Raw genomic sequence first — 57,671 nt, forward strand, 5'->3', positions numbered from 1 at the left:
TTGGAGACCAACCTGAAAGCAGACGCTGTGATTTTTTCAACAAAAATGCAACGAGTAATTTCTAAAACTACTGAGGACGAAGAGTCCATCTGTGAATGTTTACTGAAGGAAACAAATAACATGGCTCATAAAATTGTGTTCTACCCTGTCGGCAATGGCGATACTTGCCAGATCATTTTGGAGAACGGCAAACGCATTCTGATGGACTATCGCCATCGCAAAAAAACCGAAACGGGCGAAGGCCCAGAAATCAACCTCAAAGCCCACCTCAAAAAGGAGCTCAAAGACGCGGGACGTAATTCGTTCGACGTGGTGGCGTTCACCCACGGCGATTCCGACCATATCGAGAACAGCACTGAGTTTTTCGAGTTGACGCACGCCGCCAAATACCAGGGTGACGGAAGGGTTAAGATCGATACACTGTGGGTACCCGCTGCCTTGGTGCTTGAGAACGCGACCAACGATCAACAATCCGCGGAGTTCATCATCTGGCGGCAAGAGGCGCGCTACCGCCTGAAGCAAGGCACGGGCATCCGCGTCTTTTCGAAACCCGAGAAGCTGAAGGGCTGGCTGGAGGATAATGGGCTGACGCTCGAATCGCGGCGTCATCTCATAACCGATGCTGGCAAGATCGCACCGGACCTCTCCTTGGACGCAGACGGCGTTGAATTCTTCTGCCACTCACCCTTCATCAAGCACGTGGACGAGGGAGATGACCTCCGTAACGCGGCCTCGCTCATCTTCAATGTCCGCTTCCGTCAGGGCGAGAGCCACTACGATTTCCTGGCAGTTGGCGATTCGGAGTGGTGCGTGCTGGAGGACATTGTCAAGACCACGAAGGCCCATGGCAACATGGACAGACTCGCATGGGACCTGTACAACATCCCCCATCACTGCAGCTATCTGGCACTCAGCGATGTGAAGGGCACGTATGAGACGATACCGAAACCGTACGTCGAAGATATCCTGTTGGCTGGGAAAGAAGGGAGCTACATCGTCAGTTCCAGCTGCCCTATCCTCGACACCAAAGAGGGCCGGGAGCAAATCCAGCCACCTCACATTCAGGCCAAGAAGTGCTATCAGCGCTATCTGGACAAGACGAATGGTGCCAAATTCCTTGTAACGATGGAGGAACCGAACGCTACCCGTCCACAGCCGCTGGAGTTCAAGGTCGAGGCGCAGGGGCTGTCGCTCGTGGGTGCTGCTGCGTCGGCTGCAGGCATCATCATCTCCAAACCGGCGCCGAGGGCTGGCTAAATGATCCGCTCATACCATGCACTCGGCCAAGTGCTATCGGGCCTGGCACCGGAGCAGCTGACACATGCCCAAAGCAGGCAGATGCTGGCCGCCTGCCATAGGCATCCGGCCTTCTCGGTCGTCGAATTGAGGAAAATCTCGAATCCATCCGACGTCAGCAAACCGGCTATCGACGGGATTGTAGTCGATTGCTGCGACGGCACGGTGCCTTCGAGGAACCTGATCGGCATCCACAATAAGGAGCGCCTGTTGCTGTTGCACGGGCCTGGCCTCTTGACGCCTCATGAGGTCAGGGCGCTACGCACCGGATTTCCGGCTACCGCGCACCAGAACAGCATTTTTAACGGCGAACCTACCTCACTGTGCCTCTATTTTGAGCCTTGGAGCGCGGTGGAGCGTACTTGGACCCCGGAAAAGCATCTACAACGTATCCTGTGGTGGCTGCGCGAGACCTCTGTCGGCACCCTCCATCGCACAGACCAACCACTGGAGCGCCTGTACTTTGTCTCCCCGTATCAAATTGTGCTTCCGGCCGACTTCAACGAGCGAGTGGCCCGGCGTACGGAGGTGCTTCACCTCGCGTGCGCGCGATCACGTGACAAGGGCACCATGTTACGCGGGGCGTTCGGCCCGCGGCCCGAGAAACACGCTGCCCGCGATGACTTCGGCATGGATATCTTGGTCGTCGCCGTTCCGCCGGCCCTCTCAACGCGGATCGAACGCTATCCGGCCGATTTATGTGCACTGCACGATCAACTGGTCGCGCGTGGCTCGACGCTTCTCGCCCCCCTACAGGAAGCCGCGAAGCAAGCGATGTCAGGTTCTGGCATGCCGATGCACGACCCGGCCGCTCAGCATACGTTGCTGCTGTTACAGATTCCCGTCACGCGAGCTGGCAGCCAAACGCCGGAGAGAGTCGACGTCTCCGGATTCGTCATACGCGGGGCCCCTCTCAGCCGACTCGGCCTTGATACCGGTGCGTTTTTCGACGGCCGGGACGGGAAAGCATACGTATCCAATACCCTTTCACTCTCACGGGATACTACCGCAGACGAGTCCCCAAAAGCATGGCGCAGTCTGCCAATTGAACCGATCGACGTCAAGGTCGCCTTCAGTGCCGCGGATGTGCACAGAGCATCTGGCGTGGACAATGCCGCCGGAGACTTCCGGGGTATTCTCGCAGGAGTAGGTGCGCTAGGTAGCAGCATGGCTGAAATCTGGAGCCGCGAAGCGTGGGGCCGCTGGACCTACGTCGACGATGATATCCTGCTACCACATAATCTTGTCCGCCACATCGGTAAGGATCTGCACATCGGCTGGGCGAAGGTTGATGTTGTCGCACAGATGGGAGAACTGAACTGGCCATCCAGCGTAAAACCCGAGGCGGTCTACGCCAATGCCACGGACAATGAGAACCCGGACGTACAACGCGCAGTTTGCGAAGCCCACCTGTTTGTCGATGCGACGACCACTCTCGAAGTGCCGCGCGACCTGTCCGATCGCGACGATATGCCACGAATGGTATCTACCTTCATAACCCCGTCAGGACGGAGTGGCGTATTACTATTCGAGGACGAAGCACGATCAGCGCGCCTGGCATGTCTGGAAGCACAATATTACCGCGGCTTGCTCAATTCCGACTGGGGTGCTACCCATTTGGCTGGTCATCAGGGCAGTTACTGGGTTGGTGCTGGCTGTCGAGATCTGTCCGGCGTGCTCGCCCATGAACTCGTCCAATTGCACGGAGCAACTCTAGCCAGACAGGTCCGACTACTGGCGACTCAGCCTGACTCGCAGATCCGGGTATGGACCGTAGACGAGGAAAGCGGCGCCGTTTCCGTCAATGTGGTTACAGTGGCCCCATCTGTGGAACGCAAAGTCGGCAAATGGCGGGTGGTGTGGGACGAGGAACTGGCGAGGAAAGTTCGCCACCTGCGCGACCAGTCACTGCCGAGCGAAACGGGTGGCGTGCTCCTTGGTTACGTGGACCAGAAGCGCAACGCAATCCACCTCGTCGACGTTCTACCGGCACCAATAGACAGCGACGCCAACAGAACCGGCTTCACCCGCGGGGCAACAGGACTACCCGAGGCCATTGCAGAGGCGGCCGGTCGAACCGCCAACATCGTAGGCTACCTCGGAGAGTGGCATTCGCACCCACAGCACGCATCGGCAACGCCAAGCGCCGCCGACCAGACGTTGCTCGCCTACCTCGCGGACACACTGTCATTAGACGGAGTACCCGCACTGATGCTTATCGTCGCAGACCGTGACATATCAATTACGATCAAGGAGGGTTGCACACATGACTGAAATGGCTGCAGAGCAGCGAGCTTTCAGCGTGGCGCTGTCGGGAGGCGGTGTGCGGGCGGCGGCGTTTCACTCCGGCGTGATGCGTTACTTGGCCGAGCAGGGACGACTGGGGGACGTCGTGCACATCTCGTCCGTATCTGGAGGGAGCCTGTTTGTCGGCATGGTTTTCTACCTGAGCGACTATTCTTGGCCCAGCTCGGAAGCATACATCTCTAAGGTACTCCCTCGCTTCCGGCAAATTCTAACCACAAAATCCCTGCAACGGTCGGCCCTGCGCCGCCTGATCATCAACCCGCTCAACTGGCGCTTCCTCCTATCACGGGCAAATGTCCTCGCGCAGGCGATCGAAGCGACTTGGGGCGTGAGTGGAGGCCTCGCTACGATCGACAATGCACCGTCCTGGTCTATCAACTGTACGACCGCCGAAACAGGACGCCGATTCAGGTTCAAGCGCATGACGATGGGTGATTATGAGCTTGGCTACGCCAGTGTCGAAAATTTTAGCCTAGCCAAGGCCATGGCCATTTCAGCCGCGTTCCCGGGGGGCATTGGACCGCTTTCGGTGAAAACCAAAGATTTCCAATGGAGGAAGCGTCCCGGTGAATGGGGGCAAGGGCAGGAAAGTGCGGTACCGTTCGCACCGCCTTTCAAACGGCTGCATCTGTATGACGGCGGATTGTACGACAACCTCGGCATCGAACCGCTATTTGACATTGGCAGCCAGACAATCAAGCAGGACGAGACGTTGGACCGGCAGGCAAAGTTCCTACTCGTGTCCGATGCCGGCGCAGCGCTAGGACGAAAGTCGATCCTGCACCCGCTAAATCCATTTCGTTTTGAGCGTATCGTCGACATTGCTCTGGACCAAACTAGGTCGCTGCGTGTTCGTGCACTAATGAACGTTCTCCAGCGGGAGCCCAAATCTGGTGCCTACCTGGGTATCGGGGCTTCAGCCGGTAGAAGCATCCATCGATGCGCCACAGGCCGCGAATCGATTGCGGCACGGCTACAGGCCTACAGCTGGCTATCGGAGGCTGAAGCAAGGTTGGCAGCAGCGTACCGTACGACACTGTGCCGCCTGACGGAGCCAAGCTTCGACCTTATCGCCCGGCATGGCTACGAAACGGCCAAATGGAATCTGGAGCTGTTGGCGGGCTGGCCGACCCAGGCAACGGAACTGAGCGCCATCGCTGCCTGAATGAGATAGATGCTGGCGGCGAAAGCTAAGCTGGTTCAGCACACAGCTGTTCGTCGTGTAGCGTGAGGCTTAATTGTACGGCACTCTCTGCTCGGATTTCATGGGCAAATCACTGATAAAGTCTAGGATCCAAAGCGTCCCCGTCGCTCAGCAAGCCGAGGTGTGCGAGAATATTCCGGCAACGTGCGAGCCATTCGGCCCGATCCTTTGGTTCGCCACGGATGCCACGGGTCTGCGCCACATAAGCTAAGGAGCCAATCTCAAGTTCTTCGAGCGATCGAACTTGGCGTTTGCTATCAATCCACAACGGGCAGGACACATGTCGCTCGAGGCTCCGGACCAGCTCTCTTCGCCGAATTTCGATTAACGGCAGCAATTCGGCAGCCTGCGCAGTCCACATTCGCCGCTGCAGCTCTTTCTCACCATCATTACCGTCGAGCAAAGTAAATGGATGTAGCATATCAACACCGTCGAAGTGATCTAAACCACCATTTTCCCAATTGCTTCCCAGCGTGCTATCGCCGCGGCCAAGAGCACAGCGCGCGGCTTGCAGTATAACTTCGATATCAAACACATCCCGTTCAGGCTGATTTATTAGATAGTCAGCGAGATCAATATCCCACAGCGCTAGCGCAGCAATTTGGCGCACGATGAGTTTGTGATGGCGGGCACGCTTGCGGATGCACCGCAGTCGCTGATCAACGTAAGTCAGCGTGTCCAGTTCACCGAATACTCCGCTCCAAATACAGGTAGTCAATGCCGCCCCCTCAGCCTGAAGACACTTTTGAGGCACACCTCGAACAAAAACCAACAAGACTGGACGCTCGTCAGAGGCCCGCTGACGACTCGCAACTTCGAAGTCGCGCAGAAACGTCCGCCAAGCGTCCCAACTTAACGCTGTCACACCCTCAATTACTATCAGTTGGCCAGCTCTCAACTGGCTACAGAGTTTCTCGGCATTCCAACCAACCCACTGCTCCGGCTCAAGGTAAAGTGTATCTGTAAGCCACCTGAGCGGATCCTCAGGTGAGTCGATCGTCACCCTTTCGGGCGACCAATGTGCATGCCTCAGCTGTTCAACGAACGCTTCCTCCAAATTCGGCTGAGCAAAGGTCGGCGTAGCGACCACAACGCTGATGCCGTCGCGCATTTGCTGCATGACACCATCGATAAAACCGGCGGGGCCTGGCAAGGTATACCACTTCATCAGGCGGCATCCCCAAACATGCGCTTAGCGAACGAATCCAGGGCCCAGGTCGCCCCTTGCTGGCGGACCACCAGCCCCAGTGGCTCAGCCCATCGAAGCGCGCGCTTGACGACATCACTCTTCAGGCCCCCATACTCGACAATGTCGTTCTCGCTGACGCCATCACCCAAACCTTGCAACGTCGTCAGCACAGCCTCGGCCTCTTCAATCCCGCCAGTTAGCCGGAGTCGATTGTTGAGCCGCCATTCGTAATCAGTCAGAAGCTTAGTCATTCGCTCCAAGTTATTTACAAAATCGAGTGTCTTCACGCGCGCTGCAGACTCGAGCAAACCGCCCCAGAAACCCGTCAGGGCCTCAAGACGATCAACGTTATCGGTCGGCAACTGTAGTTCCTCGAGCCATTTTCGAACGAATCCACGAGCCCATGGGAGCACCGACAACCACGGCTCGAACCACTCATCCTGTTCTCCGATAGTGGCTGCAAGAGCCCACAAACGATGAGGATCGGCGACGAACACCACCGAAACGAAACTAGTGGGCGACGTCAGCGCCTTTACTTTTGCCTGTGCCGCTTCCACCCATTCCGTATTCCATGGCACGGACGGTGGCACCAGCATCACAGTAATACCATCGGTGACACGTCTCTTAATTTCCTTGCCGAGCTCTTGTGCGAAGCTCTTCTGGTCTGCGGCCCCATCCAGCTGTATGAAAAGCCTGCTGTCTGCCATTCCAGGCTGGTCTAGCAAGCCTGGTAACAGGTTATCGATGCCTGACGCCTCACTGGCAGCCACGAGCGAAACCGAGCTACGCATCTGGACAACTTCGTCAAGCTGACGATAGGTCAGCGGATTGCGCGCAGGATTATCGACGCGCCCGCCGAGCGTTGGACGGAAAATCGTGGACTTGAATTCGATCCGCGGCTCACGTTCTGCCTGTAAGGTGTTCTCTATCTCCTGCTTACTTCCCAACAATAGCAATACGTTCGGATTACGCAGACTGAAGCACTCGGCTGTCTTAGCTTGGCTCAGCACCCCGAGTTGGACCATCTCCTCCAGCAGGGCCAGGAAATCCCGTTCGGAAGTCGTTGCAAACCCTTCGGGCCACCAGGAATTCGCGCAATCCTGCCAGATTGATCGCCAGTCAATACCCTTCACATGATCATAGCCGCGGGTGAGTGCCTCCAGGCCAATGGCATAGGCAATCACCTCATAGCGCGCATCCAGTTGGAGGGTAAGCCGGAATTTGGAGCGGATGGCCTCGCGCAGCGGACGTCCGGAGAAGACCGATTCAATGTCCGTTTCTTGAATCTTAAAACGTGGGCCAGCAACATCGCGGCGTTTCAGCTTTGTTTCGCGCAGATGCCTAAGCAATTGAGTGCAATACAACTGGATCAGGCTCGGGTAATAATTAGTCTGGGCAAGCACACGCATGACGAGGCTCCGGTCATCAAACTCAAAGCCCGCAGCTTCGATCGGCCGAGTGATGAGTTCCTCCGCTGCCCGAATCTCGCGCTCATCCATTAAGGGACCGATCCGAACGGCCTCATTAAGGTGCCCCAGCGGTTGGTTCGAGGTACTTGCCGTCCTCAGAACATTATGCAGTCCGGCGAAAACGACCTTGAACCGTCGATCCGTCTCATCCATGAGCTGCTTCAATCGCCGGGTTTCAGCGTAAGTGCCTCCACAACGGGCATCCTGTTCAAAGAAATGGTCAGCCTCGTCGAGGAGCAGCAAGATCCGTCGCGCCGGTGCCATAGCCAAGAACCTCTTGATCGACGCGAGGAATGCATCAATGGAAGTCGGCTTAGCCGGATTGACGGGAGGCATATCCAAACCGGTGATGTTCAGCTCACGGAGCTTATCGTACACAGAGAGCCACATGTCGATCGCGGGGCGGCGTTCACCAATCCCTTGCGCGAGTAGGTCGATCCACACCGCATAATGGTCGGCCGATGGATTGTGGAAGGTTTTTTCGGCCCGCCGAAGCAAAGCGGTTTTACCCAGTTGCCGGCCGCCATAAATGAAATAGCAGCCCCCTTGGGCCTTGACCGCTTCAAGTTCAGCAACCCGCCCATAGAACATTTCCGGTGGAACAAAGCCGGCACTGGCGTCGTAGGGCTCGCTATAAGTAAAAGGTAAGGCGACGTCAAACCAAGTCGCGAGGCGCGATCCGCGCTGGGCAAGCAAGAACAGCAGGATCGACTCGTCGAGCAAAAGGAAGGAGCGCTGGCGATCCTTGGAGATGCGTGCGAGTTCGGGCCAGAATCGTGCCGGACTACGCGAAAGCACCAGCACAATAGTAGCGGTCTGTTGGCTGGTCTCTCCGATTCGCTGAAGCAAGTCCTCCGGCGTCAACCGATCAGTCAGGACGACCACGCGATATCGCCCCTGCGCGCGGGAGCCAAAATGGGGCACCGGGCACACTTCGCGGTCCACGATAGGCGTCACCTGGAGTGACCATGCTCCCCGCACCTGGTCGACCAATGGAGCCGTGAACCCCAGCGCATCAAGTATCTTGCGCAGGTTGTCACGCGACATACTTCGCTTGGCAACAGACAATGCCCATGCCCGGTAGACACTCTCAGCTTCCACTCGCGCCGGCTCATCCCCCTCCAGGTAGAAGGAAAGCGGCCCAACGGCACCGCCAGTGCGGATCAGTTTATCCACTTCCGATGCCTCCAGTCGCGCGAGCTGACTCAGCAATTCAGCCTGCTGCACCGGGAAAAACCTCCGGAACGAGTCTCTGCGCGAGTCGCGCTCGGGCCAAGGCTCCATATCTTGCCTTACCCGCTGCATCAACTCATTGAACGTATGGATATCCGAACGTGCTAGCGGTGCTGCTACCTGCCTAGCCACTTCTTCAGAGAGACTAGACTTTTCACGTTCAAACTCATCACAGGCATCCTGGATTCGATGAGCTTTTTGCTGTTCGATCTTGCTGGCTACAGCCTCGACTCGCGCCATGGCCTGATCGAAGCGATCAATATCGCGCTGGCTCAGTTCCACAGCGCTAAGTTCACCCTCGCACGCTGCGCGTTCGCCGTCGCTCAAGTAACCGTAAGCGAGACCGACTTCCGATGCGCGACGAGCTTCTTGGATTTTGCGCTGAAGGTCTCTCGCCCACGCGTCCCTGTACTTATCAATCGACTGCTTGCGGACACTGGCGTCTTCCTCGCCGGACAACTCTTTTAGCAATAACAACGCGCCGGCAAAATCTCCGGCTTCGACGTGGGCATCAAATGCTTCCGCCGCATTGCTAGGCGAAGCGATCCAAGCTTCCAAGGAATGTAACAGCTGCACGCCGTCAGCTTCGATACCCCACTCGTGCGAGACGAACATACCTGGCACAAGCAAAAGATCGCGCGTAAGCAGTTCCTTGGCTTGGATCTCTGCTGATGGCCCAGTGTCGCTTTGCCTAAACATGTTCACAATGGCCTGAATTTCGGTGCGCAACACACGGCTGGCCGCGTCGACTTGACCCCACTGATCGCCATCCCAGCTTTCATTCAGTTCTGCACACGCTTGCTCGGCATGGGCATCAAAAGCTCCCTGTAGCTGGCGGACTAGGCCGCGCAACCGCCCTCCGGCATCTGAAAGCATGCTTTCCGCGCCCAGCCATTCCTTTGCTAACGTTACCGCCTCGCAGGTAAGAACCCACAAGTGCTCCAATGCACCCGCTTCAATGTCTTGGCCTCGGCGGCCCAACTGACGTCTATCGGTGTCTGTTACACGTTCCTGGAAAGCGTTGTAGTTCGCAAACTCCTCGATCGCTATCCGAATAGCATTGCGCTCTTCCGTGGCGCCACGCATCACCGGCGAAATCAGTTTGTGGATGGGTTCCCCAGGCTTCAACCAATGCAGCCAGACCTTGGATGCAGGCGCGTAACGAATCTTCTTATTTGGGGCACGTTCGAGTAGCCAATCTTCGGCATCTTTCTGAAGCATCGCCAGTTGCGCTTTTTGCGACGCGTCATCTGCCGCCGAACGAAGTACGGTGGGGCCAATCGCGAAACCTGTCAACGGCTCGCTCACTTCACCCACCAAGCGCACCAATCTCAGCAGCGCCGAGTAACGGCCATTCAGATGGCGGTAGCTGGCAATCACGGATGCTCCCATTGCCGGGGCTAAGATCATCGGCCTGAGGGTCGCAGCGATTAGAAGCAGATTAAGCGCGGTGTGCCAATTCGATGGCGCGTCTCCCGGCTCGAACCATGCCTGGTCGATTTCACCGAAGGCCTCGCCAATCGACATTGCTAATGGTCCGTCACCTGCGATAAGTCCAGGCGCCAGCGCCACGGAGCGCAGCAACGCTGGCGGTGCAACGCGGAGGTTCGGTGATGTGACATGCAGTGCATTGGCAAACTGATACGCAAGCGAAGGCATTCCCATTTTCAACAAGGACCAGATGGGGCGGCACTGCTCTCCGGCTGTGTTATTGAAATACATGTCGGACGCAGCCCCTCCGGCTTCGTCAATCCGTGCCAACTCGGCTGTTGAGACGACCGCATCAACTACCTCCACGATCTCAGTCTGCCGCTCTGGTCCTTTGTCGGTATGCTCTGTATCCGTCGGCAATTTGTCGCGCCCGCAGCCGTCAATTTGCGCTGAAGTGTTCGCTAGTGGCACGTCTGGCGATTCATACTCCCCGGGCCTTGTTTCCGCTGTATGATCGGCCTCATCGTGCCGACCAGCATTCGCCGAGTCTTCGACGCTTTGAATTAATTCCTCGGCATCGGCGGCGTCTTGAACGTCACTTAAATGTGAATTCGGTAGTGCTATACCACCGCTTAACCGCGATGCCATCTCAGCGGCATAGTCGAGGTTTGGATCATAAGCCTCGCCGCGCGGCGAAGCCGACGCCAATACAAACAGCATCGCGTCAGGGTATTTGCGTTCCGCTCCGAGGAGTTCTTCCTTCGCCTGCAACTGCCGATTGGTCAAGTCGAACTTTCGGATAGCCGAAGCTGGCCGAGCCAATTCCGCGTCAATTGCCGCAAGGGCCTGTTTCGCGCTATCAACGCCCGCTTGGGCCAATCGCATTTCATTGATCGCAATGACAACCCGCTCCATGGCTAATTCCGCATCGTCGGCCAGCAGTAGGACTGCATCGTCCTCCTGCACCTCGGTCAGTGCCATATGCCAGCGGGCGATGATACTACTTAGGTCCTCTCTGGTTAGCCAAGGCAATTCGCCGCAGCTAGATGCCTCCTCTAATCGACCACACAATACGTCCAGCCGACGCTCAAGCATGCTGCTTGGAGGCTCCTGGTCCGGCACAGCATCCAACAATCTGGCTGCATCGCTGCCTAGCCCGATTAGCCTACCAAGCAGCATGCGCGACGGTGCAAGCTGCCACTCCCCGTGCAGCTGGGCTAGCTCCTCTCCGATCGTTGCCCACATAGATGATATGTCCAGGGGCAACTCGTCCACGGCACAATCTGCACCCGCTTCGTCGTCCAGCATCTTGGATTGGTGCGCGTCCGCCGCAGCCGGCGAATCTGCACGCAATCTGGACTCGCTCCTCAAATGGCCAAGTTCGTGCGTCAAGTCAGGACAAATCGACACCGATTCATCAATGAACCAGTGCGTCCATCCAATCGACGATAGGGAGAATATTGCGTGGCTGGCTCTAGTCCGTTGATCTGCGTCTAGCTCCGGCCAGCGCTGCAAATCTAGCTTCAAGCGTGGCCATAGCATGAACACACCGAGCGGCATCTGTTCCTTTTCCTGACGTGCCCAGAATCGCTCAAGCGCTTCGCGTATGCGATTCCACTCAGCACAGGATTCCAAGAGAACATCGTTTTCGAAAGAGGAATCCCGCCACTCTGGATCGTAAGCATCCAACAATTGAACGTCGATAGCACGCGCGTACAATTTCGGCCCGACACTTTCCCGGCGCATGATCTTTTTCACACTTAACCAAAAGCTAGTCCAGCGCCGATCAGCGCTAAGGAATACGGTCAAGATATTTCTGTCTGTTTTCGAGACGGACGCGGCAATGCCCTGATCAGCCAATGAAGAAACTTTTGGTTCAGACTGTATTTCGCGCTTGCGGTCACGATTCAGCCCTGCCTTGCGTTGCATGAGGGTGATAACAGTGACCGTGCCGCCCTCAACTTCAAGCAGTGACTTTGGAAGCCCTATTACCGACGAGTGTATGTACAGACCTTTGTCAACTTGCATTTAACTTTGAGCCAATAAATTGTTGAAATAGGCCTAGCCATACTCGCGTGCGAATACCCAGCAAACCCAGTGTTGTGTCAGATAGTTCCTACAAAGAATATCATTTTGCTCGGGTGAAAAATACACAGATTCTCACAAAACTAAAAGTTATATAAGCATGCCGAGGGCGTGGTTGATAAATTCCATGCGAATTACCACGAATTCACTAGACACTCACAAATCGCTTGAAATGAGGCTTTTGTAGGATCGCGAGCAGATTGTTGTTGAAGCGGTGACGTACGCGCCGTTCCCGTCCCGTCGCCCCCTAAGCCGGACACGTCTGGCCGGTGTGGTACGGTGGCACGGCCAGTAACGTGCCACCGTCCCATTCCACCATGTAGGAGAGTTGCCGCCTGAATTCGTCCCAGCCCTGATCAAGGATCGCACGGTTCAGCCCCGAATTCTGGCGCACCTTCTTGCCTGGCTGTGAAACCGATCCCTTCGGCGATTTGGACATATTCCGTACCTGCAAATCCTCAATGCAAACAAGCGCGTGATGTTGGCTATTGACATCCTCCCCGCCTAAAGGACGGGGATTTCTACGGCGCGGCGCGATGAGTTGCGAAGCGCTTCGATGGGTTCCTGCTTCTTCGAGCGGCCTGACTGCGCCATCTCTCCACAGGCTAACAAGCGTTGCCCCCGCTCTAAAACATTTGCGGCTCCAACTACATCGGCGTGATTTGCGTAGCCGCAATTGACGCATAGGAATTTCGCCTGGGTCTGCCGATTGTCTTTTGATACGTGCCGGCAAGTCGGGCACGTCTGGCTAGTGTGGTGCGGCGGCACGGCAAGCAGCATGCCGCCACTCCATTGCATCTTGTAGTTCAGCTGCCGTCTAAACTCGCCCCATCCCTGGTCGAGAATGGCGCGGTTTAGCGTGGCTTTCTGACGCACCCTCTTGCCTGGCTGTGCAACCGACCCCTTTGACGATTTGGACATATTCCGTACCTGCAAATCCTCAATGCAGACGAGCGCGTGATTTCGGCAAATTGTCGTGGTAGTTTTTTGCAGGAAGTCTCTCCGGGCATTGGCGATGCGGGTGTGAATTTTCTGGACGCGCGTTTTCGCCTTTTTCCAGTTGGAACTAAATTTGACCTTTCGACTCATGCGGCGCTGGTAGCGTGCCAGGCGCTGCTGGTGTTTCTTGAAGCTGTTGAGCGGCGCGATGAAGCTGCCGTCGCTCAGGGTGGCAAAGCGGGCGATGCCAACGTCGATGCCGATCGCCATCGCCGCCGTGGGCACGGGACATTCGACCTCGCGGCGGGCCATGATCGATACGAACCACCTGCCGCACGAGCGGCTGACGGTAACATAACGCAACTCGCCGAGAACCTCGCGGCTGTTGCGGTAACGCAGCCACCCCATCTTGGATAGACAGATGCGATCATTTTCCTGATCGAGCTTAAACTCCTTTGGATCTGGATAACGAAAGGAATCCCTGCTACCTTTGCGCTTGAATCTGGGGAAGTTGGCCCGTTTCTCGAAGAAATTCTTATATGCTCTATCCAGGTCTTTCAAAGCTTGTTGCAATACATGGCATGGCGCGGCTTTCAGCCACGGCGTTTGCGTACCATTGCGCCACCTGGTCAAGTGCTTCGCCATGGCCACGTAGCCGATGAACTTGTTGCCGGCTGCGTGATTTTCTTTTTGCAGAGCCAAGGCTTTGTTGTAGATGAACCGGCAAGAACCGGCGAAGCGGCGCATGGCGCGCTCCTGTTCGCCGGTTGGTCTCAACTCGAACCTGTAGGCTTGATATCTTTCCATGATTCTTCAAGCTTACTCGTGTGAAGGCAGTATCGGCCACAAGAAAGCTAGCCAATTTGCGCCGTATTTTTGCTTGACATGGATTGCATACCGTACTGAATTGCACCTCCGCTCTCACTCCTCTACCTGAGCTGAAACCTCTGCCTCGCGATGATGTCGTCGAGCGAAGAAATGAGCGAGGTTGAGATCAGGGCCCCCATTTGGCCAAATCCGCCAGGGTGTGGTCCAAAGTTGAATGCAGTCCCCTCCTTTTGAGCATCCACGAAGTCATCCACCGTGCCGATGGCATCGATCAGGCCGATTTCCTTTGCCTCTAACCCGCTCCAGATTTCCCCGCTGGCGTAGTTGACGTCGTGCCTCAGGGCGCGGCCGCGCCGTTCCTCTAGTTCGCGCAAAAATGTTCGCCCTACCCGGTCCACCAAATCCTGCGCCTTGGCTTGCGCGTCCTGGCTAGGTGGTGTGAACGGATTCAAGAATGCCTTCAGGTGACCGGATGCATATACCTGCTGCGAGATCTCCAGGCGGTCCAGCGCACGCGACAGTTGCCATGGCGCGATGATGGCGCCGATCGATCCCACCAGACTGTATTTCCCGGCGATGATCTTGTCGGCGTGCAAGGCAATCATGTAGGCAGCCGATGCGCCGACGTTGCTGATCGCCGCCACTACCGGTTTCGGGTGTTTTTTCCTGAAAGAGTGAATCGCGCTTCCGATACGCTCGGCCTCGACGGGAGCGCCGCCGGGACTGTCTATCGCCAGAACTATCTGCGTAACGTTGCTGGACTCAAACGCCCGCTTCAGGGCCGGCACGATCTTGTCTGCGGACGCGAGTGAGGTTGCAGCGATCTCGCCTTCGATGTGCACTATGCCTATGACCGGGCCGAAGGGACCTATTTTAAACTGCAACATTTGCATGAAAAAGTACAGGCCGAACAGGAGTGGAATGAGAACGAGCAACGACTTCAGCGTCAAGGTGAGGCGGCGCGCAAATTTTCGATCCCGTTCAAGCGCCAGGCGTTCTTCCCTGAATCCCGCGCGTTGTTCGCGCATCTCGGCCAACATAAGTAGTGCGAGATTGCCGGCCTGCAGTTCAGCTTGACTCTTATCGTCTTTATTTTCCATGGCGTTTCCTTGGGGGCTAGGCGCGATAAGTTAGCGACAACTGCCCCCCCAACCCAGTACGACAGTTTCCCAGGTCATCTTGTCACCACACGTTTTTTTTTCTTCTTCTCTCCGGTTGGGCTGTGCACTGTGCATAGGCGCGCCTTCCTCGATCATGGCCTCCGTCGGTTTTGTTTTTTCCATTTCGGCTAATGCGGCGGTGGCTTCTTTGAGCTTTGAGATTGGGCAGCGCATAACAAAAGCCTGAGGATATTCTTGCGTGCTCGCTGCTTCTCGCGTGACATTGGAAACACTACATAACTGAGCAGTAACTACCCGAAAATATTGATCGTCGAAAGCGATGCCATCCTCAGAATGGAGCAGCAAGACCTGGCCATTCTTACAATGACTTGTTATAAACCGAAGAGCTAGCCGAGCGTAAATAACGTTCTCGTCTCGCGTGCGTGCTTCGACGAAAGTTCGTTGGGACAATCTATACGTCGTCATCGTCGACAAATCGCAGACTGAGTCGTCTGTGGGCTTTTGTGCGAGTGCAACCGCTTGCACCGATGAAACCGTAAATGCGAAAATTAGAGTAATAGTCATATGCAATAATTTCATAATGGGAATCCCCCTCCCTTGATAATTTCTTTGTTTTTGCTAATATATATAAACACATATTTTCGAGGTCATCGTGAAAGAAATGAAACAAATGTTTCTTTGTGGAATTGCCGGTGCAATAATCGGAGTTTTGTTGAGCTTTGGCGAAAATTTAGTGTTAATTGCTGTGGTTGCAGTTATGGGATTTGTTACGCTCTTATTTTTATATTGGATAATTTTTTTGATTGCATTTATTCATGAAAAAATCCCCAAAGAGGATCACTTTAATTCGTCGCATTTAGTCATTGATGCGAATGAATATGAATATAGTGGAACTAAATACTTTAGCAATCCAGCCTATCGATTGGACGAAAATGGAGATCCTGCCTTAGACCCCCAATGCCTCATGCGAGAACCGCAATAAAATTATCGCTTCTTAAAAATTTCTTTCATTTTTTTAAAACCTTTGACTCCAACTTCTTTTATTCCTCCTATAACGATGTCTGGATCCTCGGTAACTTGTTTATTCGCCTTGCCGAACAACGATTTGTTCGATGACACGTTGCCAGACGACGTCTCGACAATTCCACTGTCGTTTCTAAATTTTTGTTGCGCTTTATTTTTTTCCGCCTCGGCTTTTTCGTCTATTTTTTCTACATCTGACTGAACTTGCGTAGGCGTTTTTTCAATTCTAGCTCGCTCTGCTGCCATCCAATCTTGTCCTTCTACCGGTAGAGTCGGTCCATCGTGGTTTTCAGTACTGTTTGCAGAATTATTTGGATTTTTCGAATGGCTCCGTGATTTGTTAGCCTGATGCTGCTTGTCGATGTCTGGATGCAGTGATGGATTTTCTTTCATGTTCCGATACGCCTCTCTTACTGATTCAAATGAGTTTGGAAGTTTGCTGTTCGTGGTTGGCAATATGGGTGTGTTTGCAATACTCCCAAGATACGAATCGATAATGATTTTGGCGGAGGCACTATTCTGGTTGTGTGACAAAAGTGACTCAAATAGTTGGATATTTTTCGGATCCTTTGCCAGATCAAGATTAAAAGATTCACCACGTGAATGCGCTGCCGATATAGTAGTCGCATAGTTTATTTGTTCACGCAACGTCGCATCTGCACGCGCCGAAGTCGCAACCGTCTGTGTGATTCGGGATGCATTTTCGGTGGCTGTCCGTTGATCAGAAGTAACGGAGTTCAATAGACTGGTATTCTTTCCAAGTGTCTCTGCCCAATCCTTAAACTTGGAAACTTCGTCGTTACTGAGATAATTTTTGATCTCCGTTTCTTTTTTGTCTATGGAAGCGGAGTACTGTTTTCCGCCACGGCCTGTTATTGCAAATCTGCTGCCAGGAATTACACCGACCTGCGGTGTACCAATGTTGAGATCCGCTGCTACCCCAAAAGCTACGTGTGCAACCTGTTGCTCGCTGGCCCCCACGGCTTTCCCAATTACGTTGGCAATTTGCTTTAGTTCTTGCGCACGCGCGCCAAATTCTTCAATACTGTTCCTTGTGACACCTTTAGACCGATTCGTTGTAACGCTAGTTCCGTCGACATGCAGCAGGGCATTCGAGAAGGCGGCAGCTTTGTCCCTTGTTGCTGCGACAGCTTTCGACTCGGCTGCGGATACTTGTTGAGTGGCAGCTGCGACATGATTTTCCGTGACCTTCCCCTCCACTGTTCTGGATACTGGTCCTTCATTGGCCAACGCCTTAACCGCAGTCAGACCAGACAATGCGTTGGATGTGTAGCTATTTCCTGAAAGATCGTTTTGCCGATTCCTGAAGAACGGTGAAGAGCGGACAGGCGCCAAGGTCATCTGATCCATGGCCACATTTCCCATGGATACGTTGCCCGTTGCCGCCGAATTGGTGGCAGTGGTCACATTTCCTTGCAGCAGGCGCGTGCCATCGATGAGCGCGGTGCCAAAGTTTTCCATGCGCTTGAGAGCGGCCCAGGCAATGAAAGGAATACTCAGCGTCATGTAACCGACCACTGCTTCGCCGGAAATCGCTGTGGAAAAAATGTCTGATGACGTTGTCAGCGACAGGGCGTTGACGCCGTTGCCAACATTAGCGGCTGCGGCCAGGTCGCGCATTGCATACATGGTCGCAGCGTAGTTGAGGATGGCATACAACGGCGGCCAAAGCTGGATCCAAATCAGCACAGACGCATAGTTCTTGAAGCCGGCCACGGTATCTTTGCCGTTAGCCAGCATAAGGAGCAGGATCATCAGCGGGAACATGGCGTATGCCACCACTTCGACCACGTTGCGGATTACAGGCAGTGCCTGTTCGGCTACTTTTCCAGCGTTGATCCATGCCGCATTGGTCTGTGCCACCGCCTGCGCGCGGCCGATAGCCAGCATCATGGTGGCCGGATCGTTGACCTTTTGGCTCGCCAGAAGGCTGGTGTCGTTCACCGCATTGATGAGTGCGTTTTGGCGGATGATATCGGCTGCTGTGGCCGAGGCGTCCGCGATCCTTGCTTTGATATAAGCCTGCTGAACCTGGTCTGCGATCAGCGCCGCTGCGACCGGTCCGGGTAGCGTCGGATTCATTCGGAATGCCAGTGTGCCCTGGATACGCTGTACTTCGGCAGGCATCTTTGCCGATAGCTTGGTATATGCTTGCGGACAGGGAAGCAACTCCGCCGTGCCGGCCGCATTCGTGACGCCGGTAAACCTGGCAGGATTGGGATCACCCATGAGCGCCCAAACGTCACCAGAGGTCGCAAATGCTTCCGGTGACAGGTAGCCCGAGGCCAGATCGTACATCGTGCACTGGTGCAGAAAATTAATCAAATCGTTCCTGAAGTACGGACTTTGGAACACGACCTTGGACGTTTCGCGCACCAGCCGGCTGCCGAACATGAGTCCATTGTTCTGATAGCTCAGCTTATCCGGCATGCCGGCCGGCCCCGGGATCACCTGCATGGCCGCCTCTTCGAGTTCTGTCAGGCTGTTGCCGACCGTACTGGTCAGCGAAGCGAGCACCGCCAGGCCGAACGGTACGTTGTTAACGAAGACTTCGGCCGAACCTCCTGTCTTGTCGACAATGCCGACGGTCACCTTCGGCACCACGAGTACTGAAAATACCAGGACTACCGAGGCGAGCCACTTCCAGCCCACCATCTTTTCCGGAGCGAAAGCATAGCCAACAAGGGCAGACACGAAGCCACACACGACGGTGATGCCAAGCGCATTGCGGTAGGTATTGGCGCCGACCATGGCAGCAACCGCGTTCATGAGTCCGTACAAACTATCCGAGTTTTGATAAGCAAAAATTTCCCACATAATATTTCTCCTCGTTTTCCGGTCATCAGTGCATGTAGGCTGCCCGGCGACCTAACATATCAAGCACATGCTGCGGAATATTCGCGCGAATATGCCGTTCCAGGTGTTCCAGGTCGTTGGACACCTCCGTGAGGGAGTTCACCTTCTGGTAGACGAGGGTCTTTTCGCGAGACAATTGGGCCAGCATGTCCTTGGCGCGCAGCCGGATTTCTTGGGCTCTCCCCTGCTGTTTCATGTCTAAAGTAAAGTCTTTCTCCAGAGCTTGCATCCCCAACCGCAGGTTTTTCTCCAGAAACATGTAGGCGTAATCCGCGGCAATCACATCCCGATACGTGGCAATCAGCTGCTCATTGGCTCTGGCAGAAGGAAACGATGCGCCGATCGACAGCATGCGGTATACAGGCTCACTGGTCTGATTCACAAAACCGACCTCCGGCGACATGTTGGGAATCGGTGTGCGCGTCTCGATTTTGTAGGCGATCGAGCGCATCAGCTTTTCGACCTTGACTGTAAACGGGGTATGGACGTACTCGGGGTCGATGGTGACCTGGTCGCAGTTGGTGTAGTTGTTGCAGCGCAGAACCGTTTGGTAAACGTTGCCGCCCCCCGCATCCGACTGGCCATAGAGCAGCTGGGAGATCGATGTGAAGGTCGGTGCGATCGGATTCGGGTCTCGTCCGTCCGAATAGAAAATAACGGTCCCGACCATGCTCATGATCATTTCCCGCTCTTTGTCGTCGAGGTAGTTGCCGGCGAGCTTGAGCGATTCCCAAGTGAGGTTGCCGACGAACGGCGCCTTGTTTTTGACCAGGGGATCGGAGGATTTGCGCGCGGTATCCAGAATGGAGCCCTTGTCGGACTTGCAGCGGACGGCTGCGGCGGCATAGTCCGATTCGAGGCCCAGCGAGACGGCGATGTCCTCGCAGGCCTTGCTGGAGCTGAATCCCGTGGCCTCGGCGGCCGACGAGACGAGGGATTTGGCGGTGTTGCAGGAATTGATTTGTGCATTCGTCATCATCGATTCGAGGTTTTTGGTCCACTTGGTGATACCGCCGAGCATCGGGGACACCGATTCGAGCGCGAGTTGAAACGCTACGCCTGGCAGCGCGGAGGTGACGTTCTTGAGCATGTTCTTGAATTCGGCCGCCGAAATGTAGGAGAACGAGCCGCCGAAAAGATCAATGCCTCCACAGCCGGCTTTGGCCGTCGGGTAGTTAATTGCCATTAATTGATACGTCTTGTTCGGCGCGCGCAGCATCAGGCTGCCGCCGCTATAGGTGTTGTAGACCTGGCCACGGAAGGCGCCAGGCGCCGAGTAGTTGCCGATGGCGCCGAGGTCGTTGAACATCTTGTTGACTTCGGCATTCAGGTCACCGGCGAAGGCCAAATGGCTATAAAGGGTACTGGTGGACAGGGATAGTGCGATGATGAGTTTGCGCATAGGCATGATGAACTCCTTAACGAGATGGGTAATTGGTTGTCAGCGGCGCTTCGACGGCTTCTGCGGCGCGCGGCCACAAGGCGTCGATCCGTTCCACCAGCTGGCCTTCCGACAGCACACCAAAACCGACCGGCATGATCTTGCCGGTGATGGGTTGTGCCAAAAAAAGCGCCGGAACCTGCTTGACGTTGAGCGTGGCGGCGGTACCGTTGTCGGTGCGGGCATTGGTAAAGCCCGGCACCGCGCCGCCATCCAGGCTGACCGGCAGCACCTGGATACGGTATTTCGTGGAGAACGCCCGCAATACCGGCCCATAGGCATGGCAGTACGGACAATCGCCACGGAAGAAGAACATCAGGATGTGGTCGCTCCCGATGTTGGCGAGGGCGGAATATCTCTCCTGCATCTGCACCTGTTCAAATACCTCCAGCGCCTGGGCATTCACGGGGCGGCCTTGCGTGGTGGGGTCCAGGTCCGGATTGGCCCACGCCACTTTCTGCGACAGGTCGGCAAACAGCGAGGCATTCCTGACGATCTTCGATTCGAGCTCCATGTAGCGGCGCACATTGGCGACAGTCGGGCTCATGACGGCGACGGCCTTGAGCTGTTCCAGCTGCAGTTGCAACTCACGCAGCGCCTTGACTTCAGGCGGCGGCTGCGGCGTGGTAGGCTTTAGCGGCGCGACCGGCGCAGGCGTTACTACTTCCTTCTGCGGTTCGTGCATTGCCGGGTCGTCATAGAAATGCCAGCCACGCCGCACATCGGCCTGCGCGCCAGCAGCGTGGCCTAATGCCGGGCCACTGGCGGGAACCTGGGCGTGTACGGCTCCGCATGCGAGCAGCGCTGCCAGACAGTAGGGATACTTTCTCATGGCGCTTTCTCCAGGCGCAGATTGGCGGGCGGCTGGCCATTGCGGCAGTAATTGATGCCGATATCGATCGTTTGCTTGTTTGGTGCCTGCCCTGCCGCGAGCCTGACGCCTTCCTGCCAAAAGCGGACGTTGAGCCGGCGGCAACCGTCCTGGGCGTAGCGGACCAGTGTCGTGACATCCATGAAGATCGCAGAGGAGGCAGAAAAGCGCTTGGTGATCGCGTCCGCCAGGTCTCCCGTCAGCATGCCGGCTGCACGGCCGTCTGGTGCATCGATGGCCGCCAACATCAGTACTTTCGGATCGTTCACCGCCACGCGGGGTGTGGTTTCCGGAGCCGCACAGGTTGCGGCGCAGAGCATGGCAGAGCAAAGGGCAAGCGACACCCTGCGCGTCGTGGTTCGATTCAGCATTTCCCTCTCCCCAGATAACAGGCTGGCGCACGCTGGGCGGCAGCATCCTTCAGTGCCGCCACGTTGGGCAGCGTCGGCACGATCGAGGCATAGAACTCGGTCAGATCGAGTTTGGCAAAGTCGATGCTTTGCAATTGATCCACGCTAAAGCCAGAACAGGCAGGATTTTTTGGTGCTCCCCAGCCCATGCCGAGCTGCACCCTCCCCTGTTCGTTGATCATCCTGGCCAGGCGCGAGTTAAAACAGCATTTAGAGGTCGTGTGCTCGATGCACGCCACGCATTTCCCTAATACCCGGATGCAGGAGCTGCACCAGGTGCCGATGGTGTGGCACAGCTGGGCGCCCTCCTTCATCGCCAGCTTGCCCTCGCCGGCGTTGCAGGACATCATCGAGACCGCGATGTACATCACCGCAGTCATCGCCAGGCTCCAGGGATTGAACGCGATCGCCAGGTGTTCCGTGGTGGCCAGCGTGATGGAACCTGCCGGCAGCGCCGTGCCATTGACGGCCACCGTCACACCAAACGTCGTATAACTGCCGCTAAAGCCGCCACTGATCAGCAATGCCTTGGCGCCTTGCGTGACAAATTCCCGGTTACCACTGTTCATCAGGATGTCGAATACCAGGCGCGAGCCGATACCAAACAGGGATTGGTTAGTAAAGTGGGCCCCGGCGCCATCCGTATAGCAGCAGTTTTTGAGGAGCCGGTTGCGGCAGGTATTGCCTTCCCCATTGAACAAGGTCATGGTCTTCGGATCGAGATAGACGCCGGCCTCGCGCACTGCCTCCATGTAAGTCATGACCTGTGCAAAATCGACGTCATTCGTATAGCTAGTATTGAAACATTGCGTGCCAAGACAAAACGTCTTGGGTGCGCAGGTGGCGCCGGCAGGACAGCCGGTGGTGTACGCGGCCAGCGCCGACTCGGCACTCAAGGGATCGCGGGCGATGGCTTGCGCGGCGGCGATAGCCGGATCGGTGGCCAGCACGGGCGGGCGCGGCGCGTTGGCCGAGTTCAGGGCACCCACTTGCGCAGCGCAGGCCGGGTCGCCGGGCGTCAGGGCGCAGGCCGCCAGGTGAGTATTGGCATCGCTTTTGAGGTTACTCTTACCGTGGTAGACGGTTTCGGGAGGCGTGAGCGTATAGCCAGGCACGTGGGCAGTGGCGCTCTGGGTGGTGACGCTGGCCCGGGCCGCTTGGTTGGCGGCCGTGGCGGCAGCTAGGTCCTGGTTGACTTGCGCCAGGACAATGGCAGGCAGCATGCTGCTCAAGCAGCAGGCGGTCGTCAGGGCGATCAAACGGCGCATGGCTATTTCCTCATCTTCTCCAGGAAGCGGCCGGCGCTATCGGCAAAGCGCGGTGCGCGTTGCTGGATGGTTTTGAGCGCGTATTCAAGCGAGACGTCGCCGGCGACGCGAACATAAGCATCCGGCGCGAAACAACTCCCTGCCCCGCAGGCCTGGGCGGGTGCACCGGCCCGCAGTAAAACGAAGGTCGGCGCCTGGCGTACGATAAAACGGTCAAATGCCTGCGGATCGATTTGCCATGCCACCTTGCGCTCGCCCATGATTTTTTGGACATGCACCACGGTTTTGACCAATGATCCGTCGTCCAGCCCCCGTAGTAACAGGGTCGCCTGCAGCTGCGCGGCTTGCATTGCCAGCTTGTGCAGCGCAGCTTCCGGCATGGCGAAGGTCACAAAGACCAGCAGCCGGTCGCCGTTCAACGGGGCAAGCGCGATTGGGTTAGATGCCGCTTCGTAGCCTTTGGCAATGGCGCCCAGATCGACGGGTGGCGTTGGGCGAGGCTGCGGCAAGGCGTCAATCCGCATCCGTGGCGTAGTGGAAGTTGGCCCTGGCGACGGGTCTTGCGGCATGGGATTGGCCCGTACCGCGCGGGCGATATCCTGCTCGGTGATGACCGGCTGCAGCTTTTTGGCGCGTTCGATGTCCGCGTCGGTGATCGTTGGTATCGCCTGCGCCGCCACTGCCTGGGCCAGGAACAGTGCACTTAGCCCTGCCATGGCACGCAGCGCAGCAGGCCTGGCGCCCGGAGAGGGCACTTGGATCGGATTAGTAGCCAACACAGCAGTTCCTTTTTCGAAATAACATAAACGCAAAATCTTCGCCTTTCACGGGGTATTCCTTGCCCGCTCCCCAGGCGATGGTGGTGCGACCAAAAGGCTGGCAGCATTTGCCCAGTTCCTTGTCAGTGGCCGGAATCGGATACGTCAGCTGGGATTTGTAGGCCGTCTTGTCCATTTCCGGCAGGAAGTACGGACCGCACAGCCCTTTCTGGCCATGCATGCCCCATGTCAGCAGCTCGCGGTGCATCTTGGCGGTGAGGCGCTGCATCATCAATTCGGCGGTGCGCACCCCGCCCACGTGGTAGGCCGCGTGACCATCGAGCGGGAAAAGACCTCCCTGGCAGCCGGCGCACCAGAACAATTCCGAGCGGCCAAATCCCGCCGTGGCAGCAACGCAGTCCGCAGCGCAGGCGGCGACGGCGCCGGGATTGGCGAAGAGGACCGTTTCCGGATTGATAATTAAGGTGAGCTCATCATCGTTCCACAATGGATCGACCTCGGTCATGTACGCGATATCGAAGGAGCCGGCTTCCAGGCAGGGGAAATCGGCGACCGCCTTGAGCCAGTACATGACCGGATTGACATAAAAATGCGCCTGGTAGAAGGCATCCTGGGCGCCGCCTGCGTCCGTGGCCCGGGCGGCTTCCGGCGCAGGGATGCCCGGATTGAGATCGATGCCACCGAGGGACACCAGGCAGAAAGGTTTACGCACCACTTCCACGTGGCGCACGGGCTCCCAAAAGCCGATGGACAGGCCGATCACCGGATTGACTTTGCACGTGCAGATCGGACTGGACGGATTGGCCGTGTCTTCCTGGCCGCCCAGGTTGCCCACGGTGACGCTGCCCAGGGAGATCGGCAGGATGCATGACCAGCAGATATCCGTGATCGGGTTCGGGAAGGCGCCAGTGCAGGTTCCGACCGGCGCCGCCTGGGCATGGCCTGCCCCGATGAGGAGCAGGATCAGGATCAGACCGATGGTGTGTTTTAGTAGGCTCATCTGGCCACCACTATTTCGTCGATGCGTAGGCGCATGCCTTCCTGGTAGACCAAGGCCGGGACATGCCGGATGCCAAAGCGCCCTACTAATCTGCCCTGCTGATCGAAGTAGATCCGCGTTTTCCACTGTTTCATCAGCTCCAGATACGAACCGCCGACGAGTACCGGCTTGATCCGCGCGCCATCGCGCTGGAGCAGGCTGCGCGCCATCCTTGCCTGTGCAGGATCGCGAGCGTCAAAAAACAACAGCTTTTTCGACATGGACGTGATCGCGAGCGGATTGGTGCGGGTGCCTGCAGGGAACAAAACGTGACCCTGTGCATCGAGGATGTTCTTGTCGAGCACATAGGTGGGGTCAACATACAGAGTTCGTGGTTCCTTCGCCGGCGTCAAACCAGCGACAGGGGCCGGATTGGCCACGGCCGCCCTGCCTTTGGCGATCGCCTGCTCCTGCAGTGCGTGAAACTGGCCGCTCTTTTCCAGCGCACGCAGGCGCTGGGCGATCATGTCGAGCAGGTTTTGCTCGGCAATCGGATACGTCGGCCCGATCGCGGCCAGTTCCTCGGCCTCGGCCAATGCTCCCATGAGGCCACTGGCCAGCAACAGGACGGACAAAATCCGCCTGGTCAGCTCACCGCATGGCAGGCAGTGAAAACCCCGTGTCGTGGGTGCGGGTTCAGGTAATGGCATGATTTGCTTTTCCTTCAAAAGATCGGAATGACGACGCCCAGGACCGCGTCGACGTGTACCAGGCCATTGATGCTGTAGCGTGAATCGAAGCTGTCCGGGCTGGTGCCTTGTACATAAAAATACGAGGGCGGAATCACGGTCTCGGCGATGGGTTCGAGCCGGAGGTGTTTAACGGTGGTATGGGTCTTGGCAATGCCGACCTCCTCGCCATTGACGAAAACATGGCGATCCCGGACGGTCACTTTGTCGCCGGCCACGCCGCGCACAATCTTGAAGAACGGCTGGTGGTACAGGCCGGGGAAGACGCGGTACGCCGCCCCTTCGAATGCATAGACCACATAATCTCCGCGACGGATGCCGTCCGCCCGGTAGTCGACCACTGCGACCGTGTAGGGCAAGCTGGGGGTCACGTTAAACAGAATAGGCAAGCGCGGTGTGGCATCGATAAACAGACGCACATAGGCCAGTGTCCAGATCACGACCAGCACCAGGTACAGATACCAGCGTCTGCGCACATGCTGAAAGAAATCGTGGGTCACAGCTTTACCTTTTTTCTGAGCAATGGAGTGAGATCGATCAATGTTGCGCGGCTGCCGATCACCGCCGTTTTGTCGACCACCAGGCATGCGCACTCTTGCGGCAATTGCGCCAACGCAGCAGCAAAACGGGGGACGAATCGTTCAGCATCGGATATCGCCTGCCGCCGTTCCATGTCGGTACGGCTGGTCGTCATGGCTTTGAAGTACTGTTCCTGTTTTGCATTGAAGACGTTCGCCGCGTCGACGACCCCGATGACCAGCATCGGCCGCAGCACCAGCCGGTCATAGGCCGCAATGCCGATCGCCACGAAGCAGGCCGATACGAGGATATTGATCAACATGATTCTCATTGGAGTCCCCTGTCGGCCAGTACCCGGGCGATGGCCTCGTCGATGGAGTAGCCTTGGGCGCGCAGGGCGTCGATCGGCTTGTTATCGGCGAGTTTGTTCGAGAACAGCAGCTGTGTGGCGTGATCAATGACCAGGCGTACGACGCCTTCACCGATCGGCGACGAGACGTACATTTCCGCAAAGGCGCCGGCCTCGGTGCGTAGCGATTTAAGTAGCCGCTTTTTGGCCGCATCCATGACGATGCGCTTGTTGCTTTCGAGGATTTCAATCGACTCCGGTTTTTGCCGCAGCAGGAAAACCCAGTCGGAGCAGTTGAAAGCGGCCGTCATTTGCACCGAACCGTAATAATCATCGGCACCCTGCGTCGCGGTGCCCAGTGCACCGCCGTATTTGCGCGCACGCCGGGCTGCTTCTTCCACCACGGCGGCCTTGACCGGGTCGTCCGCACCGATCTCTCCAAGCTGTTGCTTGAGTTCATCGATGATCAGGAGCTTCTTGCGATCACGGTTCAGGTACATCTCTCCGGTGATCTGGTACATCTGCAGGATATTGACGACGGCATGCAGATCTGGCTTGCGTTTGAGTTCTTCGTTTTCGATCACGACGAAGTCATTCGAGAAGTCGACGTTATTCTTGCCCTCGAAGAAGCGTTCGTACTGCCCGTCCTTCGAGTATGGATTGAGCATGATGGCAAGATCGCGGATGCGGTCATCCTCTTTGATTTCGAGTTCGGCAATACTGCCGCTCTTGAATTCGTCGCGCAAAGCGGTGATCGTCAGATCATTGCCATATGATTTCCAGAGCTTCAGCAGGACTGTAGAAATTGCCTTGTATTGCACTTCTTGCAATTGCTGACTCATGGAACACATCTTCGCCAGGGCGGGCAACAGCATATCGATGTCTTCGTGAATGTCATTGACCGCCGTAAACGGGTTCAAAATGATCTTCGAGCGAGCGCTGAACTCGACATGCGTGCCATTGGCTTTCTTGCACAGCTTCTCGAATGAGCGCCCGAGATCAAGCAGGCGCACTTGCGCACCGCCGGAACGGTATGACCAGGCTATCTCGTTGAGGGTGACGGACTTGCCTGAACCTGGAGCGCCGACGACGGCAAAATTGTAGTTGCCCAGGTCGTTGTCATACAGATCCAGCGTCACGAGCTGGCCGCGGCGGCCGGCGAAGATGAGCGTTGGCGTGTCGGTTCCTCTCCATTCCGCCAGCAGGGGTGCAAGATGGATGGCGTTCGCCATGGATTTGCGCGTCACCCGCTTCATCTTCTTCATGTCGTTGTGGAATGCGGGCGTCAGGGTCATGGGCAAGCTCGCCAGCAGCGCCTGCCGGTGCATGTACACATCGGCATTGAGTTCAAAGCCGCTTGCACGCCAGATGGCCCTGGCCGCTTCCGCCGCCGCCGTCGCCTCGGCGGGCGGACAGAAAATGGCCAGCTGGTGGTACATCGAGACGAGGTTGCCGCCGACATCCATGGCGTTGGCGACGGCACTCCAGTCTTCCTGCTTCTTCTGCACGTCCGGCATGATGGCGGCCATCTTGCTGGCCGCGTTCTGTGTCGCGCGGATATGGTTCGCCGTAATCAATGTCCGCGTCGTGTTCGTATCGAGGATGTGCACGCCCATGGTGAGCAGGAACGGCGCACGGTACTGCAGTGCCGGTTGCATGGCGTGGCCGATGAGCGCACCCATCTGCCAGAGGGGAAAACGTCCCGGAAACGATTTAATGGAGAAGAAGCGTGCTTCCACCTGCTGCGGCTTGCCTGGCTTCGAAAACCGGATGCCTTCGTTGGTCGGCTCCTGGACGGTATCGAAGTCCACAATCTGATCCCGCAGTTCTCTTCCCTCATCGTAGTGAATCCATGGGATGAAACCATCTGTGAGCCGGTGCGGATTGGTGAACAGTGCGCACCAGTTGATTAAGTCGGCCGCATCGCATTCTTTGCTGGGTATAGAGGCGGCGTCAAGGGTGCTTGCCATCGAGTCGCGCAAACTGATCGCCGCTTCGCGCTGGCCGATATCATCGGCGCGTCCGTCCACCGTGACGCTCATCATCAGTCGAAAGTCGCGCAGCGTAAAATGAAATCCCTTGGTCAGGGATTTCTGGCTCCCGGCCAGCAGATGTTGCACGCGCTGGCGTGCCAGCTGGCGGTACAGGTTACTGTTCCGAGCCGGCCGGCCCCACTGCTGCGAGTTTTCATATTGATCCTCGTCTTCCATGCGCATGTTGGCATATTGAATCAGCGGGGCGCGGATGTCCGGCGAGCCAAACAGATGAAATTGCACACCCGTGTTCGCGGGACAGTTGGTGTACAGGCTTTGCAGCACCTCCACCATACGTTCGTCGGCGCCGGCCTGGGGCATGAGTTCCAGCATGAAGCCGAGCCGGTGATGGCGATTGATGAACAGGTGCTCGCTGTCGACATAGGGACCGTACGGCAGCCAGCTGGAAAACTGATCCTTGGAAAACGCCTCACCTCGGCTTAATCCAAACAGATCCCAGAGGCCAGCGCGGATCCCTTCGCCATCGTTTTCTGACGTGAAGAACTTGAGCATATTTGTCCTCTCTGAATGCAATACCGCTATTGGCTTGTCGCCGACGCTGGAGACGGCGCGCCTTCTGGAACCGTCGTGACGGTCCCGATGGGAGGATCGGCAAGCGCTCCCGCTGGCGGCAAGGTTGGCCGTGTTTCGGCGCCGGAGTTGGTCTGTCCAGAGGGAGACGCAGTACCCGAAGATGACGCCTGCTGAGGTGCGGGCGGTTTCAGGGGAGCAAAGGCATCACGGATCTGCCGCTGCGCGTGGGCGATCTGCCACCGGCCAGAGTCTGTCTGCAGGTAGACAAAGGACTGATCGTGGAGATCATGGTCGCTGTCCTCCCACGGCTTGATCCAGAGCCGCATGACGCGCGGCGGCGAGCGCAGTGCGGCGGGTTCGAACGCAGGCAGTCCCTGCATGGAACTGCCGCTGGAGGCCGCTTTGGCCATCGTGTACATGCTGCGCGGGGCTGCAGGTGGCCTGCCCTTGGCAGCTGCCCCTTTGGCCGCCGCGCCGCCGCCCAATGTCAACGAGTTGTAGTAATTGCCGGATACGGAGTTGCACTGCACGCCTTCCGGCGCCTTGCAGGCATATTCGGACTTGCCGCCCAGGCCTGTCATGTCGCCGCACCCGGCCAGGAACGTCAGGCAAACCGCTGCGGCGGACAGGTTGTTGACGCGGAATGAATTCGATGGAATCAGCTGCATGATTACTCCTTGGGGTTCTTGGTGGCTTGGCGGCTGGACGCGGCTTGCGCCAGATGGACCTCGATCTCGCTGGCACTGATAAAACCGGTTTCCCGTGCGCCATCAGCAAAGAAGAAGGTCGGCGTGCCCTGTATGGTCAATTTGCTGGCCAGGGCCAGGTTGCGGTCGAGCGGATGGGCGCATTGGGCTGGTGCGCCCTCCCCGTCCAACGTGCCGCTGACGGCGCTGCGCCAGGCAGCGATGCGATCGGCAGCGCACCAGATGCGCAAAGGTAAAACCTGGTCCTGGAACGGCACCATGAAGTTGTAGATGCGCAGGTTCGGGATTTTCGCCAGTTCCGGTTCGAGCTGGCGGCAATACGGACAATGTGGATCGGTGAAGAGATACAGGACGCGTTCGCCCTTGCCCTGCGTGGAGACGATCGCATCGGTCAACGGCAGCTGGCGGACATCGATAGCCGCTGCCGTCGGTGCTGCCGGGCTGGCGGCGTTGCTCCGCTGCTGCAGTTTCGGTGCGGTCAGGTCGCGCATGGCACGCAGATCGACCAGGCGGCCAAAGATCATGTAGTCAGGGCGTGTATCGGCGACAAAACCGACGTTGTCGCCCATCCACACCTCGAAGACGTGGGGGATCGGTGTCGCCGTGACCATATCAAAGGCCGTGCCGGGATAGGTTCGCTTCAGCGCGGCGAGCAGTGTGTCCTCGGCCGTACTGGCGTGGGCACCGAGTGTGGCGGCGCAGGTGAGTGCGGCGAGGGCCAGTCTAGTCAGCATCTTCATTGGGAACCTCCATCGTGCGCTCGGCAAGGCCAAGCTGATCCTGCCGGTCCGCGTCGCTGCGTGACATGGGCCGCGCGGGAATGCGCACGCCGCGCGTCAGCACCACGTCCACTTTGCGGCCCGCATGCACCTCGATGACGGGAAACGTCTGTTCGGCCAGCCGGATGTAATAGTTGGCCAGGTTGTTGAGCGCGCTCCCCATGCCGCTGCCAATGCCACGGCGGAATTGATCGCCGGTGCCGCCGGTCGTCGTCGACAGGGTGCCAAACGGCGAAGTCGTAAATGAGCTGTTGCCTTGTGCAAAACCCTGGCCGATGCCGCTGACGATGCCGGCGCGCAGGCTATTGGCCAGCAGCTGCCCCTGTTTGGAGACGAGCGTGCCGCGCAGCCCCAGGTTGCCATCCTCCCCAAAGATGTTGCCCTCGATCTTGACCTCGACCACCGAGCGGTCGTAGCGGATGCAGGAGAGCACGTCAGTGCGCAGGTACGCGCGTTCGGAACTGATGTCGCCATAGCCGGAGGCAACCACAAAGCATTCCTTGACGTCCGCGCGGAACTGATTCGGCAGGATGGCGGCGGCTGAAATCTTGATAAGTGCCGGCAGCGGATTGCTTTGCGCCTGGCCGCCCGTCGGCGCATCGATCCCGCCGAGCAGTTCTCCCGGCAGGACGCCGACTGGGAGAAAGTCGTCCAGCGTGTTTACTGGTTTCACCACATTGGCCCCGGCCTCCTTGGCGGCCCCGGTGTTCCCGCTGGAGTCTGTCGCTGCGCCCAGGGAGACGCGGATCATGGGGGCGAGCGTCTCCGGTGGCTCGTTTGGCCGCAGTAAGCCGGTGTTGCCACTGGGTACGTCGGTGGCAGGTGGTCCTGGCGGCGCGTTGCCACCGAGTGGCGTGCCGGGAGGGTACTGCGACGGAGCCGGCGCCGATGGCTGGGGAATGGGCGGCGTGACGGGCGCGGGCGGCGCTGGTGGCGGCGCTGGTTCTGCCGTGGCGGCCGTTTTTGCTTCCAGATCCGCCAGGCGCTTGAGCAAGGCTGCTTCGACGGCCTTGCGATCGCTGTTGATTTTGTCTTGCGCTTCCTTGTCACTGTCATATTGGGCCAGCTTCTTGCCGGCATTGCCGACCCATTGGTCTTCCGGCGAGATCTGGCCCGGCACCATCATGCTGGCATCATCCACATTGACGGTGGCGCGTTTGTCGGTCGACTTGGGAAGCTGCCGGGCGGGGCTGCCGGACTCGGAATAGGCCAGTACCGCCCACAGGACGCCAATGCAGGCTGTCACGATACTGGCGGCGGCCAGGTACTGCTGCTGCTTGGGCGTGAGCCGGGCCGTGAGCGATTTCAATGTTTGCATGATACGCATGGCGGTTCACTCCCCTGCCCGAATGACGTAGACCCGCGTGCTCTCGTTCGGACGCAAGTTGAGGTTGTCGATGGCGACGGCCAGGACATCGCCATCATCGCGGTCAAATTCCTGTTCTGCGAGTACCAGCGGCGCACCGCTGATATTGCTGAGCGCATAGGTCTCGCCGATGAGGCCACGGCCTTCAAACTGGCGGATGAGCTTCATTTCTGCTTCCGCCCACAGCAGGCGCGCTTCGTCGCGCTCTTCCATCCGGACGTCGTCTGGCACCTGCTCGGAAGCCATGAACATCAGCATCGATTTCAGGGAGCGGATGAATGTGGCGGACCTCCCCGGCGCCACTCCGCCGGCATTGGCTGCCTTGACCTGGCGTCTGGCCGACTTGTCAGAGATCACGATGGTGTCTGCAGGAACCTCCGCACGGTTCAGGCGCAAGGTGTAGGTCGCCGTGGCGGAAGAAATAAACAGGTTGATCGGCTTGGCAGCAGTGCCCACCGGCTGAATATAGATTTCGCCTTTGGCCAGGTCACAGGCAAGCGACAGCTGGCCGCCGGGATTGACGGTCGTGCCGGCACCTGGCGCCACGGGCAGGCTGGCGTCGGCAGGTTTGGACGCACAGTTGCTGCTTGAATAAATGTTGCCGACGACGTCGATGATCTTGCCGCCCTCGATGCGGATGCGCGTCGGTTCATGTGCGGCGATGACCGCCTCGATGGCGGCGCCGTCCCTGACCTCTCTGATCTGGTCGGCCCAGGCGGGCAGCTCAACGAGCCCCAGCAGCAGCCACGCCAGTGGCAGTATCCGGTTTTCCATCTTTCAACTCCTTAAAATCTTTCAAATGCACGCGCGCGCCACGGAAGACGAAGTCTGCACGGTAGGTCTTGAGGCTGTCAGAGGTATTGGCCCCGTTCACCTGGGTTTTGAGGTAGCCGGTCATCGTCACCGATTGCGTTTCTTCGTCCGGCACCAGCTGCTGCATCTGGAAGTAGGTGCTCGCATTGAGCTTCTTCAGTCTTGCCGCCTCCAGATCCTGGCGGGTCTTGATGCTGCCGGCGTTCTCCGGCAGGCACCAGCTGAGCAGCATGTCCTTCTTCCATTCGATGGACTTCGGCGTGACGTCCAGCATCAGGTAGGCGATATAGCCGGACATCTGCACCAGATAGTCGTTGCTGGCCTTGCCGTCCTCGATCCAGAACGTTTTATTGATAGCCGGCGGCACAATGACAGTGCGTTCCGTGCCCGCGATGCGGACAATGATGGTCAACGCCAGCATCAGGCAAACGGAAAGGATGCCAATGGCCAGGCGCTGGTCAAATACGCGGCGCCGCAGAGCGCCCAGGTCATCCTGATAGGTTTCCAGTTTCACGGTGCTCTCCTTGGTCCTACCCAACCATCTTGCGGATATGCGAAGGCGGGGTCGAGCGCATGGACGTCAACGGGCTGACAGGCAGGTACCAGTACGCCCAGTGCAGTACAAAGGCCGGATGCTTGTCCGCTTTTTTACGGCTGAGCCAGCGCGACACAGCGACGCCGGCGCAGACCGCGAGGAAAAATCCGAGTTTGCTGCTGGCCAGATAGCCGACAAAGATCGAAAGGAGGACGGGAAAGGCGACATCAAAGTCCCATAGGCCAATCTTCCATTGGTCGTCTAGCCGCCGCGGAATATAGGTGTCGGCTTCCATGGCGTCCTCCTTTTCTCTATGTGCGGTGTCTGCGCCAGCCTGGTTCAGATCGTGGCGCCCATAATGGCGCCGCCAATGACCAACCCGACCGAGCCGAAAATCGCCAAGCCGATGAAGAACAGCACCGGACTGAAATTACGCAGGGCGGACAGCGAGATCAGGGCCACCACGAAGCCGATGAAGCCGACCAGTGCTTTCACGCCGGGTGCCAGTGCGGCCAATTGCGTCAGTGCTGACGTCAACGGGCCGGTGATGCCGGTGAACGCGACGAGGTCGATGGCGGTGACGGGGATCGCAGCGAGCAGGCCCAGGGTGATCAGGGTCAGAAGTGCCAGGACCTTGGCCGTAGTGGAGACGCGCAGGCCAAGCGGCCGCTTGCAGTGTTGTTTGAAAGGGAGAACTGTGACGTATTGCAGGGTGTTCATGTGCATTCCAATCGTGATCGTGAAGAAAATTACCTAAAACTGTCTGTGCGGGCGGCTAGGTGATGCGGCATGGCAGCCTAGGAGGACCACGGACGGGACATTGCCACGCGATCGTGCCCGGCCGGCACGCTCCCCATGCCGAAGTCAGGTTGATCAGGTGAGTTGGGGTTCTCATCTCTGCACCTGCCGAGGTGCGTCGGCGGTGAGGCTGAGCTCTACCCTCCGGTTGTTCTGGCGACCCGTTTCGGTCGCGTTGGCGGCGGCGTAACAGCAAGCACCGCTGCTTTCCACCTCAAGCTGAACTCCAGGCACGTGCAGATGGCGGCGCAGATAGCGCTCGACCCTGGCTGCGCGCTGGTGTGCGATGGCATCGTTCAGGGCCGGCGTTCCGGTGTTGTCTGTTCTGCCAGCGATACGAATATGGGACGCTGGCTGCACCAGCGTGAGAAATTGCTGCAGAATGTGTTGGGCCGCTCTATCGATGCGGGAAGAGCCCGGCGCAAAGTACACCGTCAGTTCAGTGACATCGGACAAATCATTTTCGTTCGCTGCATCGGTTCCCACGGGTCTCCCAGCCAGTGTCCGCTGGGTGCTGACTGCCGCGATCGTGGTGTGCGGCACCTCTTCAATGTGTACATCCCGTCTTGCCAGCGTCTTGGACGTGCGCGTAGGGCAAGCTGGATCGATACACAGGCCATAGCGTGCCTGTCTACCGTAGTAAAGCTGGGTGATGTGCTGCAAGTGGGACCCAGGCGTGGCTGTGCGGGAAGGCAGTCCTGCAGGTTGTGGCTGGGTATGCACATTTGCGCAGGAGGCCATCAGCAAGCTGGCTACAGCCATTGCCGTGGCGGCGAGTGCGGCATGAGCAACAGAGCGTCTCATGTCAGCCCCACTGCCACCAAAGAAGGCTGCGTTGGAACGACCGATTCAGCTCGCGTACTTTTCTGCGTCCGGTACTTGCCCCGCGGCGTAGCGCGGCGTATTGCCGGCGGCCTGGTATTGGTGAGAAAGCCATATACGCGCCAGGCATAGCGGGTGCGCGTAGCCTGACATTGGGCCTCATCCAGTTTGGTACACGAGGCGTTGTACGCACCGATCGCCTCCCAGGTATTGCCGTACCTGTGCAGCTTTTCCACGAGAATGCGGGAACCAGCATGAATGTTTTTACAGGGCTCATGCAAGTCTTGCTCGGTCACTCCCAAATTACGCAGGACCCGTGGATCAGAATTGACCCCCATATAACCGATATCCACGGTACCGGTTTGGCGCAGATGGCGGCGATTGACTGCGTTCGGATCCAGTGACGATTCCGCTTGAGCAATCGCATAAAGCAGCGCTGCCGGCACATTGTGACGAATGGCGGCTTGATCCCAGCAAGCCCAGGCAGAACCCGGACAAACGACAAGGATCGCTATAAAGCACGAAAGAGACCGTTCCATGGCAAAGAGCAGGCATAAACCCGAAAGCGTTGATCCACCGGCGCGCGCAGGCGCCAGACCATCGAGGGTATACATCGGGTAAGCCTGGCTTCAGCCTGGCAAGGTCACTTCAGGTCGCATACCCGTTTGCGGTATGCCTTACGATCTGCTCTTTATGGCAGATGTGATATTGCTCGCTCGGCGATGTTACGCCGTGCCTGTTCAAATATTTTGCTGTGCGCCCCCTCTTCTTGCAGGGCCAAGGCGATGCACGCGGTCGTAAACTGTCCCAGATCGAATCGAGGATGGGGATGCCGGTTCATTTCTGACTTCTGCAGCGCCAGCAACAATACATACTGGGCGCGCCAGATTTCCTCCTGTCGACGCGGCATGCATTGGTCGCGCAACACCATTCGGGTATGCAAAAACGAAAAAATATGCTTGGCGGGTTCCGGCTGCGCAAAAACTCTCGCAATACAAGCACTAATCAGATCGGGATGTCGCAATTTTGGCGAACAATTGTGATGATGGTTGAACAGCTGGTCGAGCTGATGAAATTCCTCCAGCCATACCAGTGTACCGACCGTTTCCTCACACCCCGTCGATGAGGCCGCAGAACGATGCGTAGCGGCCTTGTGAACAGAAGATGAGGATGGTATCGGACGATATTCAGTATTCATGGCGACTCGAAATCAAAAGTGGCTACGTACGACATCATGCTAGCGCATCGCAGAATCAATGTTTGTCCAAAAAGTCGCGCTTTTTGTGGACTATTTGGATTAACCCAGTTTCGCTTCGGTGAGTAGCGATGGCTGCAAGGCTATTACTGGGAAGCTCACGCATAGTGCACTGCCATTTGTCCTGCCAGCCATGCGACCACGAACAACATGGCAGGTAGCAGAAACGGGGACAATTGAAAAGGAAGCACACACGCGACAGCCAGCAGACAAACTAGAAAAATCGCTATCCCCATCGCTGCCGCGAACCACTCCGGGTGCTGCCTGGCGAATTCCAGGCGTTTAATTCGCCGGCGCACCAAAGCGTCCACGATACAGGCTGTCATCAGCACCACGAACGTTGACCACCACTGTACAAGGCCGGCCAGTCGATACAGCGCCAGCATGATCAACGTATCGAGCGACCGGAAATAACTGCTCTGAAAAAGCTGCAGACTTACCCGCCCCAGGCTATTGGCGATGGGTTGTGCGACCGGATCCCCCTTCACCTCGTGGGCTGGAACCGATGCCGGTTCGATGGCCAATGCAGCTTGATACTCAAACAATCGGCTCAACACGCGGCGTGCATACGGACTCCCCCAGCAATCAGCACTGGCGATATGTTCTGCGCGAATCTGCGCGACAAATCGCTGCGGGGGAAAGGCTGACGGCAAGTACAGCACCAGAATCAGGAGCACGCTCAGCGAAACAATGGCCGTCAACCGAATCAGCATGTCTCCCCCTTTTCCTTCTCTTCGAGGCTAGCATCGTCCACGCCAGGGTCGATCAGCGTAAACCGTCCCTTGTAGACATGGCCGCCGGAAACTGAGGCGAAAAACTGCAAATTGGGCAGCTTACCCAGGATCGATGGCGGCACCAACTCGTTGACTTCCTCGCTCAACTGCGTTGAATCGACCGCCGTATAATCCGTGAAATGGCCATCTCTGGCCGTGTTATGCCCCACTTTCATGTTATGGATGGTGGTCTGACCTAGTGTTTCATTGATGAACTCTTGAGTGGGCTGATCTTTTGTTCGGAAGGCGATGAGGTTATTCAAGTTCCCCAATGCCATGCGTGCCGCCTCCTGGCTGCCAAGGCGTTTTGCCAGGTCAGCAATCGTCTGCATCGCGGCCGTGGTATACAGCCCTCCCTCTGCCCCCTTGTTCAGTATCTCGATCAACGGCTGATTGATCACGTTCGACAGCTCATCCACAAACAGGGAAATGCGCCGCTCCCCTCCCAGGTTGTAGCGAATTCCTGAGCGGGCCGCCAGGTCGGCGAGCGCCATGGCGCCTATGGCCGTTGCAACGGAAGGATCTGGCAACGAGTCCAGACACAGCAGCAGGACGTGTCCGGCGCGCTCGATCTTTTCCAGATTCATGATCGGACGCTGATCGTCCGCATCAAAAGGATCCGGAGACAAGCTTTTCCCGAGATCGCCGGATGTCAGCATGGACAAGATCGGTAAGAGATTGGCGGTTATTTTTTGATAATGTTCGCGGTTATGCTGAAATACCCGGACTTGCGAACTGACCACCGGATCACGCCGAGCCTCATGTACGTGGTGATCGTAGTACGTCACATACGCCAACAGTTCATGACTCGCGGCCGGGGTCGGCGATTTGATCTGTCCTCGCCGTGCTTTATCCAGCAAGCGCACCATCTCAGGTGTGCTACGCCACTGCATGCCAAGGAGCTCTTCATAAAAACGCTCGAGCGCCTGTTCCAGGATGGGTTCGACGCCTCCTTCAATATATTGCTTCAGCTTTGCCAAATTCGGGCGCCTCTCCAGTTGCACCATCCCTTGCACGACCACATTCACCGCGTCCCAACCAAATGCGCTGAACGTTCCGGCTGTGTCCGGCGGCATGATCGACTGAATACGGGAAGCGACTTCGGTAGGTTTTTGCCAATTGAACGTGAAGTCGAGACGAACACCCGTTTCCGGAAAGGCCGGATGAAACCAAAGAAAGCTATCTGGCTCGCGATACAGTTGACAGGCCTTCATGACCAATCGCTTGAGGCGGCGTGAATTTTTCGGATCAATAATAATGACGACGTCGCCACGTCGGATGGCTTGAAAAATCAACCAGCCAAGGCATACCCCTTTGCCCGACTGAGTGGTTCCGACCACCAAGGTTCCACCTTCAAAGTTCTGCAAGGGCCGCATCAACAAGCGCTCGTCTGACTCGACACCATGAATCCAGGGTAGGCCAATCTCTGCGTCGGATTGTGGATTAGGCTGATATCCCAGAGCCCGTATGAGCCAGGGAGAAATGGTCATTGCGCGATAATCGATCTTGATCAGCTCGTAGAGGCGCTGAGAGTGTAGCGGCAGCCAGATAAAGCCCAGCCCAAACACGACCTGTTCTGGATCACCTGTCCATGTCGCCAACCGGGAAATTGACACCATTTCCATCGCGCGGCCAGACAACGCGGCACGAATACGTACGACGCGCAAGGCTTGCCGGCAGCGGATCAACGCGACGAGTATTGAAAAAAAGATGGCAGTAAAACCCGCACGCGGTGGCAAATGATCAGGTATCAGAAAGTAAAAAATGGCGGCGGCGAGCATCCATGCCAGGGCGGCAGCCGCCTCAATGGGACCACGCCACGGCATTTCATACCGGCGCAGCAACATGGTCAACCTGCGTTCGAATTGATTGGGGGCTCCCCTGCTCCATCCATACCTTCGACAAACCGGCTGGCGATAACCATGCCGGCCAGTTGCTTGCCATGCAGGGCGTGGTATTCAACAGGCTCGGTCCCTGCTGGACCTGCCACCAGCATGTTGGCATCGGCAAGTGCGCGTTGCGCCATCTTCGCATCCGCCTGTCGCGCGACGAAGGCATCCAAGGGGACGAACAGGCCGGACGCCATGGGATAACACGCAGGTGGCAAGCTCGTATCATTGAGAGACTGCACGATAGCCTGCAGTATCTTGGCAATGCCAGGATTGAGGCGAATCGGTGCGCGTAACGAGTAGCGTCCCTTTGCTGACTGCATTGGCTCGGTATTTTTAACCTTCTTCGCCCTTCCTTGACGAGCACCCGCAGGTGGTTCGATACCAGTGTCCGCCACAGTTGGGGGAACCGGTGGGATGGATGGCAACGACCACTGACGATCGCTCACCTCCGGCGACGTCGCTGGGGCAACCCATTCGCCCTGAACCTGGGAGGCTGCCGCCTTCGCCTGCCGTTGTCTAGCATCATGCTCCGTAGCTGGCACCTCGTCATGAGCGCGGTGGACAGCAATATCCATGTCCAGCGCCACTGGTAGCGGGTGCAACACAGCAAGGACAACGCCTGGCGTCACCAGCTTCAACGCCTCCAAGGATTCAGGGGCGCCTGGCGGCCGGATTGACCAAACAGACTCGTCAGTATTCATTGGCACGATGATCCCGGCATCGCTCAGAATTTCCATGGCCTCTACCGGAGAGGCAGGTAAGCCATACAAACCCTCGTCTTCCAGCAAGGTGAGTATGTCGCTTATACCGTTCGGCCACACCAGAAACAGGCCGTCCCGCCCGAGCCACATGCGGGACCGTTCCGCATTGGGCACCCATCCCTGATGTGACTGCACGAGCTCGCGCATTGCTTTGAGCAGAAACCTGGCAAGGTAAGCCCTCGCGCGGGCCTTGCCTGCTTGCGTGTCGGCTTCGCGCAAGTCTCGGTAGATCACCAAAGTCGATGCACGATTGACGAGATGGTCAATGACGTTGTGATCTTGATATTTCACTTCACCACTGATCGCCGCAAGCATGTGGGCGACGATCATCGAGTCGTCGTGACTCAGGTAGGCCAGGGTATCTGGCGGCAGGATCATCGGTAGCGCGAACAATGACAGGGAGCGGCACTCCTGTCTGGCCTCACCCCATCGGACGAACAGACGGTCAACCTCGTGTTTGTCAATCCACTCCCCAAGGGGTGCCAGGTATGGCTGCCACACGGTTCCATGCGCATCACTCACAACGACCGTGTCCAATACGCGGTAGAGGTACGCGCATAAACCCGCGGCGAACGTAGCAAAGCGCCAGCGTGGCTCCAACTGTCGACGGGTTGATATCGTCGCCCTGCCAGCGAAAATCTGCGAGTCTGTCGCTTGCAGTGCGAAGAATGCGGTCTCCATGCCCAGGCGGACTAAACCTCCAGGGCGAGCAAAAAAACTGTCCTGCGTCGCTGGCAAGACATTCACGTAAGCGATGTACTTCCTGATGAGCGGAAGCATTTCCTTGGCAAAGGCCTTAGCATCGCCGCCATAGGCCAGTTTGATGCGCCCCAGGATATCCCGATTGTCGTCCGAGATCGCATCGACACTCCGGGGACGTATCCCGCCGTCACGCGCATGGCCGTTAATGGGATGTAAACGTTGAGGACAGGTGGGCGTGGCTTGACGGCCGCGATCACATTGACGATGGTGGCCATGCCAACCCAGGTATTTGAAGAGATTCACTGTGGCCATAAGACACACTCACGTGGCTATGTGAGCATTATGGCTATGTAGATCAACGTACGTCCACATGAAAGCCTGCCTTTCGCTGCGACTATTCACCGACAGAATGACGAGGAATTCAGCGGTGTAACGCCACTGCCAGCACTTGGCTGCAATCCATTCCTGCAGTCTCTGCCAAAAGGTCATGCAAATCGCATGTCCGAGCTCAAGCGGCAAATAAATACTCCCAAGGTATTTCATCTCTCAGCAGGAGCCAGACACCACTTACAAGGCGAGGTCATTGACAACTAGGCACCCTCCTTTGAGCGAAGCTAGATGTACAGGAAGTTGAGCCTCGATAATCGGCCGGAGCATAACGATCTGCAAGACTTTAGCCAAACGGGCAACCCCTTTGAGAACACGTTTACCATCCTGTCTCTGGCAACCGTGAACGAGCGCTTTCGCCCCTTTGCGGACCTTCGCTTGCAAGTACCCTTATGAATTCAGAGAGAACGAGGCGCTGTCGCCGAGCGAAAGAACGGCTTCTAAGTGGTTAGTGCCCGCCTTGCGTGCAAGCACGTCGTCAAGGCAATGCGTAGTTAGACGAACGCGTGCCTGATTTGGGCGTGTGAAATCCCATAAGACGCCAAAGGTGAAACTCGTATTGAGCTCATTACTGATCGCTGCCGCCAGTTGGCCATTTGAGGTCGTGGCCTCCACGGAAAATGCCTCATGCAGTCTTGGACGGGCCCGTATTTCTGCAGCCATTTCCTCACTTATTGTGAAATCTGTCTGGGAGACCGGCTCGTCATCCGGGTATAGCTCTTGAATTGTCCGGCCGCGTGCGGTAATGCCGCATGCCTCGATCAGCTTCACGCTCAACGCTTCGCCGGGCAAAATTGACTGTTCGGCGACCCAAATCAAATGGCCGCATCCCCCATCAGAGTAATTGCCACCGTGTGCATCCAGCACTGCTTTCGGCGCTTGATCGAGCGCACCATGCACAGATACATCTACGACATCCATTCCCGCAAGGTCGATTGTTATGAAGTGACTGCCATTGACTTCAATTGTTATGCCGGGCATGGTTGCTTTCATTTCAGGATAAATCGCATTGACGGGGGGCGTTCTGATCAGAAGTCGAATCGATACTGCTAGTTGAACGACTGGTTTTGGCCGACTGATGCCCTTTCAAATTCCAGGCCAAACGGCTAACTAAACGCCATCCAATGCGGCTTCTGAGTGAATTACGGTCGCATATTCCCCGTCAAGATTGGCAAGGGCCATGGCATGTACCTCATCGGCAGAACGCTGCGTGCCATTAAAGTCAACCTTCGCGTATGCATAGGTGCCGTCAGATACTACGAAAGTCTTGAAGCCCAGGTTGCCAGCGGTTCGTGCAGTACTTTCTACGGAATTATTGGTACTGACCCCGACGACGACGATGGCTGATTCGCCGCGAGCATGGAGCCAACGCTCAAGCCCTGTATTGATGAAGGCATCGGGTACGTTTTTCTCGACAACATGCTCATGTGCCAGAGGTGCCAGCGCCGGCTGGAATTCCGCACCGGACTGACCTGGCCAAAACGGAGAACCTGTTGTCCGGGACATGTGACGGACATGCACTACGGGAGAGTTGCGGGCGCGCCAGGCGCTTAACAGTTTCGCGATGGTGGCCTCAGCGTGATGATTGTTCCGGACATCAGCCTTGGCCCAGGTCATTCCCACTTGCATATCGATAATAAGAAGAGTTGTCATATTCGTTGCGCATGAATTTTAAATACCGGATGAGGGTAAGACGAACGGCAGCTCTTGGCCGGTTGCCGTCGTTGGCGGATTATGTCCTAAAGCAGACGTCTCAGCACTCCTCAGGAACGCGCGGTCGCCAACGGCTTTGCGTCTGGGTATCGTATCAAGAACGAATGGATGGCTTGTTCAGGCAGGTTGATCAGAATCGTTCCACTGCTGTCCCAACACGCGATCTCGAACAACGCGCCCTCTAGTTGCGGTTTCGGTTCCGTACCATCCCAATACTGCGGATTGTCCTCGACGTATGGCGCGGGAGCAGGTATCGGACGAAGCCCCTTAGGTACCGCGCTGAATACTGCCCAGATAAACTGGACCTCATAGGTATGCAGGAAGGCTTCAAGCTCGTCGCCAGTGAACCATTGATCATCCGGCGAGAAACCTGGTGGTCTCCAGTTCGTTTCGATGTCGCTGACGTACCAGTCATAGTCTTGCGGCGCAATGTTCGCGGCCTCGAACACGTCGCGCATGTTCGTGTACCAGCGAACTTGACTCGTTTTTTCAAGGATGATGTTCTTCATGTGGCTCTTAATCCTCACACGTTGAAAGACCGCTTCTGGCCTATTGTGTTGAAAAACGCGGGTACGTTGACCTGTGGATAGAATTCCTGCCAGCCTGGACTGGCCAGAACCGTCGCAATTGAACGATCACCGACGGCTTGGAGATTTGAGACATTCCGAAATGGTTGCCGCTCAACATTTTCAACACAATAGGCCGATAGCGGACGGGCCGAATGGCGCAGTGTACGAGATTATTGCATTAATGACCAGTACATGGGATTACGATGGGCATCAAACCTAATAGTAGATAGCAATGCATAACCATTAATACAGAACTACAAGAAAACTCTGAACAATCCATTAAATGACTAATTTTGCTTTACGGCCAGGCGCAGGTCAGGTTTGCAAGCAAAGCTCGATTGAATACGGGAATCGGTGGCATACCGTTTAACGAGCTTGCAAAACACACAGCCGGAGTGATCCGCCGAGGTATCCCCGAGTGCGATCAGATAGCGGCAGCGGCAACGCGGGCAGGTATGCAGCGCCAATTGCGATGAATGGTGGGTCCAAATGCCCTCTACGCTAGCGATCAGCTCGAAAGCTCGGTCAAACGAAATGCTGGATCGGCCAGTCCACCGCTCTCGGTACATCTTGTAGGCGCAGACCATGGCCTTGCGTGCCGAACATGCGTGCTGTGTGCGCAGGAAATGAAAAATAGTGGCGATCAGTGACGCCTCGGCACGTTGCACCAGTGTCGCCATATGGTACCAATCCTGCGAGCTAGGCCATCGACCGCCGGTGGCCGCGCGGTCATTGTAGAAATATTCCCGCAGCAGTGATGCACTCAATCCGGTCAAATAGGCGACGGTTTTCATCCGCGCGCCCTGTTCGACGCAGGATTTGGCAAGCTGCAGGGCCTGAATGTGCCGCTCTGCATGTTCGTATGCCATATGTCACCTATGCGAGGCGCGCATGAGCCGTAGTAGCCTGGCCGGCACGCGATGGGCCACGGGTTGCATCCTGATCAACAGCGCGGACCCGGCACAACGTCATGGCCAATACGGGCGGCGTTTCAAGGAGAGTTTTAAAATTACCTATCGGCTTAAACAAACTTTCATGCGACATGCTAGCGGCAAGCTGCTGCAAGGAGTCCACGCTCATTGCGGCCAGTGTCTCGGCTGAGGCAGTGTCAAGGTGAAAGGTACAGCATGTGGCAAGGGGGTCTTGCTTCAGACCCACCTGGATAGTGAGTAAGTAATTTAAGTTGAGGTACTGCACGTCCGTGTATCGAATCGCGTCTTCCATGGTCCACCCCGCTTTGCCCCGCTACGGCGGGGCGTGGTCATTCATCCGGTTTCCGCTGTGCACTCTGCCACGTCGGTCAACGAATGGGCGAAGTCATGGGTAAGAGGACTGCGCGCGACGGCATTAGCACATTAAAAAAAGACTACTCCGCAAAATTTCAAAGGTCAATAGCAACTGCTAATCGAATCAAAATATTTATGTGCACTTTAGCAAAATTTTACTAGAGGAAATGCGATTCTCGCCCTAAAATCGAACTCTAGCCCATAAAAATCTACCCGTAACAACTGCTACAAATAATCTACAAACAAATCAAAGTCTCTCACTTTACCCCTGCACGGAGACAAAAATCGTGACAATAAGCAATAACATTCCGCTTACTAAAGATGCCGTCCGCGAACTGGACATTGATATCGTGCCTGGTGTCCGGCAGCGGCTAATTGCAGAACTCGACAGACGGGAAGTACTTCCGAGCCAGCGCGAGCACTTCCTGAGTGACATTACCGGGCGAGCGCTGCAAACAGTGGCGCGCTGGATCGATGAAGAAAAACCAGGTCTGCCCGATCTGAAATCCCTCGCCATTGTCTGCATTCAGTTCGACATGGATGCGAACTGGATCCTGGGATTGACATCGCATCGTCTCCCGTTCCCTAAGCAACAACTATCTCCACAGGTTCAGGAACAGGTCTACCGTCATGAAGAGCCCACCTTTGACTGGATCGGTCACATGCTCGGGCACACCGCATCGTTCACCGGCCCCAATCAAGTAGGAGTGATGAACGGAGATGACATGGCTCCACTCATCCATGATGACGCCCCATTTTTTTTTGATGCGACGGTCAATGAGGTGGAGGTCAACGGAATCTATCTATTGGATTACCAAGGAAGGCGCCTTGTACGACACATTGAAATCATCGTGGGAGAAGGCCTATTACTTCGTTGCGAAAACCAACGCTACAAATCAACTCTTGTAAAAATATCAAAAGCAATGCTTACCCTGAAAATTGTAGGACGTGTTAAGGCCGCCATTAACATCAATCGTTTTTGACGTTTCAAGACTCGCCTCACGTTTCATTGAGCGAAATTCCCCGGTAGCCAAGCTACCGGGAGAACCCAATCGTCGTGGTGTTAGATTTCATGCCACGCTACTGTGCTTCAGCGACCTCGCTCCACTCCTTCAGCGAAAATTCGAGCATTTTTCCACCAAACTCCTCAAATTCAGTGGCGCGATCATAGTCACCCACTTCTTGCGAGTAACCAGTCACCGCATTGAGCAAGCCATAACCGTTCAACTGCCGCTCGGCAATCAGATGGCGTAACACGCCGGCACGTTCCGCCTCGTTCAATACGAAGCGATTCGCTAGCACCTCCACAGATTTCACCGGATCGCCCGTCAATGCGATGCCCATGGTCTTGCGCATCTTCTCCGATATCAGTTGAAAGGTCGTCTCCGACACAGCGGTCTGCACCATGTCCCGCGCTTTCAGAAAGATCGCGCGATCTTCAGCCTCGACCGTGTCATCTTGCAGCACAACGTCATCACCACACTCGAGCAAACGCCCAGCATGGTTTTTTCGCATCGAGCGCTCACAAGCGATGAGCCCATTGCTGCATTTCAGCCGATAAATCAACGGGTCCACGCGCAACCGCCCCACCCCGATCTCCGAATTACTGACTACGACGCCGGCCTGCAAAACGTCTCCTGGCACGACCTCATGCGTCACCTCGGCACTCACGACCTTCAAATACATCTTGGTTTCGGTCAGCTCCACCGACTCAAAACGGGCACCGGGAAGTTTAAGCAAGATCGGTAAAATGCTGTGGGCCAAATCGATGTTGTCGAGCCGACGGAAGCGCGACGACAAGAATGCCCTGGCCCGACCCGCCATGGTTCGCACCATATAGCTGTCTGTGGCATTGATTCTGAGCCACGCATTGATGTTTTCATCGAGCAGTTCGGTATCAAACGAACGCATACGCTTAAAGTACAGCAATGGTATATCCAGTTTCCTTGCCAACTGCGCGCAGGCAAAATCGTTCATCAAGTATCGCTTCTTGCCATAGGGCTCATCAATGACGAGATTGCACTGCCCTGCCGCCGTCGTCTCGCTGACCAGCTTCGTCGCCGGCACGATCATGTCCTTCTTGAGTGCCGCCTGCCGCTCAAGTTCGATGACGAGTTGTTCCAAAGGACGTCCTGTTTTCATCACAACCTCCATGAAAAAAGCGGGCGATGCAGCTCCCTGGCGGGAGTGCATCCCCGCAGGGTCAAGCACGCAGAATTCACTGAGTTCCACGTGGGCGCACGATTGCGCCAACATGCGGCGCCCAAACGGCCACCGCGCCACATCTACTGTTTTGCTCTCGGGACTTCACGCCGCATGACGCGCGCGATGTGAAATCTTCAGTAACACCTCTGCCCAATCGGCGCCCGCCGACTTCGGCACAAACACCTCGGCCGATCTCCCTGTCCTTCCTGCATGGGATTTCAGGTAGCGACGCGCAAGGCTATAAGCGGCAGCCTGCCCATCAAAAAATGCATGCGCATCGTTGTCAGCATAAATGCGCAGGCGTTTGACTGTTTCCGGTATCCACAGCTTTTCCAGGTTCCCGGCACTTATCCCCGCCCACACTGGCTGATGCGAACGTTTCATGACAGCCAGCGCGGTCTCGATGCCTTCACACACAGCCAATTCGTCTGAGGATGGCGCCAGACGAATGGCAGCACCACCTATGCCAGCACACAGCAGCTTCTTGACTGCACATTCGCGGGCCTTCTCGCCATTGCTCAAATACGTCCGATGCAACGACACCGTGCGCCCGCTCTTGTCCTGTACGCAGGCCACCATGGCAGGGTAGCGTCGCACCACAACGGCTTGACCAGTGAGCACATTGCGCTCGTAGTAACCCAACGCAGGATGCATGCGCAGCGTCGATGGGTACCGCTCCAGGTTGATGCCACGGTTCCGCAGATACCTGTCCACCTCATCTCCCGGTGTCACTGGCACTGTCTCGGCCAGAATCCTCCGAATCAGGCCATCGCGCTCTGTACGCGAGTCCTGTGGGAGCGAGATCACCGCCCTCGGCTCAGTCATGCCAAGATAGCCTTCTACCCTGCTCAGCGCGTCAACAGCACTGAGCCCCAAGCAGCCCATTAGCAATTTAAATCCGCCACCGGCGCCGCAGCCACGGCAAACATAATTGCCGTGGCCAAACTTGTCCGTGTATTGAAACCGGTCAGTGCCGCCGCAATCACCCAAGGGGCACGGCTGATTGCGTTGATTGAGCACTTTGGCATCCACACCCAGCGCCAGCAAAATTTCCGTCCATCGACCAAACGCGCGCTGCTTGACTTGCTGAAAATGCGCGTTGAATTCTTCCTTATTTCTGCTCATGTTGACCTCCCCCTGTCAGGCCCAAGAGAACTGCCTCGGGGCACGCCACACGGCGCGTAAACAGCCACCCATGCTCGATGGCAAAGCCAACTCGCCCCGACAACAGTTCGTTGAACGTGAGAAATCTCGTTCGTCTCTCCGGCCGGCCTCGCTGTGGATCGACCTGAAAACCGCCGGGCACCAGAGACAAGCGTATCGACCGCAGTTCCTGCCCGAGATAGAAAACACGGCCTGGCTGCCCCACAACGATCTCGCTTTCCTTGATTCTGAAGGTCAGCTCGTCGACATCTTGCACCTGGCAAAAGCGAACGGAAGGAAATGCAGCGGCAATGGTGGCGTCACGCATGGCAACCTCCCTTCCTGCCAGTCTGGCGCGCTCCCCTGCCACCATGGCCATTTAAGTGAGACTCACCATTCTCTGCATTCAACGATGTAAAAAGATCGGCTTCATGGAGCTTGATCTGCTCATTCATCCACTGCGGATTCTTGAACAAATTGTCGGAAATCCAGTCTGGCTTTGCCAGTACCGCTTGGCGGGCCCACTCGGGGTAGTCCTGCAGCGCAGTCATAAACCAGCGGCACAACTGCGAACCAATCCAATCGCGCACCTCCTGCGCATCGATGGCGCCGATGAATGGCACCTGCGACAACGGACTACCACTCACCACCTTCATGCAATTGACGAAGGAAAACGGCTGCGTATCGCGAACCGGGTCCGTAAACACCCAACGGACCAATTCAAATTTCTCATCCAGTGGCGTGCGCGGGTCGCTGAGCAAACTTACTTTGCGCAATAGCCACCAGTGCAATGCCACCAGCTCCTCTTCGGAAAATTCAATCGCGTCATCATTCGTTTCGCGCGCGGATACCTTGCTCACAGGTTCGCGCGGCGCGGCTCGATGGAAGGAAGTGTCCCTATCCTGGGGGACGCGACAATAGTTGATCTGAGATCTGCTCATGATTGCCTCGCACAAGAAAAAGAGACGAGGCAAGTCCCTCCCGGGATGCATCGTCCCAAAGGGGGAAATAAATCATCCGGTTGCTGCGACGCACCGGAACTTCAATTGACTGGCTTGATACTGTCGGCTGATGCCGTTTCGGCGGGGATGCCAGCTACCGTCCTGAAAACGCATGCAAAGTGCTTTGACGTAACGGCGCGGTGCGCGTGGCACGTCAAAACCCTCTCGTTATTCAGGAACACGGACGTCACGCCTGGAAACAGGAGACGGTCCAATCGGTGCTGCGGTGCGCTGGGCGCAATTGATCAGGCTTGCCAGACGATGCAGGGCTAGCTGCTGCGATAATACTTTAGGTCGCCCTCCCCGGCCTGTCAACACAGGTTCGACGAAAAATGCTTCCGGCAAATCCACCGGCACCGGGATCACGCAGTGGCGTACGCATCCATACGGGTATCGACGTGCCCGAGTGGCAAACACAGTACCCGCAAATACGCTTCCAAAGCTCCGCGCATTCCTCTTGAATCAACAGGATGGTGAGTACACCATGTTATGTAGCCCAGTGGGCATTTTCGAGGACATCACCATGAACTACCCAGCTCCCACCCATTTGATCGTCACGCGTGATTATGGCGAAACCAACAGGAAGTTGCTGGCCAAGGAGGCCGCCGCCGATCTGACACGCGTCGAATCAGCGAGCCGCAAGGTCAATATCTCGCTCGCCAGTCCGGAAGGCAAGCGTTTGTACTTGCGCTGCTTCTACGTATCACAAGCGAATTTCCATTTTATTTCCGTCTTTGCCAGGATGAAATTACCAGCCGAGGATGTCGATCAAGTGGAGCAGGAATTGCGCACCATGCTTGACGCGCGCATTGTCCTTGCCAACCAGCGGATCGTCGCCTTCGAGAAACTATGCCATCAACATGGCATCCACGAACTGGCCAGCTACGACATCGAACCTCTCGCCCTCGAAGCAAAAGTCTTTTCCATGTTTGGCCGGCGTTTACTGGAATTGATCAGCAAAGTCGACCAGCTCATGCCCATGCTCGAAACCTTGTGCATTGACGAGGTGCTCTCGACAAGCCAGCTCATCACCGAAAAATCGCAGATCAAGAAAACCGTACGGGCGGTGACCGCTACCACGCGCGCGCTATCCCTCGGCCTGCTCAAACGTATCAATACACTGCCCGCACCCGAGCGCAAGCCCACCGCACCGAGCAGCCTCCCCTCCCAGGGTGATGATTCAGCCACCTCTCCAGCGTTCACTGGAGTGACGCAACGAGCAGACCATCCGGCACCAAATCCGGCCCCTGAGCGGGTTTTAAGCACTCCAGTCGCCCCATCCAGCGAAGAGGTGCCGGCGAGTCCCTGACGAGCCTTACAGCCTTCCTACCCGTATCCCGGATAGGAAGTCTACCCCCCAACCAACCGGCACGGAGGAAGCCATGTGCCTTAAATTGTTACTCTGCAGTGAAGCGCCTGCGGCACCGGCATGGTGCTTAGCAGCGATGGAAGTCGCATTTGGTCCGTCCTATCGGGTGGAGCCAAGAGGCGACAGCATGTTGCCTCTCGAGACGCCGCAACGACACAGCGGCATAGCAATCATGGTGATTGAGCAGGCAACCAGGTTCGACCCGCATGATGTCCGGCGCCTGATCGAATGGTGCCATGCCCACGACAAGGTGGTGTTGGCATGCGGAGTGTTAACGGAGGACGAACGGGAATCCTACGGATTGAACCATTGCATCGAATTGGATGTCATTGCCACACATGCACCACGCTGTATTCAATGGACTTCCTGCGCCGGCACGCTTCACCTTTTCGAAGAGATGTTCGTGCCAACGCTGAGAACCGTCCAGCGCACTTCTCATCTCTATTGCTCCGGGCTACGATGCCAGCACCATCGCAGTAGAGAGACAACAGGAACGCAGCGGACATGGACACCTCGCCAGGGTCCTGAGCGTAGGAAGTGTCTCACAGGCCAATCCCATGCCCGCTCTTTTCCACGGGGTGACAATCCATCGGCCACACCCCACTGACACCGCCCGCTACAGCATCCCTCAATTGCCGTGAAATACCACCAAAATATGCCGGTTTTCAACTTGATGCCCACGATCAGCACAGCCACCATGGCTCAGGATCATCCGTCATCGGTCATGCAGACAGCACATGATGAAATACATCTCCCCTTCGAAATATTCGCCGTCTGTCACCCGTGATGCATCCTGCCGTGGCCCAGTCGGCAATATCCGAGGGGGACGCCGATCGCCATATGGATTGCCCAATGGATCGTGCGCGCATCTCATTTGATATGCCGCTGCTGGCATCGGATACTAGGCTCAGGAATTCAACATAATCATCGTGCAGCGCTGGCGCGGCACACCGGACGATGGAGGCTCAAATGGAACATCCTGTCACGTGGGTAAAAATCAGCAAATACGCCGAACTCACCGGCGATACGGCAGCAGCCGTGCACGCCAGACGGCGTGCCGGCAAGTGGTGCGACGGCATACAATGCAAGGTCGTCGATGAAATGCTTTGGGTCAATCTCGCTGCCGCAGAAAAATGGGTGGAAACATGGGGGCAAAGAACAGCGGTACGGGCATAGAGCTGCGAAAGGGAGCGCGCTCGGAAACGATACGCATCGTGTTCCAATACAAGGGGAAACGCTGCCGCGAGCCGCTGAAACTCGAACATACGCGCAACAACATCGCCTACGCCAGGCGCCTTCAGAGTGCCGTGGTCAGTGCCATCGAACACGGCACCTTTGTGTACGAGGAATTCTTTCCCGATTCGCTCACCACCCAACGCCAAAAAGAGGCACAGGCCGACGCGCAGGCCGCGGTTGCCGCGAAGGTTCGTCCGCCAGTGCGCGTGGGCGACCTGCTGCGCGACTACCTGCTGATCGCAAAGCGCAACCTGGAATTGTCGACCTACAACTGCTACCAGCAGGTGGCGAAGAACCATCTGCTTCCCCAATGGGAGGACAAACCGGCCGCCGAACTGACCACGCGCGACCTGCGCAAGTGGATCATGAGCCTGAACGGCAAGAGCAAGACCATCCAGCTAATCCTCACCCCGATGCGCAACGCCATCGAGCTGGGCGTGACCGAAGGCGACCTGGAGTCGAATCCCTTCGACAGCATCAAGCTGGGCAAGCTGCTGCCGCGCGACCAGCGCGTCAGCAAGTTCAAGGCCGACCCATTCAATATCGACGAGATGGAACTCATCCTGAAAGCGTGCGAGCGCGATGAAGAGCGCAACATGCTGCAGTTTGCCTTCTGCACCGGCATGCGCCCATCCGAATACATCGCGCTGCAATGGGCGGCCGTGGACGAGCCGCACCACCAGGTCAGCGTGGCCGGCGCATTCGTCGACGGAGAAATGAAGGATCGTGCCAAGACGCTGAGCGGCTTACGCACGATCGACATGCGCTGCGGCGCACTTGACGCGCTGCAGGCACAGCGTGCCCTAACGGGCGCTGGCGGCGGGACGGTATTCCTGCACCCGCGCAGCGGAAAGCCGTGGCAGGGAGACAAGCCCATCTACAACTGCTGGAAACGCATCATCAAGGCCAGCGGTGTGCGCTTCCGCAATCCCTACCAGACGCGCCACACTTTCGCCTCCAACCTGCTCATGCTCGGCGCGCTGCCGCTGTACGTCGCTACGCAAATGGGCCATGCAGACACGACCATGATCGTGCGTACCTATGGCAAATGGATAGCTGCGGGGCTAGACCATGGACGCAGGGAACGGCTGCTGCGCCTGTATGCACAGACGAACCCGCTGCGGGCAGATGAATTCCCGAAATACAATTAGAAATACTTCACAGACCCGCTCAATGTATCTCCAACAGATGAGTGAGCAGGCAGGCGAAAGAATCGATTGATAGCCGAACCGTCTGCGCAGGCGATGATGCCATTCAAGTACCCGCTTACCAACCCAACGCCGTTTGCCGGGCTTCTCGCGTGACTCCGCGCAGTAACGCGCAATGCGTGCTGCGATCCCATGACGGCGCAGCCAAGTCCTGTGCGCTTTGAGGAATATACTCGGTCGGCATGCAGCCTCCCCGGACGCTTGCGTACCTAACTTGGCAGCCATTTAGCGGGAAGGAACAACTCTGTCGCCTACCCGTCCAGTGACGCAGAAACCGAAAATTTCGACTTGTCTATGGTCAAGAAAAATTGCAGGCGTTTCCATATACATTCTTGATGCAATTAAGGCGGATAGATGAGTGGCAGTGGAGCTAGAAGTTCAAGGTGTTGACCGCGATCGCGATTTTGATACCTAGCAATAAGTAGTCAGCTCCGTAGAATAGAGACAACTTCTTTTCAAGGAAAAACATGCTACCAGCTATTAATCAACTGCCGACGCTAGGATACCTGCACAAAGTAATATGCGATAGCTTGGGACTGTGGAACAGCGACAACGAAGACGTCACCTTCCACGTCACGGCCACCGAGCAAGAGCGGCGTACAGCGTTGCGACAAGCTTTCGATGTAATTGAAAAAGAGGACGACGTGTATGGATCCCTCGACGACTTGGTCGCGGTTACTATCCAGTTCGCGCCAAAGGATAGTCAGAGCGTTAAAAAAAGTAGGACGATCCAAAGCTATGTCAATCATCTATCCAAAACCGACTTTGAATCCCTCGAAGAGTATATGGAGTTACGCCAATACATCATCGTGTTGCTCAACGAGCGTTACGCCCGCTGGGGCCTAGCCGAACTGGCGGTCAGCTTTTACGTGTCGGCGCTTGCCCACTACCGGGAATTTATCAGAGAGTACGCCTGCGATGCGCAGAGTCAAAAGTACAGTTATCAGTGTTTTCTCAGTCAATATCTTCGCTTGCTGACGGGGGCTCTAACCCGCGAGTTGTTACCAGACGATACTTGGCCGGATGCGGCGCTGAATGAACCGTGGCCCTTGAAGGGATTCGCTGATGCTGCTTGCAAGATCACCGGTACGTCGCTGCATAAACTTCACCAGTACCACGAATTTCAGCGAGAGGGACCGCTGAACGAACAAGCATGGATGCGTGACTTCACCTCTCAGCGGGTCAATACTCGGTCCAAACAGGTAATCGAGCGGCTACGCAAGTCCAGCCGGATGAAGTGGGAAACTTTTTACCCCACCCTTCAACCGCTGACTTACTACCTACCGAAGGCGATTCATGAAAAGGCATTCGCGACTCATGCGTTTGCGGCCATGATCGCTCACAACCTCAATGTCCATGTGGCGGCTTACGGGCCATTCGAGCCTCCCGCAAGAGGCCATCTGACGCACGGCCAGGTTGATCAGAGTCACGCAATACCTAGCAGCGACTTGCTTGATCTGCTATTCAACGACTATCCAATTGGCCACGAAGTCTTCGCCCAGCAAGCACCCAACCGCTATCAAGCTCTGCTCGCCGGAATTAGAACCCTGCCTGGCTCACTGAGCCTTGCAATGGACATTCCGAGCAGCCTGGAGCTAATTTACGAAAAAGGACATAGGAGGCTCATCGAAGGGGCATCGCACGCAACGTTAGTGAACGGCCCCAACTGGATCAAAGAATGGGCGCGAGCCCGAGATGCATTGTTTATCGGTGACGCCGGGCTTGCGCTCGCGCACTTCAGTACTGCACTAGATCAGGCAAAGTACGCGGCGGGGCCATTATTTATCCCCTTCTACATACAGGTGTGTGCATTCTGCAAATCGCAATATCGGGTACTTGCGGAGCGGAAAGAAGAGGAATTGTTCGAGCGGCTCTACGAAGGCTTGGGCAGCAACGCCGCGCACTACGCAAAATTGGTAGGCTATACCCCGCAGTGGGAGCGGGACCCGAAGACTCTGATACCCCACACAATGCTACCTCTGAAGTCGCGGTTGATTATCAGGGAAATCGACGCGCTGGCGAAAATCTAGTGCAGTGGGATCGCACCGACCTTCCATGGGGCATCCTATGTAGACCAAGCTTTCGAAATGCATCACTTTACCGGAGAGTGATGCAACTTACAGTGATCCGGAAAGGAGATAAAAATGAGCAAAGGTAGCGGTAATAACGGGGGCCGTAGTGGTGGCTCCCAGGGCAGTGGCAGTAAAGGTGGCGGGGCAGCTGGCGGTGGCCGTGGGCAAGGAAATGGCGGAGGGTGGCCAAGTGGAACGGGCAAGCCATCCGGCGGAGGGCGCAGCAATGCCCCCGCCCCCGCTGGCAACAAATAGGTCTGACGCTGGTTTAGCTTAACAATTCCGTCGAGAGGAAGCGCCCGCAAGCTAAGCTTGTGGACTCCATTGACGTGAAAACGGCCGCAGGAAGCGGCCGTATCATTTTGGGCTGGACAATGGACGAAAATCCCATTGCCCCAAGTTTGCCCCAAGTTCCTATTCAGACAAGATATGAAATCCTAAGTCATTGAATACAAACGAAAAATTTGGTGGGAAGTGCAAGTTTCGAACTTGCGACCCCTGCAGTGTGAATGCAGTGCTCTACCCCTGAGCTAACCTCCCGAAGCGAGGCGAATTATCGCATAGGTGTTGCGGCATCTGCAAGGGCTGGCAAGAGGAAATTTACCTAGCCCCGCTTTTTCTCAGGCGGCCGCTGGCGGCGACGTGACGGCGGTCCAGATGCACTGGCCTTTGGCGGCCTTGTCGAGGCCGGCGATGGTGGCTTCGTGGGCGGCGAGCTCGTCGGCCGTGGCGCTCTGGAAGATGACTTCGGCCAGGGGCACGATTTCCAGCACGGCGCCGTCGGCGGCCACTTCCACTTCTTCTTCCATGCTCAGGCTATTTTGCCCGCGCGTCATGGCCAGGTAGACGTCGGCCAGCAATTCGGAGTCGAGCAGCGCGCCGTGCAGCTTGCGGTGAGCGTTCGAGACGCCATAGCGGTCGCACAGGGCGTCAAGCGAATTGCGCTTGCCCGGGTGCATTTCCTTCGCCTGCACCAGGGTGTCGATCACGCCAACCACTTGCTCGTGCACGGGTGGCAGGTTCAGGCGCTTGAATTCCGCGTTCAGGAAGCCGATGTCGAACGGGGCGTTGTGGATGATCAGTTCGGCGCCGGCGATGTAGGCACGGAACTCGTCGGCGATTTCCGCGAATTTCGGTTTGTCGCTGAGGAATTCCGTCGTCAATCCGTGGACGGCCAACGCGCCCTCTTCCGAATCGCGCTCGGGATTGATGTAATGGTGGAAATTATTCCCCGTCAACATGCGGTTGTTCAGCTCGACCGCCCCGATCTCCAGGATGCGGTCGCCCGTGCGCGGGTTCAGGCCGGTGGTTTCAGTATCGAGAACAATTTGACGCATGGCAGATTCAGTCGTAAAAGCAAAAAGCGAAGGGCACAGTATAGCAAACCTGTGCCCTCCGGTTACGTCCCGCGCGCTGCTGCAGGGCAGAAATTTAGTTCTCAGGCACGTACCGTTTCCACGCCCAAGTTGGCCAGTTGATCGGCCCGCTCGTTGCCCGGATGTCCATTATGGCCGCGCACCCAGCGCCATTCCACTTCGTGCACGGCCTGGGCGATGTCGAGCGCCTGCCACAGGTCGACGTTTTTCACGGGCGCCTTGGCCGCGGTTTTCCAGCCGCGCGCCTTCCAGCCGTGGATCCATTCGCTGATGCCCTTCTGGACGTACTGGCTATCGGTATACAACACCACCTGGCACGGACGTTTGAGCGCCGTCAAGGCTTCGATCACGGCCTTCAATTCCATGCGGTTATTCGTCGTATTCAGTTCCCCGCCATAAATTTCTTTCTTGGCGCCATCGGCCACCATCAGCGCGCCCCAGCCGCCCGTGCCGGGATTGCCCTTGCATGCGCCATCGGCGTAAATCTCAACCTTATCCATCTTGTTGTTCCCGCCTTTTATTCGTGACCGGTGCGCCTGCGGGCGCCGTCGCCGGTTTCTTGGTCCACGCCGGACCGATCAAACGCATCCCTTTGACGCGCTTGATCGCCTGCACTATATACACTGCGCCCAGATATGGCCACCAGCGCGCACCTGCCTTGTCCATGAAAGCGTTACGGCGCAGCCATTTTTCTGTCCTGCAGGCAGGTGCGTAGCAGCCGAAGTAGCTTTGACTGACGCCCATGTTGAGCAATTTTAACCAGTCTTTCATGCGCGGCATAGAGATCAGCTCGCCGGCTTGCGGCAGGTAGTGGCGCCCCGTGACCCGCCCCACCCCCTGGCGCATGCCCCACAGGCTGGCCGGATTGAAGCCGCAGACGATCACCCTCCCTTCCGGGATCAGCACGCGCTCGACTTCGCGCAAGACCTGGTGCGGCTCGGCAGCAAATTCGAGTACGTGCGGCAAGACCACCAGGTCCAGGCTTTGCGAATCGAACGGCAACTCATCGAAGGCCGACACGAGGGTCAGGCGCTTCTCTTGCGGCGGGCGCGGAGGCAAGCGCGCATCGAGCAGCCATTTGTTCGGCATGCGGTTGGCGGCCAGCGCGTCGAGCTGGGGCAAGCCGATCTGCACGGCATTAAAACCGAAGATATCGACGGTCAGGCTGTCGAGGCATTGCTGCTCCCAGGCGCGCACGTACAGACCGGCCGGCGTCTGCAGCCAGCCGTCAAGCGCTATAATGGATTTTTCGGATGCCACACTGTCCATTCAGTTTTCTCTTTTGCTCATGACACACTCCCCTGAACACGCTCTATCGGTACTTGCCGTGCCCGCCTTTGCCGACAATTACCTGTGGCTGATCCACGACGGCCGCCACGCCGCCGTGGTCGATCCCGGCGATGCGACGGCCATCCTCGATGCGCTGCAAGCCCATCAGTTGACCTTGTCCGCCATTTTACTCACGCATCACCACGCCGACCACACGGGTGGCGTGCCTGAATTGTTGCAGCATTTCGCCGTCCCCGTCTTCGGCCCGCGCAATGAGGCTATCACAGCCATCACGGAACCGCTTGCCGAAGGCGATGTCGCCCATGTGCCCGAGCTGGGTTTGCAGATGAACGTCATCGACGTGCCCGGCCATACGAAGGGGCATATCGTCTACGTGCGCCAGCGTGACGAGCGCAGCGGCGCACCGTGGCTGTTTTCCGGCGACACCCTGTTTGCGGGCGGCTGCGGCCGCCTGTTCGAAGGCACGCCGGGCCAGATGGCCGATTCGCTGGGCAAGCTGGCCGCCCTGCCCGACGATACCGAGGTATTTTGCGCGCATGAGTACACCTTGTCCAATTTGCGCTTTGCCAACGCCGTCGAGCCGGGCAATGTGGCCCTGCAGGAACGCATCGCCATCGACACGGAAAAGCGCCAGCAGGGATTATCGACCGTGCCGTCGACCATCGCCCTTGAAAAGGCC

At 56.9% G+C, this 57,671-nt stretch carries 50 protein-coding genes, 1 tRNA gene and 1 pseudogene (1 of these 52 cut by a window edge); 10 read left to right on the plus strand and 42 right to left on the minus strand.

What is annotated here, in order from left to right; genetic code table 11:
• The first annotated feature begins 120 nt into the window (after nucleotides 1-120).
• The 3 genes from KO538_RS15390 to KO538_RS15400 all read left to right on the plus strand — a co-directional run bounded on the left by KO538_RS15390 (nucleotide 121) and on the right by KO538_RS15400 (nucleotide 4,768).
• Complete coding sequence (locus KO538_RS15390) at nucleotides 121-1,257, plus strand: hypothetical protein (protein ID WP_219328832.1); 1,137 nt, start codon at nucleotides 121-123, stop codon at nucleotides 1,255-1,257.
• Between the two features lie 81 nt (nucleotides 1,258-1,338).
• Nucleotides 1,339-3,570, plus strand: a complete 2,232-nt coding sequence (locus KO538_RS15395; RefSeq protein WP_219328833.1) for a Mov34/MPN/PAD-1 family protein — start codon at nucleotides 1,339-1,341, stop codon at nucleotides 3,568-3,570.
• Nucleotides 3,563-4,768 carry a patatin-like phospholipase family protein gene (locus KO538_RS15400; protein WP_219328834.1) on the plus strand — a complete coding sequence of 402 codons (1,206 nt, stop codon included), beginning with the start codon at nucleotides 3,563-3,565 and terminating at the stop codon, nucleotides 4,766-4,768. Before KO538_RS15395 ends, KO538_RS15400 begins: the two co-directional genes overlap by 8 nt.
• 109 nt (nucleotides 4,769-4,877) lie before the next feature.
• Here the strand turns inward: KO538_RS15400 and KO538_RS15405 are convergent, their stop codons facing one another.
• From KO538_RS15405 to KO538_RS15425, 6 genes and pseudogenes are all read right to left on the minus strand, one after another.
• Nucleotides 4,878-5,975, minus strand: coding sequence for a hypothetical protein (locus KO538_RS15405; protein WP_092715432.1), 1,098 nt, complete (start codon nucleotides 5,973-5,975; stop codon nucleotides 4,878-4,880).
• Nucleotides 5,975-12,157 (minus strand): ATP-binding protein, encoded by a 6,183-nt coding sequence (locus KO538_RS15410; RefSeq protein ID WP_219328835.1) that lies wholly within the window; start codon nucleotides 12,155-12,157, stop codon nucleotides 5,975-5,977. Before KO538_RS15410 ends, KO538_RS15405 begins: the two co-directional genes overlap by 1 nt.
• A gap of 310 nt (nucleotides 12,158-12,467) precedes the next feature.
• A pseudogene (locus KO538_RS29410) lies at nucleotides 12,468-12,701 on the minus strand (RNA-guided endonuclease TnpB family protein); the annotation flags it as partial.
• Nucleotides 12,702-12,718: 17 nt separating this feature from the next.
• Entirely contained in the window at nucleotides 12,719-13,960 is a 1,242-nt protein-coding gene (locus KO538_RS15415; protein WP_219328836.1) for an RNA-guided endonuclease TnpB family protein, read from the minus strand.
• Nucleotides 13,961-14,082: 122 nt separating this feature from the next.
• On the minus strand, nucleotides 14,083-15,081 hold the full coding sequence (locus KO538_RS15420; protein WP_219328837.1) for a S49 family peptidase: 999 nt from the start codon (nucleotides 15,079-15,081) through the stop codon (nucleotides 14,083-14,085).
• 30 nt (nucleotides 15,082-15,111) lie between these two features.
• The gene (locus KO538_RS15425) at nucleotides 15,112-15,681 is read right to left on the minus strand and encodes a hypothetical protein (RefSeq protein ID WP_219328838.1); all 570 of its coding nucleotides are present in this window, start codon (nucleotides 15,679-15,681) and stop codon (nucleotides 15,112-15,114) included.
• A gap of 73 nt (nucleotides 15,682-15,754) precedes the next feature.
• Here KO538_RS15425 and KO538_RS15430 point away from each other — a divergent pair, with 73 nt between their 5' ends.
• On the plus strand, nucleotides 15,755-16,084 hold the full coding sequence (locus tag KO538_RS15430) for a hypothetical protein (RefSeq protein ID WP_219328839.1): 330 nt from the start codon (nucleotides 15,755-15,757) through the stop codon (nucleotides 16,082-16,084).
• A gap of 2 nt (nucleotides 16,085-16,086) precedes the next feature.
• Here KO538_RS15430 and KO538_RS15435 read toward each other — a convergent pair whose 3' ends face one another.
• From KO538_RS15435 to KO538_RS15570, 28 genes are all read right to left on the minus strand, one after another.
• A complete protein-coding gene (locus KO538_RS15435; RefSeq protein WP_219328840.1) occupies nucleotides 16,087-18,963 on the minus strand; it encodes a conjugal transfer protein TraG N-terminal domain-containing protein in 2,877 nt (958 codons plus the stop codon).
• 25 nt (nucleotides 18,964-18,988) lie between these two features.
• Nucleotides 18,989-20,410 carry a conjugal transfer protein TraH gene (locus tag KO538_RS15440; protein ID WP_219328841.1) on the minus strand — a complete coding sequence of 474 codons (1,422 nt, stop codon included), beginning with the start codon at nucleotides 20,408-20,410 and terminating at the stop codon, nucleotides 18,989-18,991.
• 10 nt (nucleotides 20,411-20,420) lie between these two features.
• Nucleotides 20,421-21,275, minus strand: a complete 855-nt coding sequence (gene traF, locus KO538_RS15445) for a conjugal transfer protein TraF (protein WP_219328842.1) — start codon at nucleotides 21,273-21,275, stop codon at nucleotides 20,421-20,423.
• On the minus strand, nucleotides 21,272-21,685 hold the full coding sequence (locus KO538_RS15450; RefSeq protein WP_219328843.1) for a hypothetical protein: 414 nt from the start codon (nucleotides 21,683-21,685) through the stop codon (nucleotides 21,272-21,274). The genes traF (KO538_RS15445) and KO538_RS15450 overlap by 4 nt, the downstream gene beginning before the upstream one ends.
• Nucleotides 21,679-22,992, minus strand: a complete 1,314-nt coding sequence (traN, locus tag KO538_RS15455) for a conjugal transfer protein TraN (RefSeq protein ID WP_219328844.1) — start codon at nucleotides 22,990-22,992, stop codon at nucleotides 21,679-21,681. Before traN ends, KO538_RS15450 begins: the two co-directional genes overlap by 7 nt.
• 2 nt (nucleotides 22,993-22,994) lie before the next feature.
• Nucleotides 22,995-23,768 carry a type-F conjugative transfer system pilin assembly protein TrbC gene (trbC, locus tag KO538_RS15460; protein ID WP_219328845.1) on the minus strand — a complete coding sequence of 258 codons (774 nt, stop codon included), beginning with the start codon at nucleotides 23,766-23,768 and terminating at the stop codon, nucleotides 22,995-22,997.
• The gene (traU, locus tag KO538_RS15465) at nucleotides 23,758-24,771 is read right to left on the minus strand and encodes a conjugal transfer pilus assembly protein TraU (RefSeq protein WP_219328846.1); all 1,014 of its coding nucleotides are present in this window, start codon (nucleotides 24,769-24,771) and stop codon (nucleotides 23,758-23,760) included. The genes trbC and traU overlap by 11 nt, the downstream gene beginning before the upstream one ends.
• On the minus strand, nucleotides 24,768-25,460 hold the full coding sequence (traW, locus tag KO538_RS15470; protein WP_219328847.1) for a type-F conjugative transfer system protein TraW: 693 nt from the start codon (nucleotides 25,458-25,460) through the stop codon (nucleotides 24,768-24,770). Before traW ends, traU begins: the two co-directional genes overlap by 4 nt.
• A 14-nt stretch (nucleotides 25,461-25,474) precedes the next feature.
• Nucleotides 25,475-25,999: a conjugative transfer signal peptidase TraF gene (gene traF / locus KO538_RS15475; RefSeq protein WP_374106856.1), complete on the minus strand. Its 525-nt coding sequence runs from the start codon at nucleotides 25,997-25,999 to the stop codon at nucleotides 25,475-25,477.
• Nucleotides 25,996-26,340, minus strand: a complete 345-nt coding sequence (locus KO538_RS15480; RefSeq protein ID WP_257620385.1) for a hypothetical protein — start codon at nucleotides 26,338-26,340, stop codon at nucleotides 25,996-25,998. The genes traF (KO538_RS15475) and KO538_RS15480 overlap by 4 nt, the downstream gene beginning before the upstream one ends.
• Nucleotides 26,341-26,345: 5 nt before the next feature.
• Entirely contained in the window at nucleotides 26,346-28,913 is a 2,568-nt protein-coding gene (gene traC / locus KO538_RS15485; protein WP_219328850.1) for a type IV secretion system protein TraC, read from the minus strand.
• Between the two features lie 26 nt (nucleotides 28,914-28,939).
• A complete protein-coding gene (locus tag KO538_RS15490) occupies nucleotides 28,940-29,602 on the minus strand; it encodes a TraV family lipoprotein (RefSeq protein ID WP_219328851.1) in 663 nt (220 codons plus the stop codon).
• Between the two features lie 2 nt (nucleotides 29,603-29,604).
• Complete coding sequence (locus KO538_RS15495; RefSeq protein WP_219328852.1) at nucleotides 29,605-30,381, minus strand: DsbC family protein; 777 nt, start codon at nucleotides 30,379-30,381, stop codon at nucleotides 29,605-29,607.
• Complete coding sequence (locus KO538_RS15500) at nucleotides 30,365-31,747, minus strand: TrbI/VirB10 family protein (RefSeq protein WP_219328853.1); 1,383 nt, start codon at nucleotides 31,745-31,747, stop codon at nucleotides 30,365-30,367. The genes KO538_RS15495 and KO538_RS15500 overlap by 17 nt, the downstream gene beginning before the upstream one ends.
• A gap of 6 nt (nucleotides 31,748-31,753) precedes the next feature.
• The gene (locus KO538_RS15505; protein WP_219328854.1) at nucleotides 31,754-32,560 is read right to left on the minus strand and encodes a type-F conjugative transfer system secretin TraK; all 807 of its coding nucleotides are present in this window, start codon (nucleotides 32,558-32,560) and stop codon (nucleotides 31,754-31,756) included.
• Nucleotides 32,511-33,113, minus strand: coding sequence for a type IV conjugative transfer system protein TraE (traE, locus tag KO538_RS15510; protein WP_099411757.1), 603 nt, complete (start codon nucleotides 33,111-33,113; stop codon nucleotides 32,511-32,513). The genes KO538_RS15505 and traE overlap by 50 nt, the downstream gene beginning before the upstream one ends.
• A gap of 16 nt (nucleotides 33,114-33,129) precedes the next feature.
• Complete coding sequence (gene traL / locus KO538_RS15515) at nucleotides 33,130-33,429, minus strand: type IV conjugative transfer system protein TraL (RefSeq protein WP_092804423.1); 300 nt, start codon at nucleotides 33,427-33,429, stop codon at nucleotides 33,130-33,132.
• Between the two features lie 44 nt (nucleotides 33,430-33,473).
• Nucleotides 33,474-33,854: a hypothetical protein gene (locus KO538_RS29415; RefSeq protein ID WP_257620386.1), complete on the minus strand. Its 381-nt coding sequence runs from the start codon at nucleotides 33,852-33,854 to the stop codon at nucleotides 33,474-33,476.
• Nucleotides 33,855-34,025: 171 nt separating this feature from the next.
• Nucleotides 34,026-34,595: an OmpA family protein gene (locus KO538_RS15525; protein ID WP_219328855.1), complete on the minus strand. Its 570-nt coding sequence runs from the start codon at nucleotides 34,593-34,595 to the stop codon at nucleotides 34,026-34,028.
• 137 nt (nucleotides 34,596-34,732) lie between these two features.
• Complete coding sequence (locus tag KO538_RS15530; RefSeq protein ID WP_219328856.1) at nucleotides 34,733-35,368, minus strand: lytic transglycosylase domain-containing protein; 636 nt, start codon at nucleotides 35,366-35,368, stop codon at nucleotides 34,733-34,735.
• A 77-nt stretch (nucleotides 35,369-35,445) separates the two neighbouring features.
• Nucleotides 35,446-35,952 (minus strand): hypothetical protein, encoded by a 507-nt coding sequence (locus KO538_RS15535; protein ID WP_219328857.1) that lies wholly within the window; start codon nucleotides 35,950-35,952, stop codon nucleotides 35,446-35,448.
• 155 nt (nucleotides 35,953-36,107) lie between these two features.
• The gene (locus tag KO538_RS15540; RefSeq protein ID WP_219328858.1) at nucleotides 36,108-36,722 is read right to left on the minus strand and encodes a DUF4400 domain-containing protein; all 615 of its coding nucleotides are present in this window, start codon (nucleotides 36,720-36,722) and stop codon (nucleotides 36,108-36,110) included.
• Nucleotides 36,716-38,629 carry a conjugative transfer system coupling protein TraD gene (gene traD, locus KO538_RS15545; protein ID WP_219328910.1) on the minus strand — a complete coding sequence of 638 codons (1,914 nt, stop codon included), beginning with the start codon at nucleotides 38,627-38,629 and terminating at the stop codon, nucleotides 36,716-36,718. The genes KO538_RS15540 and traD overlap by 7 nt, the downstream gene beginning before the upstream one ends.
• Before the next feature lie 2 nt (nucleotides 38,630-38,631).
• A complete protein-coding gene (mobH, locus tag KO538_RS15550) occupies nucleotides 38,632-40,449 on the minus strand; it encodes a MobH family relaxase (protein ID WP_219328859.1) in 1,818 nt (605 codons plus the stop codon).
• A gap of 465 nt (nucleotides 40,450-40,914) precedes the next feature.
• Nucleotides 40,915-41,505 (minus strand): hypothetical protein, encoded by a 591-nt coding sequence (locus KO538_RS15555; RefSeq protein WP_219328860.1) that lies wholly within the window; start codon nucleotides 41,503-41,505, stop codon nucleotides 40,915-40,917.
• A gap of 129 nt (nucleotides 41,506-41,634) precedes the next feature.
• A complete protein-coding gene (locus KO538_RS15560) occupies nucleotides 41,635-42,177 on the minus strand; it encodes a cysteine hydrolase family protein (RefSeq protein WP_219328861.1) in 543 nt (180 codons plus the stop codon).
• Between the two features lie 110 nt (nucleotides 42,178-42,287).
• Nucleotides 42,288-42,746, minus strand: coding sequence for a hypothetical protein (locus tag KO538_RS15565; protein WP_219328862.1), 459 nt, complete (start codon nucleotides 42,744-42,746; stop codon nucleotides 42,288-42,290).
• Nucleotides 42,747-43,093: 347 nt separating this feature from the next.
• Nucleotides 43,094-43,675 (minus strand): FlhC family transcriptional regulator, encoded by a 582-nt coding sequence (locus tag KO538_RS15570; protein WP_099411102.1) that lies wholly within the window; start codon nucleotides 43,673-43,675, stop codon nucleotides 43,094-43,096.
• A gap of 704 nt (nucleotides 43,676-44,379) precedes the next feature.
• On the opposite strand from KO538_RS15570, the gene KO538_RS29765 reads away from it, so the two are divergent.
• On the plus strand, nucleotides 44,380-45,075 hold the full coding sequence (locus KO538_RS29765; RefSeq protein ID WP_219328863.1) for a S24 family peptidase: 696 nt from the start codon (nucleotides 44,380-44,382) through the stop codon (nucleotides 45,073-45,075).
• Nucleotides 45,076-45,172: 97 nt separating this feature from the next.
• Here the strand turns inward: KO538_RS29765 and KO538_RS15580 are convergent, their stop codons facing one another.
• Genes KO538_RS15580 through KO538_RS15595 form a run of 4 tightly spaced genes read right to left on the minus strand, consistent with a single transcriptional unit; the run spans nucleotide 45,173 to nucleotide 48,300 of the window.
• Nucleotides 45,173-46,348, minus strand: a complete 1,176-nt coding sequence (locus KO538_RS15580; protein WP_257620387.1) for a DUF945 domain-containing protein — start codon at nucleotides 46,346-46,348, stop codon at nucleotides 45,173-45,175.
• Between the two features lie 51 nt (nucleotides 46,349-46,399).
• A complete protein-coding gene (locus KO538_RS15585; RefSeq protein ID WP_219328864.1) occupies nucleotides 46,400-47,422 on the minus strand; it encodes a toprim domain-containing protein in 1,023 nt (340 codons plus the stop codon).
• The gene (locus KO538_RS15590) at nucleotides 47,409-47,768 is read right to left on the minus strand and encodes a hypothetical protein (protein ID WP_219328865.1); all 360 of its coding nucleotides are present in this window, start codon (nucleotides 47,766-47,768) and stop codon (nucleotides 47,409-47,411) included. Before KO538_RS15590 ends, KO538_RS15585 begins: the two co-directional genes overlap by 14 nt.
• On the minus strand, nucleotides 47,761-48,300 hold the full coding sequence (locus tag KO538_RS15595) for a hypothetical protein (RefSeq protein ID WP_219328866.1): 540 nt from the start codon (nucleotides 48,298-48,300) through the stop codon (nucleotides 47,761-47,763). The genes KO538_RS15590 and KO538_RS15595 overlap by 8 nt, the downstream gene beginning before the upstream one ends.
• 664 nt (nucleotides 48,301-48,964) lie before the next feature.
• On the opposite strand from KO538_RS15595, the gene KO538_RS15600 reads away from it, so the two are divergent.
• The 4 genes from KO538_RS15600 to KO538_RS15615 all read left to right on the plus strand — a co-directional run bounded on the left by KO538_RS15600 (nucleotide 48,965) and on the right by KO538_RS15615 (nucleotide 54,284).
• The gene (locus KO538_RS15600) at nucleotides 48,965-49,750 is read left to right on the plus strand and encodes a DUF1845 domain-containing protein (RefSeq protein WP_219328867.1); all 786 of its coding nucleotides are present in this window, start codon (nucleotides 48,965-48,967) and stop codon (nucleotides 49,748-49,750) included.
• A 1,029-nt stretch (nucleotides 49,751-50,779) separates the two neighbouring features.
• Complete coding sequence (locus KO538_RS15605) at nucleotides 50,780-50,986, plus strand: excisionase (RefSeq protein WP_205704585.1); 207 nt, start codon at nucleotides 50,780-50,782, stop codon at nucleotides 50,984-50,986.
• The gene (locus tag KO538_RS15610; protein ID WP_219328868.1) at nucleotides 50,956-52,197 is read left to right on the plus strand and encodes an Arm DNA-binding domain-containing protein; all 1,242 of its coding nucleotides are present in this window, start codon (nucleotides 50,956-50,958) and stop codon (nucleotides 52,195-52,197) included. The genes KO538_RS15605 and KO538_RS15610 overlap by 31 nt, the downstream gene beginning before the upstream one ends.
• Nucleotides 52,198-52,721: 524 nt before the next feature.
• Nucleotides 52,722-54,284 (plus strand): hypothetical protein, encoded by a 1,563-nt coding sequence (locus tag KO538_RS15615; RefSeq protein ID WP_219328869.1) that lies wholly within the window; start codon nucleotides 52,722-52,724, stop codon nucleotides 54,282-54,284.
• Nucleotides 54,285-54,791: 507 nt separating this feature from the next.
• On the opposite strand, the gene KO538_RS15620 is transcribed toward KO538_RS15615, so the two are convergent.
• The 4 genes from KO538_RS15620 to KO538_RS15635 all read right to left on the minus strand — a co-directional run bounded on the left by KO538_RS15620 (nucleotide 54,792) and on the right by KO538_RS15635 (nucleotide 56,971).
• Nucleotides 54,792-54,866, minus strand: a tRNA-Val gene (locus KO538_RS15620).
• An 80-nt stretch (nucleotides 54,867-54,946) separates the two neighbouring features.
• The gene (gene dnaQ, locus KO538_RS15625) at nucleotides 54,947-55,663 is read right to left on the minus strand and encodes a DNA polymerase III subunit epsilon (RefSeq protein ID WP_034755584.1); all 717 of its coding nucleotides are present in this window, start codon (nucleotides 55,661-55,663) and stop codon (nucleotides 54,947-54,949) included.
• 101 nt (nucleotides 55,664-55,764) lie between these two features.
• Nucleotides 55,765-56,202: a ribonuclease HI gene (rnhA, locus tag KO538_RS15630; RefSeq protein WP_034755581.1), complete on the minus strand. Its 438-nt coding sequence runs from the start codon at nucleotides 56,200-56,202 to the stop codon at nucleotides 55,765-55,767.
• Complete coding sequence (locus KO538_RS15635; protein ID WP_219328870.1) at nucleotides 56,195-56,971, minus strand: class I SAM-dependent methyltransferase; 777 nt, start codon at nucleotides 56,969-56,971, stop codon at nucleotides 56,195-56,197. The genes rnhA and KO538_RS15635 overlap by 8 nt, the downstream gene beginning before the upstream one ends.
• 19 nt (nucleotides 56,972-56,990) lie before the next feature.
• Between KO538_RS15635 and gloB the strand changes: the two genes are divergently transcribed.
• Nucleotides 56,991-57,671 carry the 5' portion of a hydroxyacylglutathione hydrolase gene (gene gloB / locus KO538_RS15640; protein WP_070302724.1) on the plus strand. It continues 129 nt past the right edge of the window, so only the first 681 of its 810 coding nucleotides appear in the window; its start codon is at nucleotides 56,991-56,993; the stop codon falls past the right edge of the window.

The sequence above is a fragment of the Janthinobacterium sp. NKUCC08_JDC genome (genome assembly GCF_019345575.1).
GTDB classification, from domain to species: Bacteria; Pseudomonadota; Gammaproteobacteria; order Burkholderiales; family Burkholderiaceae_D; genus Janthinobacterium; species Janthinobacterium aestuarii.

What these genes read in the sequence shown, in the direction of transcription:
- KO538_RS15555 (WP_219328860.1), bottom strand. Translation starts at nt 41,505, where the DNA reads ATGCCCGGCATAACAATTGAAGTCAATGGCAGTCACTTCATAACAATC.
- traL (WP_092804423.1), bottom strand. Translation starts at nt 33,429, where the DNA reads ATGGAAGCCGACACCTATATTCCGCGGCGGCTAGACGACCAATGGAAG.
- KO538_RS15390 (WP_219328832.1), top strand. Translation starts at nt 121, where the DNA reads ATGGCTCATAAAATTGTGTTCTACCCTGTCGGCAATGGCGATACTTGC.
- KO538_RS15580 (WP_257620387.1), bottom strand. Translation starts at nt 46,348, where the DNA reads ATGTTGGCGCAATCGTGCGCCCACGTGGAACTCAGTGAATTCTGCGTG.
- dnaQ (WP_034755584.1), bottom strand. Translation starts at nt 55,663, where the DNA reads ATGCGTCAAATTGTTCTCGATACTGAAACCACCGGCCTGAACCCGCGC.
- KO538_RS15440 (WP_219328841.1), bottom strand. Translation starts at nt 20,410, where the DNA reads ATGCCTATGCGCAAACTCATCATCGCACTATCCCTGTCCACCAGTACC.
- KO538_RS15425 (WP_219328838.1), bottom strand. Translation starts at nt 15,681, where the DNA reads ATGAAATTATTGCATATGACTATTACTCTAATTTTCGCATTTACGGTT.
- KO538_RS15570 (WP_099411102.1), bottom strand. Translation starts at nt 43,675, where the DNA reads ATGGCATACGAACATGCAGAGCGGCACATTCAGGCCCTGCAGCTTGCC.
- traN (WP_219328844.1), bottom strand. Translation starts at nt 22,992, where the DNA reads ATGCGCCGTTTGATCGCCCTGACGACCGCCTGCTGCTTGAGCAGCATG.
- KO538_RS15530 (WP_219328856.1), bottom strand. Translation starts at nt 35,368, where the DNA reads ATGTATACCCTCGATGGTCTGGCGCCTGCGCGCGCCGGTGGATCAACG.
- KO538_RS15480 (WP_257620385.1), bottom strand. Translation starts at nt 26,340, where the DNA reads ATGTTGATCAATATCCTCGTATCGGCCTGCTTCGTGGCGATCGGCATT.
- KO538_RS15450 (WP_219328843.1), bottom strand. Translation starts at nt 21,685, where the DNA reads ATGCTGAATCGAACCACGACGCGCAGGGTGTCGCTTGCCCTTTGCTCT.
- KO538_RS15495 (WP_219328852.1), bottom strand. Translation starts at nt 30,381, where the DNA reads ATGAAGATGCTGACTAGACTGGCCCTCGCCGCACTCACCTGCGCCGCC.
- mobH (WP_219328859.1), bottom strand. Translation starts at nt 40,449, where the DNA reads ATGGCCACAGTGAATCTCTTCAAATACCTGGGTTGGCATGGCCACCAT.
- KO538_RS15395 (WP_219328833.1), top strand. Translation starts at nt 1,339, where the DNA reads ATGCTGGCCGCCTGCCATAGGCATCCGGCCTTCTCGGTCGTCGAATTG.
- KO538_RS15400 (WP_219328834.1), top strand. Translation starts at nt 3,563, where the DNA reads ATGACTGAAATGGCTGCAGAGCAGCGAGCTTTCAGCGTGGCGCTGTCG.
- traD (WP_219328910.1), bottom strand. Translation starts at nt 38,629, where the DNA reads ATGTTGCTGCGCCGGTATGAAATGCCGTGGCGTGGTCCCATTGAGGCG.
- KO538_RS15560 (WP_219328861.1), bottom strand. Translation starts at nt 42,177, where the DNA reads ATGACAACTCTTCTTATTATCGATATGCAAGTGGGAATGACCTGGGCC.
- KO538_RS15410 (WP_219328835.1), bottom strand. Translation starts at nt 12,157, where the DNA reads ATGCAAGTTGACAAAGGTCTGTACATACACTCGTCGGTAATAGGGCTT.
- KO538_RS15540 (WP_219328858.1), bottom strand. Translation starts at nt 36,722, where the DNA reads ATGCTGATTCGGTTGACGGCCATTGTTTCGCTGAGCGTGCTCCTGATT.
- KO538_RS15505 (WP_219328854.1), bottom strand. Translation starts at nt 32,560, where the DNA reads ATGGAAAACCGGATACTGCCACTGGCGTGGCTGCTGCTGGGGCTCGTT.
- traW (WP_219328847.1), bottom strand. Translation starts at nt 25,460, where the DNA reads ATGCCATTACCTGAACCCGCACCCACGACACGGGGTTTTCACTGCCTG.
- KO538_RS15415 (WP_219328836.1), bottom strand. Translation starts at nt 13,960, where the DNA reads ATGGAAAGATATCAAGCCTACAGGTTCGAGTTGAGACCAACCGGCGAA.
- KO538_RS15490 (WP_219328851.1), bottom strand. Translation starts at nt 29,602, where the DNA reads ATGCAGCTGATTCCATCGAATTCATTCCGCGTCAACAACCTGTCCGCC.
- KO538_RS15615 (WP_219328869.1), top strand. Translation starts at nt 52,722, where the DNA reads ATGCTACCAGCTATTAATCAACTGCCGACGCTAGGATACCTGCACAAA.
- KO538_RS15535 (WP_219328857.1), bottom strand. Translation starts at nt 35,952, where the DNA reads ATGAATACTGAATATCGTCCGATACCATCCTCATCTTCTGTTCACAAG.
- KO538_RS15635 (WP_219328870.1), bottom strand. Translation starts at nt 56,971, where the DNA reads ATGGACAGTGTGGCATCCGAAAAATCCATTATAGCGCTTGACGGCTGG.
- KO538_RS29415 (WP_257620386.1), bottom strand. Translation starts at nt 33,854, where the DNA reads ATGAACACCCTGCAATACGTCACAGTTCTCCCTTTCAAACAACACTGC.
- KO538_RS15435 (WP_219328840.1), bottom strand. Translation starts at nt 18,963, where the DNA reads ATGTGGGAAATTTTTGCTTATCAAAACTCGGATAGTTTGTACGGACTC.
- traU (WP_219328846.1), bottom strand. Translation starts at nt 24,771, where the DNA reads ATGAGCCTACTAAAACACACCATCGGTCTGATCCTGATCCTGCTCCTC.
- rnhA (WP_034755581.1), bottom strand. Translation starts at nt 56,202, where the DNA reads ATGGATAAGGTTGAGATTTACGCCGATGGCGCATGCAAGGGCAATCCC.
- KO538_RS15610 (WP_219328868.1), top strand. Translation starts at nt 50,956, where the DNA reads ATGGGGGCAAAGAACAGCGGTACGGGCATAGAGCTGCGAAAGGGAGCG.
- KO538_RS15600 (WP_219328867.1), top strand. Translation starts at nt 48,965, where the DNA reads ATGAACTACCCAGCTCCCACCCATTTGATCGTCACGCGTGATTATGGC.
- KO538_RS15585 (WP_219328864.1), bottom strand. Translation starts at nt 47,422, where the DNA reads ATGAGCAGAAATAAGGAAGAATTCAACGCGCATTTTCAGCAAGTCAAG.
- KO538_RS15500 (WP_219328853.1), bottom strand. Translation starts at nt 31,747, where the DNA reads ATGCGTATCATGCAAACATTGAAATCGCTCACGGCCCGGCTCACGCCC.
- KO538_RS15565 (WP_219328862.1), bottom strand. Translation starts at nt 42,746, where the DNA reads ATGAAGAACATCATCCTTGAAAAAACGAGTCAAGTTCGCTGGTACACG.
- traC (WP_219328850.1), bottom strand. Translation starts at nt 28,913, where the DNA reads ATGCTCAAGTTCTTCACGTCAGAAAACGATGGCGAAGGGATCCGCGCT.
- KO538_RS15405 (WP_092715432.1), bottom strand. Translation starts at nt 5,975, where the DNA reads ATGAAGTGGTATACCTTGCCAGGCCCCGCCGGTTTTATCGATGGTGTC.
- KO538_RS15590 (WP_219328865.1), bottom strand. Translation starts at nt 47,768, where the DNA reads ATGCGTGACGCCACCATTGCCGCTGCATTTCCTTCCGTTCGCTTTTGC.
- KO538_RS15420 (WP_219328837.1), bottom strand. Translation starts at nt 15,081, where the DNA reads ATGGAAAATAAAGACGATAAGAGTCAAGCTGAACTGCAGGCCGGCAAT.
- traF (WP_219328842.1), bottom strand. Translation starts at nt 21,275, where the DNA reads ATGAGAAAGTATCCCTACTGTCTGGCAGCGCTGCTCGCATGCGGAGCC.
- KO538_RS15605 (WP_205704585.1), top strand. Translation starts at nt 50,780, where the DNA reads ATGGAACATCCTGTCACGTGGGTAAAAATCAGCAAATACGCCGAACTC.